At 73.7% G+C, this 56,374-nt stretch carries 47 protein-coding genes, 1 tRNA gene and 1 rRNA gene (1 of these 49 cut by a window edge); 23 read left to right on the forward strand and 26 right to left on the reverse strand.

Going from position 1 to position 56,374, the window contains the following annotated elements; translation table 11 throughout:
* Positions 1–88, forward strand: a 5S ribosomal RNA gene (gene rrf, locus ABTX81_RS24525); the annotation flags it as partial.
* A 56-nt stretch (positions 89–144) separates the two neighbouring features.
* Here the strand turns inward: rrf and ABTX81_RS24530 are convergent.
* Together ABTX81_RS24530 and ABTX81_RS24535 are read right to left on the reverse strand one after the other, a co-directional pair.
* The gene (locus ABTX81_RS24530; RefSeq protein WP_350549239.1) at positions 145–597 is read right to left on the reverse strand and encodes a GNAT family N-acetyltransferase; all 453 of its coding nucleotides are present in this window, start codon (positions 595–597) and stop codon (positions 145–147) included.
* A gap of 59 nt (positions 598–656) precedes the next feature.
* The gene (locus ABTX81_RS24535) at positions 657–1,448 is read right to left on the reverse strand and encodes a VOC family protein (RefSeq protein WP_350549241.1); all 792 of its coding nucleotides are present in this window, start codon (positions 1,446–1,448) and stop codon (positions 657–659) included.
* Between the two features lie 128 nt (positions 1,449–1,576).
* Here ABTX81_RS24535 and recD2 point away from each other — a divergent pair, with 128 nt between their 5' ends.
* From recD2 to ABTX81_RS24550, 3 genes are all read left to right on the forward strand, one after another.
* Positions 1,577–3,808 (forward strand): SF1B family DNA helicase RecD2, encoded by a 2,232-nt coding sequence (gene recD2 / locus ABTX81_RS24540; RefSeq protein WP_350549243.1) that lies wholly within the window; start codon positions 1,577–1,579, stop codon positions 3,806–3,808.
* 224 nt (positions 3,809–4,032) lie between these two features.
* A complete protein-coding gene (locus ABTX81_RS24545; protein WP_350549245.1) occupies positions 4,033–5,322 on the forward strand; it encodes a citrate synthase in 1,290 nt (429 codons plus the stop codon).
* 540 nt (positions 5,323–5,862) lie between these two features.
* On the forward strand, positions 5,863–6,582 hold the full coding sequence (locus ABTX81_RS24550) for an SDR family NAD(P)-dependent oxidoreductase (protein WP_350549247.1): 720 nt from the start codon (positions 5,863–5,865) through the stop codon (positions 6,580–6,582).
* A 73-nt stretch (positions 6,583–6,655) separates the two neighbouring features.
* Here the strand turns inward: ABTX81_RS24550 and ABTX81_RS24555 are convergent, their stop codons facing one another.
* Positions 6,656–8,974 carry a heavy metal translocating P-type ATPase gene (locus ABTX81_RS24555; RefSeq protein WP_350549249.1) on the reverse strand — a complete coding sequence of 773 codons (2,319 nt, stop codon included), beginning with the start codon at positions 8,972–8,974 and terminating at the stop codon, positions 6,656–6,658.
* A 73-nt stretch (positions 8,975–9,047) separates the two neighbouring features.
* Positions 9,048–9,266, reverse strand: coding sequence for a heavy-metal-associated domain-containing protein (locus ABTX81_RS24560; protein ID WP_350549251.1), 219 nt, complete (start codon positions 9,264–9,266; stop codon positions 9,048–9,050).
* A gap of 320 nt (positions 9,267–9,586) precedes the next feature.
* Between ABTX81_RS24560 and ABTX81_RS24565 the strand changes: the two genes are divergently transcribed.
* Positions 9,587–10,768: a PP2C family protein-serine/threonine phosphatase gene (locus ABTX81_RS24565; RefSeq protein WP_350549253.1), complete on the forward strand. Its 1,182-nt coding sequence runs from the start codon at positions 9,587–9,589 to the stop codon at positions 10,766–10,768.
* Between the two features lie 38 nt (positions 10,769–10,806).
* Here ABTX81_RS24565 and dhaL read toward each other — a convergent pair whose 3' ends face one another.
* A complete protein-coding gene (gene dhaL, locus ABTX81_RS24570) occupies positions 10,807–11,454 on the reverse strand; it encodes a dihydroxyacetone kinase subunit DhaL (RefSeq protein WP_350549255.1) in 648 nt (215 codons plus the stop codon).
* 22 nt (positions 11,455–11,476) lie between these two features.
* The gene (gene dhaK, locus ABTX81_RS24575; protein ID WP_350549257.1) at positions 11,477–12,472 is read right to left on the reverse strand and encodes a dihydroxyacetone kinase subunit DhaK; all 996 of its coding nucleotides are present in this window, start codon (positions 12,470–12,472) and stop codon (positions 11,477–11,479) included.
* 127 nt (positions 12,473–12,599) lie between these two features.
* Here dhaK and dhaM point away from each other — a divergent pair, with 127 nt between their 5' ends.
* Positions 12,600–12,992, forward strand: a complete 393-nt coding sequence (dhaM, locus tag ABTX81_RS24580; protein WP_350549259.1) for a dihydroxyacetone kinase phosphoryl donor subunit DhaM — start codon at positions 12,600–12,602, stop codon at positions 12,990–12,992.
* Positions 12,993–12,996: 4 nt separating this feature from the next.
* On the opposite strand, the gene ABTX81_RS24585 is transcribed toward dhaM, so the two are convergent.
* Positions 12,997–14,712: a bifunctional 3'-5' exonuclease/DNA polymerase gene (locus tag ABTX81_RS24585; RefSeq protein WP_350549261.1), complete on the reverse strand. Its 1,716-nt coding sequence runs from the start codon at positions 14,710–14,712 to the stop codon at positions 12,997–12,999.
* A gap of 228 nt (positions 14,713–14,940) precedes the next feature.
* On the opposite strand from ABTX81_RS24585, the gene ABTX81_RS24590 reads away from it, so the two are divergent.
* Positions 14,941–16,965, forward strand: a complete 2,025-nt coding sequence (locus ABTX81_RS24590; RefSeq protein ID WP_350549263.1) for a M3 family metallopeptidase — start codon at positions 14,941–14,943, stop codon at positions 16,963–16,965.
* A gap of 48 nt (positions 16,966–17,013) precedes the next feature.
* Here the strand turns inward: ABTX81_RS24590 and ABTX81_RS24595 are convergent, their stop codons facing one another.
* Positions 17,014–18,468: a cellulase family glycosylhydrolase gene (locus ABTX81_RS24595; protein ID WP_350549265.1), complete on the reverse strand. Its 1,455-nt coding sequence runs from the start codon at positions 18,466–18,468 to the stop codon at positions 17,014–17,016.
* Positions 18,469–18,581: 113 nt separating this feature from the next.
* Positions 18,582–19,208 (reverse strand): TetR family transcriptional regulator, encoded by a 627-nt coding sequence (locus ABTX81_RS24600; protein WP_350549267.1) that lies wholly within the window; start codon positions 19,206–19,208, stop codon positions 18,582–18,584.
* Positions 19,209–19,333: 125 nt separating this feature from the next.
* Here ABTX81_RS24600 and ABTX81_RS24605 point away from each other — a divergent pair, with 125 nt between their 5' ends.
* Positions 19,334–20,551 carry an acyl-CoA dehydrogenase family protein gene (locus ABTX81_RS24605; protein WP_350549269.1) on the forward strand — a complete coding sequence of 406 codons (1,218 nt, stop codon included), beginning with the start codon at positions 19,334–19,336 and terminating at the stop codon, positions 20,549–20,551.
* Between the two features lie 25 nt (positions 20,552–20,576).
* On the opposite strand, the gene ABTX81_RS24610 is transcribed toward ABTX81_RS24605, so the two are convergent.
* From ABTX81_RS24610 to ABTX81_RS24620, 3 genes are all read right to left on the reverse strand, one after another.
* A complete protein-coding gene (locus ABTX81_RS24610) occupies positions 20,577–21,164 on the reverse strand; it encodes a phosphatase PAP2 family protein (protein ID WP_350549271.1) in 588 nt (195 codons plus the stop codon).
* A gap of 148 nt (positions 21,165–21,312) precedes the next feature.
* A complete protein-coding gene (locus tag ABTX81_RS24615) occupies positions 21,313–22,125 on the reverse strand; it encodes an enoyl-CoA hydratase/isomerase family protein (RefSeq protein WP_350549420.1) in 813 nt (270 codons plus the stop codon).
* Between the two features lie 56 nt (positions 22,126–22,181).
* On the reverse strand, positions 22,182–22,862 hold the full coding sequence (locus ABTX81_RS24620; protein ID WP_350549273.1) for a TetR family transcriptional regulator: 681 nt from the start codon (positions 22,860–22,862) through the stop codon (positions 22,182–22,184).
* Positions 22,863–23,041: 179 nt separating this feature from the next.
* Here ABTX81_RS24620 and ABTX81_RS24625 point away from each other — a divergent pair, with 179 nt between their 5' ends.
* Positions 23,042–24,520 carry an MFS transporter gene (locus tag ABTX81_RS24625; RefSeq protein WP_350549275.1) on the forward strand — a complete coding sequence of 493 codons (1,479 nt, stop codon included), beginning with the start codon at positions 23,042–23,044 and terminating at the stop codon, positions 24,518–24,520.
* A 96-nt stretch (positions 24,521–24,616) separates the two neighbouring features.
* On the opposite strand, the gene ABTX81_RS24630 is transcribed toward ABTX81_RS24625, so the two are convergent.
* Positions 24,617–25,177 carry a GNAT family N-acetyltransferase gene (locus ABTX81_RS24630; protein WP_350549277.1) on the reverse strand — a complete coding sequence of 187 codons (561 nt, stop codon included), beginning with the start codon at positions 25,175–25,177 and terminating at the stop codon, positions 24,617–24,619.
* 81 nt (positions 25,178–25,258) lie between these two features.
* On the opposite strand from ABTX81_RS24630, the gene ABTX81_RS24635 reads away from it, so the two are divergent.
* The gene (locus ABTX81_RS24635; RefSeq protein WP_350549279.1) at positions 25,259–25,891 is read left to right on the forward strand and encodes a TetR/AcrR family transcriptional regulator; all 633 of its coding nucleotides are present in this window, start codon (positions 25,259–25,261) and stop codon (positions 25,889–25,891) included.
* A 171-nt stretch (positions 25,892–26,062) separates the two neighbouring features.
* Here the strand turns inward: ABTX81_RS24635 and ABTX81_RS24640 are convergent.
* Positions 26,063–26,138 (reverse strand) — tRNA-Arg (locus tag ABTX81_RS24640).
* A 650-nt stretch (positions 26,139–26,788) separates the two neighbouring features.
* Here ABTX81_RS24640 and ABTX81_RS24645 point away from each other — a divergent pair.
* The 5 genes from ABTX81_RS24645 to ABTX81_RS24665 all read left to right on the forward strand — a co-directional run bounded on the left by ABTX81_RS24645 (position 26,789) and on the right by ABTX81_RS24665 (position 32,424).
* Positions 26,789–27,382, forward strand: a complete 594-nt coding sequence (locus ABTX81_RS24645; RefSeq protein ID WP_350549281.1) for a single-stranded DNA-binding protein — start codon at positions 26,789–26,791, stop codon at positions 27,380–27,382.
* Positions 27,383–27,743: 361 nt separating this feature from the next.
* Entirely contained in the window at positions 27,744–29,231 is a 1,488-nt protein-coding gene (locus ABTX81_RS24650; protein ID WP_350549283.1) for a Cys-Gln thioester bond-forming surface protein, read from the forward strand.
* 217 nt (positions 29,232–29,448) lie between these two features.
* Complete coding sequence (gene ettA, locus ABTX81_RS24655) at positions 29,449–31,113, forward strand: energy-dependent translational throttle protein EttA (protein WP_350549285.1); 1,665 nt, start codon at positions 29,449–29,451, stop codon at positions 31,111–31,113.
* Positions 31,114–31,226: 113 nt separating this feature from the next.
* Positions 31,227–31,667, forward strand: coding sequence for an acyl-CoA thioesterase (locus tag ABTX81_RS24660; protein WP_350549287.1), 441 nt, complete (start codon positions 31,227–31,229; stop codon positions 31,665–31,667).
* 64 nt (positions 31,668–31,731) lie between these two features.
* The gene (locus ABTX81_RS24665; protein ID WP_350549289.1) at positions 31,732–32,424 is read left to right on the forward strand and encodes a DUF8185 domain-containing protein; all 693 of its coding nucleotides are present in this window, start codon (positions 31,732–31,734) and stop codon (positions 32,422–32,424) included.
* A gap of 42 nt (positions 32,425–32,466) precedes the next feature.
* On the opposite strand, the gene ABTX81_RS24670 is transcribed toward ABTX81_RS24665, so the two are convergent.
* The 10 genes from ABTX81_RS24670 to ABTX81_RS24715 form a co-directional block, all read right to left on the reverse strand.
* On the reverse strand, positions 32,467–32,871 hold the full coding sequence (locus ABTX81_RS24670; RefSeq protein ID WP_350549291.1) for a globin: 405 nt from the start codon (positions 32,869–32,871) through the stop codon (positions 32,467–32,469).
* A 128-nt stretch (positions 32,872–32,999) separates the two neighbouring features.
* Complete coding sequence (locus ABTX81_RS24675; RefSeq protein ID WP_350549293.1) at positions 33,000–34,148, reverse strand: ABC transporter permease; 1,149 nt, start codon at positions 34,146–34,148, stop codon at positions 33,000–33,002.
* Positions 34,145–35,062, reverse strand: a complete 918-nt coding sequence (locus ABTX81_RS24680; RefSeq protein ID WP_350549295.1) for an ABC transporter ATP-binding protein — start codon at positions 35,060–35,062, stop codon at positions 34,145–34,147. The genes ABTX81_RS24675 and ABTX81_RS24680 overlap by 4 nt, the downstream gene beginning before the upstream one ends.
* Before the next feature lie 110 nt (positions 35,063–35,172).
* On the reverse strand, positions 35,173–36,219 hold the full coding sequence (locus tag ABTX81_RS24685; RefSeq protein WP_350549297.1) for an FHA domain-containing protein: 1,047 nt from the start codon (positions 36,217–36,219) through the stop codon (positions 35,173–35,175).
* Between the two features lie 214 nt (positions 36,220–36,433).
* Entirely contained in the window at positions 36,434–37,789 is a 1,356-nt protein-coding gene (locus ABTX81_RS24690; RefSeq protein WP_350549299.1) for a vWA domain-containing protein, read from the reverse strand.
* Between the two features lie 146 nt (positions 37,790–37,935).
* Positions 37,936–39,282, reverse strand: a complete 1,347-nt coding sequence (locus tag ABTX81_RS24695; protein ID WP_350549301.1) for a PP2C family protein-serine/threonine phosphatase — start codon at positions 39,280–39,282, stop codon at positions 37,936–37,938.
* Between the two features lie 3 nt (positions 39,283–39,285).
* Complete coding sequence (locus ABTX81_RS24700) at positions 39,286–41,904, reverse strand: serine/threonine-protein kinase (RefSeq protein ID WP_350549303.1); 2,619 nt, start codon at positions 41,902–41,904, stop codon at positions 39,286–39,288.
* On the reverse strand, positions 41,904–43,322 hold the full coding sequence (locus ABTX81_RS24705; protein ID WP_350549305.1) for a hypothetical protein: 1,419 nt from the start codon (positions 43,320–43,322) through the stop codon (positions 41,904–41,906). The genes ABTX81_RS24700 and ABTX81_RS24705 overlap by 1 nt, the downstream gene beginning before the upstream one ends.
* 124 nt (positions 43,323–43,446) lie before the next feature.
* Entirely contained in the window at positions 43,447–44,433 is a 987-nt protein-coding gene (locus ABTX81_RS24710) for a glutamate ABC transporter substrate-binding protein (RefSeq protein ID WP_350549307.1), read from the reverse strand.
* 15 nt (positions 44,434–44,448) lie between these two features.
* Positions 44,449–45,837, reverse strand: a complete 1,389-nt coding sequence (locus ABTX81_RS24715) for a GlnX family signal transduction membrane protein (protein WP_350549309.1) — start codon at positions 45,835–45,837, stop codon at positions 44,449–44,451.
* A 320-nt stretch (positions 45,838–46,157) separates the two neighbouring features.
* Here ABTX81_RS24715 and ABTX81_RS24720 point away from each other — a divergent pair, with 320 nt between their 5' ends.
* The 3 genes from ABTX81_RS24720 to ABTX81_RS24730 all read left to right on the forward strand — a co-directional run bounded on the left by ABTX81_RS24720 (position 46,158) and on the right by ABTX81_RS24730 (position 48,885).
* Positions 46,158–46,733, forward strand: a complete 576-nt coding sequence (locus ABTX81_RS24720; RefSeq protein WP_350549311.1) for a nucleosidase — start codon at positions 46,158–46,160, stop codon at positions 46,731–46,733.
* A 38-nt stretch (positions 46,734–46,771) separates the two neighbouring features.
* On the forward strand, positions 46,772–47,293 hold the full coding sequence (locus tag ABTX81_RS24725) for a DinB family protein (RefSeq protein WP_350549312.1): 522 nt from the start codon (positions 46,772–46,774) through the stop codon (positions 47,291–47,293).
* A 146-nt stretch (positions 47,294–47,439) separates the two neighbouring features.
* Positions 47,440–48,885, forward strand: a complete 1,446-nt coding sequence (locus ABTX81_RS24730; protein WP_350549314.1) for a trypsin-like serine peptidase — start codon at positions 47,440–47,442, stop codon at positions 48,883–48,885.
* Between the two features lie 75 nt (positions 48,886–48,960).
* Here the strand turns inward: ABTX81_RS24730 and ABTX81_RS24735 are convergent, their stop codons facing one another.
* Complete coding sequence (locus ABTX81_RS24735) at positions 48,961–49,908, reverse strand: sigma-70 family RNA polymerase sigma factor (protein ID WP_350549316.1); 948 nt, start codon at positions 49,906–49,908, stop codon at positions 48,961–48,963.
* A 101-nt stretch (positions 49,909–50,009) separates the two neighbouring features.
* On the opposite strand from ABTX81_RS24735, the gene ABTX81_RS24740 reads away from it, so the two are divergent.
* Positions 50,010–50,855 (forward strand): SDR family oxidoreductase, encoded by an 846-nt coding sequence (locus ABTX81_RS24740; RefSeq protein ID WP_350549318.1) that lies wholly within the window; start codon positions 50,010–50,012, stop codon positions 50,853–50,855.
* Here ABTX81_RS24740 and ABTX81_RS24745 read toward each other — a convergent pair.
* The gene (locus tag ABTX81_RS24745; protein ID WP_350549320.1) at positions 50,842–51,465 is read right to left on the reverse strand and encodes a cysteine hydrolase family protein; all 624 of its coding nucleotides are present in this window, start codon (positions 51,463–51,465) and stop codon (positions 50,842–50,844) included. The genes ABTX81_RS24740 and ABTX81_RS24745 overlap by 14 nt on opposite strands.
* 86 nt (positions 51,466–51,551) lie before the next feature.
* Here ABTX81_RS24745 and ABTX81_RS24750 point away from each other — a divergent pair, with 86 nt between their 5' ends.
* The 4 genes from ABTX81_RS24750 to ABTX81_RS39725 all read left to right on the forward strand — a co-directional run.
* Entirely contained in the window at positions 51,552–52,517 is a 966-nt protein-coding gene (locus ABTX81_RS24750; RefSeq protein ID WP_350549322.1) for a GlxA family transcriptional regulator, read from the forward strand.
* Between the two features lie 69 nt (positions 52,518–52,586).
* The gene (locus tag ABTX81_RS24755) at positions 52,587–55,652 is read left to right on the forward strand and encodes an HD domain-containing protein (RefSeq protein WP_350549323.1); all 3,066 of its coding nucleotides are present in this window, start codon (positions 52,587–52,589) and stop codon (positions 55,650–55,652) included.
* Positions 55,652–56,278 (forward strand): SLATT domain-containing protein, encoded by a 627-nt coding sequence (locus ABTX81_RS24760; protein WP_350549324.1) that lies wholly within the window; start codon positions 55,652–55,654, stop codon positions 56,276–56,278. Before ABTX81_RS24755 ends, ABTX81_RS24760 begins: the two co-directional genes overlap by 1 nt.
* 79 nt (positions 56,279–56,357) lie before the next feature.
* Positions 56,358–56,374 carry the beginning of an FAD-dependent monooxygenase gene (locus ABTX81_RS39725; RefSeq protein WP_502892842.1) on the forward strand. The gene runs 172 nt beyond the window's last position, so 17 of the gene's 189 nt are visible here — the first part of the coding sequence; the start codon lies at positions 56,358–56,360; its stop codon lies beyond the right edge, outside the window.

The raw sequence follows: 56,374 nt of genomic DNA on the forward strand, positions 1-56,374 counted from the left end.
CGGTTACATTCCGAACCCGGAAGCTAAGCCTCACAGCGCCGATGGTACTGCAGGGGGGACCCTGTGGGAGAGTAGGACGCCGCCGAACAAATTTTAGAAAGAACCCCCGCCGGTTATCCGGCGGGGGTTCTTTGCGTTTCCGGGTCAGAGGGCGAGCTTGAAGCCGACATGGGAGGGGACGAAGCCGAGGCGCTCGTAGAAGCGGTGTGCGTCGGTGCGGGTCACGTCGGAGGTGAGCTGGACCAGTTCGGCGTCGAGTTCGCGGGAGCGGTCGATCGCCCACTGGATGAGGTCGGTGCCCAGACCGGTGCCGCGTTCGTCGGCGTGGATGCGGACGGCCTCGATGACGGTGCGGGTCGAGCCCTTCCGGGAGAGGCCGGGGACGACGGTCAGCTGCAGGGTGCCGATCGTCCGGCTGGCGCGTTCGGCGACGACCAGGTGCTGGTGCGGGTCGCCGTCGATGCGTGCGAAGGCGGTGCGGTAGGGCGTGAGGTCGTCGGGGCTCTCCCGGGTCGCGCCCAGCGGGTCGTCGGCGAGCATGGCGACGATGGCCGGCAGGTCCTCGTCGGTCGCCCTGCGGATGATCAGATCGTTCATGGTCACACCCTAGGCGGCCCCTGGAAGCCCCCTGGCGGCCCTACCGGGATGACCTGGCGTCATGTGCCCGGCGGAGGGCTGGTGATGACCGCGAAGACCGCTCCGTGCGGGTCGACGAGCCGGCCGAGCCGGCCGACGCCGTGGACGTCCGTCGCGGGGATCCGGACGGTGGCGCCGAGGCGTTCCGCGGTGGCGAGGCGGGCGTCGACGTCGGGGACCTCGAAGTAGGGGAGCCAGTGCGAGGCGGTGCCGGTGGCGGTGTGTTCCGGGCTGAGCTGCATGATCCCCCCGTGGGCGTCCTCCGTGCCGCCGCCGGCCGGCGTGAGGACGGTGTACCGGGCCTCGCCGATCGGGACGTCCTGTTCCTGCCAGGCGAAGACGGTGCGGTAGAAGGACTTGGCCGCCTCGGCGTCGACGCTGTGGCACTCCGTCCAGCAGAGGCTGCCGGGCTCGGTGACGGTGTCCAGGCCGCGGACGTCGTGCGGCTGCCAGACCGCGAAGTCGGCGCCGGTGGGGTCGGTGTAGCCGGCCATCCGGCCGCTGGTGAAGACGTTGAACGGCGGGAAGCGGACCAGGCCGCCGGCCTCCCGGACCAGCTCCGTGGTGCGGTCGGCGTCCAGGGTGCGGAAGTAGACGGTCCAGGCGGGGCGGGCGTGGGAGTCGGTGAACGGGCCGAGCGCGGCGACCGTCCGGCCGTCCTGCTGGAAGAAGCCGTAGCCGCCGGCCTCGGGACCGGCCGAGGCGTAGGTCCAGTCGAACACCGCCGTGTAGAAGGCGACCGAGGCCGCGGTGTCCGGACTGGTGAGGTCGAGCCAGTCGGGGGAGCCGGGACGGTAGGCGGTGCTGAGCATGGCGTGCTGCCCTTCGACGGCGTTCCTGCCCCTCCCTGGTCCCTCCAGCGTGGCACCCGGGCCCCCGGTGTCGCACCCGGACGGTACGGTGCGTAGCGGAAGTCGTCCCGCACGGTGAAGGGGGCCCGGTGGCCAGGCAGACGGAGGCGGCCGCGCCGCCGCGGCAACTCGCCCAGGTCGAGGGCGTGCTGGAGCGGATCACCTACGCGAACGAGGAGACCGGCTACACGGTGGCCCGGGTCGACACCGGGCGCGGCGGCAACGACCTGCTGACCGTGGTGGGCGCGCTGCTCGGCGCGCAGCCGGGGGAGTCGCTGCGGCTGCACGGGCGGTGGGGCTCGCACCCGCAGTACGGGCGGCAGTTCGTGGTGGAGAACTACACGACGGTGCTGCCGGCGACCGTGCAGGGCATCCAGCGGTACCTGGGGTCGGGCCTGATCAAGGGGATCGGGCCGCGGTTCGCGGAGCGGATCGTGGAGCGCTTCGGGGTGGACACCCTGGAGGTGATCGAGAACGAGCCGGGCCGGCTGATCGAGGTGCCGGGGCTCGGGCCGAAGCGGACGAAGAAGATCGCGGCCGCGTGGGAGGAGCAGAAGGCCATCAAGGAGGTGATGGTCTTCCTGCAGGGGGTCGGGGTCTCGACGTCGCTGGCCGTACGGATCTACAAACAGTACGGGGACGGCTCGATCGGGGTGGTGAAGAACGAGCCGTACCGGCTGGCGTCGGACGTCTGGGGCATCGGCTTCCTCACTGCGGACCGGATCGCGCAGGCCGTGGGGATCCCGCACGACAGCCCGGAGCGGGTCAAAGCGGGGCTGCAGTACGCGCTGTCGCAGAGCAGCGACCAGGGGCACTGCTACCTGCCGGAGGAGCGGCTGATCGCGGACGGGGTGAAGCTGCTCCAGGTGGACGTGGGTCTGGTGATCGACTGCCTGGCGGAGCTGGTGGCGGTCGAGGGGGTGGTGCGCGAGCAGCTGCCGGGGGAGGGCGGTGAGCCGATCACGGCGGTGTACCTGGTGCCGTTCCACCGGGCGGAGATCTCGCTGGCCAACCAGCTGCTGCGGCTGCTGCGGGCGGACACCGACCGGATGCCGTGGTGCGCGGACGTGGACTGGCCGGCGGCGCTGGGCTGGCTGGCGCGGCGGACCGGGACGGAGCTGGCGCCGGAGCAGGAGCAGTCGGTGCGGCTGGCGCTGACCGAGAAGGTCGCGGTGCTGACCGGCGGGCCGGGGTGCGGCAAGTCGTTCACGGTGAAGTCGATCGTGACGCTGGCGCTGGCGAAGCGGGCCAAGGTGGTGCTGGCGGCGCCGACCGGGCGGGCGGCGAAGCGGCTGTCGGAGCTGACCGGGGTGGAGGCCTCGACGGTGCACCGGCTGCTGGAGCTGCGGCCGGGCGGGGACGCCGCGTACGACCGGGACCGGCCGCTGGACGCGGACCTGGTGGTGGTCGACGAGGCGTCGATGCTGGACCTGATCCTGGCGAACAAGCTGGTCAAGGCGGTGGCGCCGGGGGCGCACCTGCTCTTCGTCGGGGACGTCGACCAGCTGCCCTCGGTGGGGGCGGGGGAGGTGCTGCGGGACCTGCTGGCCGAGGACGGGCCGATCCCCTCGGTGCGGCTGACCAGGATCTTCCGGCAGGCCCAGCAGTCGGGGGTGGTGACCAACGCGCACCGGATCAACGAGGGGCTGCCGCCGGTGACCGAGGGCCTGCCGGACTTCTTCCTGTTCGCGGAGGACGACGCGGAGCGCGCGGCGGGGCTGACGGTGGACGTGGTGGCGCGGCGGATCCCGCAGAAGTTCGGCTACGACGCCCGGCGGGACGTCCAGGTGCTGGCGCCGATGCACCGGGGTCCGGCCGGCGCCGGGAACCTCAACACGCTGCTGCAGGCGGCGGTGACGCCGGCCCGGGAGGGGCTGGCGGAGCGTCGGTTCGGCGGGCGGACGTTCCGGGTCGGGGACAAGGTCACGCAGGTCCGCAACAACTACGACAAGGGGCGGAACGGGGTGTTCAACGGCACAGTGGGAGTGGTGACGTCCCTCAGCGTGGACGACCAGCGCCTGACGGTGCTCACCGACGAGGACGAGGAGGTGCCCTACGACTTCGACGAGCTGGACGAGTTGGCGCACGCGTACGCGGTGACGATCCACCGGTCGCAGGGGAGCGAGTATCCCGTGGTGGTGATTCCGGTCACGATGTCCGCGTGGACGATGCTGCAGCGAAATCTGCTCTACACCGCGGTGACCAGGGCCCGGAAACTGGTCGTGCTGGTGGGGTCACGGAAAGCGATCGGGCAGGCGGTCCGCAGTGTCAGCGCAGGTCGGAGGCACGCCGCGCTGGACCACCGGCTTGCGTCTGGATGATTCTCCAAGGGATGGTTGCCTCTATTGTTCTCTTGACGTGAAGAGATTTACGACAGAGCCTGGTGGGGTGCCGATCTTGTCCGGTTCGTACCGGCGGCGGCGGGAGGTTTTGTAGGGGCGGGCCCTTTCGGGTCACCCCGGGTGCGCGGCTGTCCGCCGGATGGGGGATGGTAGAGACAGTCAGGGCACCTTGGAAGAGGATTCATTTCGTCGGTGAGGAAGACGTGAGCGACAACTCGGTAGTACTGCGGTACCAGGACGGCGAGTACGAGTACCCCGTCGTCGAGAGCACTGCGGGCAACGCCGGCTTCGACATCTCGAAGCTGCTCCCGCAGACCGGCCTGGTCACCCTGGACAACGGCTTCGGCAACACCGCCGCCTACAAGTCCGCGATCACCTTCGTGGACGGTGACAACGGCATCCTGCGGTACCGCGGTTACCCGATCGAGCAGCTCGCCGGCAAGGGTGACTTCATCGAGACCGCGTACCTGCTGATCAACGGCGAGCTGCCGGACGCCGGGCAGCTCGCGCAGTTCAACCGCGAGATCACCCAGCACACCCTGCTGCACGAGGACGTCAAGCGCTTCTTCCAGGGCTTCCCGCGGGACGCTCACCCGATGGCGATGCTGTCCTCGGTGGTCGGCGCGCTGTCGACGTTCTACCCGGAGAGCCACAACCCGTTCGACGCGGCCCAGCGCCACCTGTCGACGGTCCGCCTGCTGGCGAAGCTCCCGACCATCGCGGCGTACGCGTACAAGAAGGCGATGGGCCAGCCCTTCGTCTACCCGCGCAACGACCTGAGCTACGTCGAGAACTTCCTGCGGATGACCTTCGCGGTCCCGGCCGAGGACTACGAGCTCAACCCGGTCGTCGTCAACGCGCTCGACAAGCTGCTGATCCTGCACGCGGACCATGAGCAGAACTGCTCGACCTCCACCGTGCGCCTGGTCGGCTCCAGCCACGCCAACCTGTTCGCCTCGATCTCGGCCGGCATCTCGGCGCTGTGGGGCCCGCTGCACGGCGGCGCCAACCAGGCCGTGCTGGAGATGCTGGAGAGCATCCAGAAGGACGGCGGCGACGTCGACGCCTTCATCACGAAGGTGAAGAACAAGGAAGCCGGCGTCAAGCTGATGGGCTTCGGGCACCGGGTCTACAAGGCGTTCGACCCGCGCGCCGCCCAGGTGAAGCTGCTCGCGCACGAGGTCCTCGGCCAGCTCGGCAAGTCCGACGAGCTGCTGGACATCGCGCTCAAGCTGGAGGAGCACGCGCTCAAGGACGACTTCTTCGTCTCGCGCAAGCTCTACCCGAATGTGGACTTCTACACCGGTCTGATCTACCGCGCCATGGGCTTCCCGACCAGCATGTTCACCGTGCTGTTCGCCCTCGGCCGGCTGCCGGGCTGGATCGCCCACTGGCACGAGATGATCAACGACCCGACCAGCCGGATCGGCCGTCCGCGCCAGATCTACACCGGCACCGCGATCCGCGACTACGTCGAGATCGACGCCCGCTGACGCCGACGCGTCCGCACTGACGTCCTGCGCACGCCCTGACACCGTGCCACGAGGGCCCGGCCGCACTCCTGCGGCCGGGCCCTCGCGCTTCTCCACCTGAACGTCCGGCGCACGACTCCGGGGGCGGCTTTGGGCCCGGGACGGCCGCTCAAAGCGTCCCTGGCCCGGCCACACCCCGGCGTCGTGCGCGAAGGCCGCCAACCTCGGCGACCGACCCGGGGCCCGCCGGAGCCCCGTCGGCGGCAGCGGTGGTCGTGCGTCGACGTCGTGCCGTTCGCCACGTCTCAGCCCACCGGAAAAACTGCCGCACTACCAACCTAAGACGTATCAGCCTGTGAGAAGTTACGCCGGGGGGGTGTGAGCTGCCTCTCGCCACGCTCCGTGTGCGTGCCGTGCCGCCCCCATACCACACCTTCCAGCGGGCGCGACGTCACCCTCCCCGCAGTCACGGCAACCGAGCGTGATAGGAATCGTGGCATTCCGGTACGGACCGTCCCGCACCTTGCAGCGTGGCGGCGGAGCTGGGGAGGGAGTGCGCAGATGACCAGGAACGTGGTTGTCACCGGCGGTGGCACGGGGATCGGGTACGAGGTGGCACGGCGGTTCGCCGAGGCGGGCGAACAGGTCGTGATCGTCGCCCGTCGGCGGGCGGTGCTGGAGGAAGCCGCCGCGGCCCTCGGGCCGAACGTGACCCCGCTGGTCTGCGACCTCGCCGATCCGGACTCCGTGGAGGCCGCGCTGGCCGAGCTGCCGGAGCGGATCGACGTACTGGTGAACAACGCGGGCAGCCGGGAGACCGTGATCGGCGCCGGGCCGCACGCCGTGCTGGCCCGCTGGCGCGGGGACTTCGAGCGCAACGTGCTGACCGCGGTGCTGCTCACCGAGTCGATCCGCGACCGGCTCACCCCGGGCTCCGGCCGGGTGGTCACCATCAGCTCGATCGCCGCCCTGCGCGGGGCCGGCTCGTACGGGGCGGCGAAGGCCTCGCTGCACGCCTGGAACCACTTCCTCGCCGCCCAGCTCGGCACCTCGGGCATCACCGCCAACATCGTGGCGCCGGGGACGGTGGCGGGCACCGAGTTCTTCGGGCCGCGGCTGGACGAGGCGGAGGTCTCCCGGCGGGCGGCCCGGACGCTGCTCGGGCGGATCGGGGAGACCAGCGAGGTGGCGGCGGCGGTCCACTTCCTGGCCTCGCCGGAGGCCGGGTTCATCACCGGCGAGATCCTGCACTGCAACGGCGGCGAGCTGCTCGGCCGCTGAGCTGTCCCGAACCGGGCAGGGCCCGTACCGCGGCTGCGGTACGGGCCCTGCGGCGTTTCCGGGCGCCCGGGGGTCAGGAGGGGCGGAAACGGCGCAGCCGCAGGCTGTTGGTGAGCACGAAGACCGAGGAGAAGGCCATCGTGGCGCCGGCGATCATCGGGTTGAGCAGGCCGGCGGCGGCCAGCGGGATCGCCGCCACGTTGTAGCCGAAGGCCCAGAACAGGTTGCCCCTGATGGTGCCGAGGGTCTTGCGGGAGAGCCGGATGGCGTCGGCGGCCGAGCGCAGGTCGCCGCGGACCAGGGTGAGGTCGGCGGCCTCGATGGCGGCGTCGGTGCCGGTGCCCATGGCGAGGCCGAGGTCGGCCTGGGCGAGCGCGGCGGCGTCGTTGACGCCGTCGCCGACCATCGCGACGACCTTGCCCTCGGCCTGGAGGGTCTCCACGGCGGCGATCTTGTCCTCGGGCAGCACCTCGGCGTACACGTGCGCGGGGTCGATGCCGACCTCGGCGGCGACCGCCTCGGCGACGAGCCGGTTGTCGCCGGTGAGCAGGACCGGGGTGAGCCCGAGGGCGCGCAGTTCGGCGATCGCCTCGGCGCTGGTCGGTTTGACCGCGTCGGCGACCTCCAGCACGGCCCGTGCCTCGCCGTCCCAGCCGACCGCGACGGTGGTCCGTCCGGCGGCCTCGGCGGCGCGCTTGGCCGCGGCGAGCGCGGCGGGCAGCGGCCGGCCGTGCTCGGCGAGCAGGGACTCCCGGCCGGCGACCACGGCGCGGCCCTCGACGACGCCCAGGACGCCGAGGCCGGGGACGTTCTCGAAGCCCTCGACGGCGGGCAGCGGGCCGAGCCGCTCGGCGGCCGCGGCGGCGATGGCGGCGGCGATCGGGTGCTCGGAGGCGTGCTCGACGGCCCCGGCCAGCCGCAGCGCCTGCTCCTCGGTGACGCCCTCGGCGGTGTGCACGCCGTGCAGCGCCATGCTGCCGGTGGTGACGGTGCCGGTCTTGTCCAGGACGACGGTGTCGACCCGGCGGGTGTTCTCCAGCACCTCGGGGCCCTTGATGAGGATGCCGAGCTGGGCGCCGCGGCCGGTGCCGACCATCAGGGCGGTCGGGGTGGCCAGGCCGAGGGCGCACGGGCAGGCGATGATCAGCACGGCGACGGCGGCGGTGAACGCCTCGGTCGCACTGTCGGTGACCAGCAGCCAGGCGACCAGGGTGCCGAGCGCGATGAGGATCACCACGGGCACGAAGACGGCGGAGATCCGGTCGGCGAGCCGCTGGGCGGCGGCCTTGCCGCTCTGCGCCTCCTCGACGAGCGCGGCCATCCGGGCGAGCCGGGTGTCGGCGCCCACCCGGGTGGCCTCGACCACCAGGCGGCCGCCGGCGTTGACGGTGGCGCCGGTGACGGCGTCGCCGACGGCCACCTCCACCGGGACGGACTCGCCGGTGAGCATCGAGGCGTCGACGGCGGAGGCGCCCTCGACCACCACGCCGTCGGTGGCGATCTTCTCGCCGGGGCGGACCACGAACCGCGTCCCCACGGTGAGGTGCTCCACGGGCAGCCGGACCTCGCGGCCGCCCTGCAGCACGGCGACGTCCTTCGCGCCGAGGTCCAGCAGGGCGTGCAGGGCGGCGCCGGCACGGCGCTTGGACCGGGCCTCCAGGTAGCGGCCCAGCAGGATCAGCACGGTGACGGCGGCGGCCGTCTCCAGGTAGAGCATGGACGAGGCGTCGGTGTCGCCGACGGAGAACGAGAACTCGTGGCGCATGCCGGGCATGCCGGCGTCGCCCCAGAACAGGGCCCAGAAGGACCAGCCGAAGGCGGCCAGGGTGCCGAGCGAGACCAGGGTGTCCATGCTCGCCGCGCCGTGCTTGAGGTTGGTCCAGGCGGCGCGGTGGAAGGGCAGGCCGCCGTAGACCACGACGGGGCCGGTGAGGGCGAAGGCGAGCCACTGCCAGTTGGTGAACTGGAGGGAGGGAACCATCGACCAGAGGACCACCGGCAGGCTGAGCACGGCGCTGATGAGCAGCCGGTCGAGCAGCGGGTCGGCCGCCGGCGGGCGGGCGGCGGCGCCGGCGGGGGCCTCGGACTGGGCGGCGGGTACCGGGGGCGGGGGGAGTTCGGCGGTGTAGCCGGTGTTCTCCACGGTGGCGATGAGGTCGGCCACCGTGACGTCCGGGGCGAACTCGACCCGGGCCTTCTCGGTGGCGTAGTTGACGGTGGCCTCGACGCCGGCCATCCGGTTGAGCTTCTTCTCGATCCGGGCGGCGCAGGCCGCGCAGGTCATGCCGCCGATCTGGAGTTCGACGCGCTCGCGGACCGCGGTGGGGCCCTCCTGGCCGGTTATGGCGGTCGCCGTCTCCGGGGAGGTGGAGCCCGAGGTGGAGGTGCTCATGTGCTGATCAGCTCCTAGGGGAGGGCACGGCGGGGGCGGGGTTCGCCGGGCCCCCGCCGCGCGGCGGGGGCTCTCAGGCGGCGCGGCCGACCAGCTCGTAGCCGGCCTCGTCGACGGCGGTGCGCACCTGCTCGTCGTCCAGCGGGGCCGCGGCGGAGACGGTGACCGTGCCGGCCTTGGCGTCGGCCGAGACCTCGGTCACCCCGGCGAGGGCGGAGAGCTCCTTGCTGACCGAGCTCTCGCAGTGTCCGCAGCTCATGCCGGTGACGGTGTAGGTGATGGTGCTGGACATCGGGGCCTCCGGATGGTCGGTACGGCCGCGAGCGTACGCCCGGGCCCGGCTGATAATCCCACCATACCCCTAAGGGGTATTCCGTAGGGGTACGGATCGTGTGGTGTGGATCGCATTCCGGTTCCGCGCCCGGGTGTCGCCCGGGCATCGCCGGTGCGTGCTCCGAGGGCAGAGCGTAGGCGGCCGGACACGCTGCGCTCGAATCCACGCCGTGACATGGGCCGATTCGGCCGCCCGGCGGGCCCCGGGAGGGTGCGGGCGGGGTGCGGGGGGCCGGGGGTGCGCGGGTGGTCGTACTGAACGTCCGTTATGTTCGATATGTGTCACCGATCCGCCGTGCCCAGTCGCCGTCCGTCCCGACCGGCGCGGGGCAGCCGCCGGCCAGGCGGCGCGACGCGCTGCTCGCCGTCGACCTGCTCGACATCCCGTTCCTGCGCCGGGCCGCCCCCGCGCTGATCGCGATCGTGCTGGTCGGGATCGCCGACCTGTACTCCGGCCAGGACCGCTACCTCGCGCCGCTGATGACCGTCGTCCCCAGCGTCGCCGCGCTCACCCTGCGGCCGCTCGAACTGCTCGGCGTCTGCTCGATCGGCCTGCTCGCCGTCTTCGGGCTCAGCCACTACGACCAGGTCGACAACCTCAACGACGTCCGCTTCCTGTGGGGCGCGATGGTCAGCTACCTGGTGCTCACCGCCTTCTCCGCCTGGGTGGCCAGGATCCGGATGCGCCGGGCCGCCGCCTTCGCGGCGGTCAGCTCCGTCGCGGAGGCCGCGCAGCGCGCGCTGCTGCGGCTGCCCGGGCCGGTCGTCGGGCCGCTGCACCTCGCCGTGCGGTACGTCTCCGCCGCCGACGCGTCGAGGATCGGCGGGGACCTCTACTCCGTGCTGGAGACGCCGCACGGCACCCGGGTCGCGGTCGGCGACGTGCGCGGCAAGGGGCTCGGCGCGGTGCAGACGGCCGCCGTGGTGCTCGGCGCCTTCCGGGAGGCCGCGTACGACGAGGCGGGGCTGCGCGGGGTGGCCGCCCGGATCGAGGCCAGCGTCGAGCGGCACGTGCCGGACGGCGAGTTCACCACCGCGCTGTTCGCCGAGTTCCGCCGGCCCGGGGTGGTCCAGCTGCTCCAGTACGGGCACGTGCCGCCGATCCGGGTCGACCAGGACGGGCGGGCGCACATCCTGGACGCGCCCGACCCGTGGGTGCCGCTCGGCCTCGGGCGGCTGGCGGCCGGCGAGCCGAGCACCTGGGACCAGCCGTTCGGGACCGACGACGTGCTGGTGCTGTGCACCGACGGCGTGATCGAGGCCAAGCACCGGCACAGCGGCGTGTTCTACCCGCTCGCCGAGCGGGTCGGCCCGCTGGTGCGGGGTGCGGCCCGCTCCGCGGCGGAGCTGGAGGCGGCGGTCGGGCGGGTCTACGCCGACCTGCTGGCGCACACCGGCGGCGAACTGCGGGACGACGCGCTGCTGCTGCTGATCACCCGCACGGACGCCGCCGCCCGGTAGGAGAGGGCCCGACCCGGCCGGGGCTGCCCGCCCGGCGGTCAGCTTCCGGCTGCTTCGGCCAGGGCGCGGAACAGCAGGGCGGTGGAGGTGGCGCCCGGGTCCTGGTGGCCGATGCTGCGCGGGCCCAGGTAGGAGGCGCGGCCCTTGCGGGCCTGCAGCGGCACGGTGTCCAGGGCGCCCCGCTCGGCGGCCCCGGCCGCGGCCGAGGCGGCCTCCGGCAGGCCGGCGCCGGCGGCCACCGCCGCCCGGTAGGCGTCCAGCGCGGGCGTCCAGGCGTCGACGATGGTCTTGTCGCCCGGCTCGGCCTTGCCGAGCTCCCGCACCGCCCGCAGGCCGGCCGCCAGGGCCTCGCCGAGCCCGGCCGCGTCGGCGGGCGCCTCGCCCGGCTGCGGCAGCGCGGCGCCGATCGCCCGGAACGCCTTGCCGTAGAGCGGGCCGGAGGCGCCGCCGACCTTGGAGATCAGCGTGCCGCCGGTCCTGGTGAGCAGCGCGCCCGGCCCGGCGGGGGCCGGGGCGTCCGGCGCGTCCAGGACGGCCAGCACGGCGGTGAACCCGCGCCGCAGGTTGCTGCCGTGGTCGCCGTCGCCGATCGCGGAGTCCAGCTCGGTGAGTCGCCCGTGCTCCTGCTCGACCGCGGCGGCCAGCGCGCGGACCCAGGCCTCGGCGAGGGGGGTGTCGACGTCCATGTCGGTGCTCCTGTTCCGGCGGTCAGGCGCGCTTGAGCGCGGGGGTGTCCACCGGGGCGTCCCACAGCTCCAGGAGCTGGCTGTCGGCCTTGGTGAGGGTGAGCGAGAAGCCGGCCATGTCCAGGCTGGTCACATAGTTGCCGACCAGGCTGCGGGCCACCGTGATGCCGTGCTCGGCCAGCCGGGCGGCGACCTCGCCGAAGACGATGTACAGCTCCATCAGCGGGGTCCCGCCCAGGCCGTTGACCAGGGCGATCACCTCGTCGCCGGCGGTCAGGTGGTGGTCGGTGAGGACCGTCTCCACCACCTCGGCGACCAGCTCCCGGGCCGGGCGCAGCCGCTCCCGGCGCCGGCCCGGCTCGCCGTGGATGCCGACGCCCACCTCGATCTCGTCCTCGGCCAGCTCGAAGCCGGGCTTGCCCGCCGCCGGGACGGTCGCCGCGGTGAGCGCGATCGCGAACGAGCGGGAGGCCGCGTTGACCCGCTCGCCGAGGGCGGCCACCTCGTCCAGCGGCGCGCCGCGTTCGGCCAGCGCGCCCGCGATCTTCTCCACCAGCACCGTCGCTCCGGTGCCGCGCCGCCCGGCCGTCCAGGTCGAGTCCTCCACCGCGACGTCGTCGTTGACCAGCACCGTGCGGACCTCGACGCCCTCCTCGGCGGCCAGCTCCGCGGCGAGCTCGAAGTTCATCACGTCGCCGGTGTAGTTCTTGACCACGAAGACCACGCCGGCGCCGGAGTCCACGGCCTTGGCGGCGGCCAGCATCTGGTCCGGGACGGGGGAGGTGAAGACCTCGCCGGGGCAGGCGGCGTCCAGCATGCCGGGCCCGACGAAGCCGCCGTGCAGCGGCTCGTGCCCCGATCCGCCGCCGGACACCAGCGCCACCTTGGGCGCCGCCGGCCGCGCGGCCCTGGTGATCACCCGGTTGGCGATGTCCACCGCCAGCTCCGGATGCGCGGCGGCCACCCCGGCCAGCGCGTCCTCCAGGACGGTCTCCGCGGCGTTGATGAGCTTCTTCACGGCGTACGCGCTCCCCTCGGCAGACGGTGCTGACCCGACGCTACGCCAGACGGGGGGTTCGGGCACGGAATCCGACACGCCGAACGGGGGGTCACCCGGGTGGAGCACACCGCCTAGGGTCGGGGGCATGAGCGGATACGTGGGCATCGTCCTGGTCTCGCACAGTGCGGCGCTGGCCGGGGGGTTGAAGGACCTGCTGGCGGAGCTCGCCTCGGACGAGGTGCGGGTGGTGGTGGCCGGCGGGACCGAGGAGGGCGGGCTCGGGACCAGTTACGAGCTGATCGCCCGGGCCGTGGCCGAGGCGGACGGCGGGGCGGGGGTCGCGGTGCTGCCGGACCTCGGGAGCTCGGTGCTGACGGCGGTGACCGTGCTGGAGGACGAGCCGCGCCCGGGCGTGGTGCTGGTCGACGCGCCGTTCGTTGAGGGCGCCGTGGCCGCCGCGGTGACCGCCTCGACCGGGGCGGCGCTGGCCGAGGTGGTGGCGGCGGCCGAGGAGGCGCGCGGCTTCCGCAAGCTCTGAGGGCTCACTTGGCGTCGGCGTAGCACTCCACCACGGCGGTGCTGAGCGGGAACCGCACCGGGGTGTCGCCGAAGACCAGCCGGGCGGCCTCGTCCGCCGCCGCGGCGACCGCCGCCGCCACCTCGTCGGCGTGGTTGGCCGGGGTGTGCACCATCACCTCGTCGTGCTGGAAGAAGACCAGGTGCGGGCGGTCGCCGGGGGTGGCCACCGGGAGTTCGCCGAGCCGGCGGCGCAGCGCGGCCAGCAGGGCCAGCGCCCAGTCGGCGGCGCTGGCCTGGATGACGAAGTTGCGGGTGAACCGGCCGCGGGCGCGGGCCGAGCGGCCGCCGGCGTCGCCCGCCGTCTCGGGTGCCTCGGTGAGGTCCAGGAAGTCGGCCGAGGCGGGCGGGCACGGGCGGCCCAGCCGGGAGGCGACCACGCCGCCGTCCTCGCCGGTGCGGGCGGCCGCCTCGACGTAGCCCATCGCGGCCGGGTAGCGGCTGCGCAGGGTGGCCAGCAGCGGGCCGATGTCGCCGCTGGTCTGGCCGTACATGGCGCCGAGCAGGCCGAGCTTGGCCTTGTCGCGGTCGCCGTGGAAGGCGGTGGCGGCCAGTGCCTCGTAGAGGTCGCCGCCGGCGGCGGTGCGGGCCAGCCCGGTGTCCCGGGAGAGCGCGGCCAGCACCCGGGGCTCCAGCTGGGCGGCGTCGGCGACGACCAGCAGCCAGCCCGGGTCGGCGACCACGGCGCGGCGCAGGATCCGCGGGATCTGCAGCGCGCCGCCGCCCCGGCTGGCCCAGCGGCCGGAGACCACGCCGCCGACCACGTACTCGGGGCGGAACCGGCCGCCGCGCGCCCAGGCGTCCTGCCAGGCCCAGCCGTGCGCGACGTGGATCCGGGACAGCTCCTTGTAGCGGACCAGCAGCCGGGCCGCCGGGTGGTCGATCGTCTTCAGCTCCCAGGAGCGGGTGGAGCCGAGCGGGATGCCGGCGTCGGCGAAGGCGCGCAGCACCTGGCTGTGCGAGTCGGGGTTGAACGGGCGCCCGCCGAGCGCCCGCTGGAGCTCGACGGCGAGTTCGGCGAGCAGCCGGGGCTGGGTGCCGGGCACGGTGGGGCGCGGGCCGAGCAGCTCGGTGAGCAGCCGGTCGTGGACGTCGACGCGCCAGGGCAGGCCGTCGTGGGCCATCTCGGCGGCAGCCAGCGCGCCGGCCGACTCGGCGGCCACCAGCAGCCGGAAGCGGGCGCGGGCGGCCGGGTCGGCGATCGCGGCGAGCCGGCGCTGCTGTTCGGTGTGCACGGCGACCACGGCGGCCAGCGGGTCGGTGCCGGGCGGCAGCTGGAGCCGGTCGGGGGCGAACAGGGTGTCCTGGCCGTCGCCGGCCTCGGCGGAGCCGGACTCGGGCAGGTCGGCGGGGACGGGCAGGCCGTGCAGCCGGGCCCAGCCGGCGCCGAGCGAGCGCGGGGCGCCGAAGCGGCCCTCGTGGGCCAGCAGCAGTGCCTCGGTCAGTCGCAGGTCGTGGCAGCGGGCGAGCCGGTCCGGCAGCCGGGGGAGCAGCGGGGCGTACCCGGAGTCGGCGGCGGCCCACACCCAGCGGGGGTGCTCGGCGGCCTCCCGGGCGGCGACGGCGGCGGCGAGGTCGGGAGCGGCTTCGGGCGGGCCGAGCGGGGCGCCGGCGTCGTCGAGCGGCTGGAGCCGGCCGCCGGGGCCGTGCGGATCGGGGGCGAGGGCGATCCGGGGTGCCATGGGGGGCTCCTCCTCTCGTGCGGACTGCGGTGCGGGCGCTTGTGCTGACGGGGCCGTCCGGGGGCGTACGGCCGGCCGGAGTCGACGGTAGCGGGAGGGTACGACAACCGGAGCCCCGCCGTCCGGCGGCGGGTCCGGGCGGCGGTCCGGCGCGTGCCGCGGCGGGTGCGCCGGGCGTCGGGGGAAAGGGTGTGGGCAGCGCCGATGACAGCGCGTAAGGTCGGCGAAATGACCGAGAACCCGTTCTTCAGGCCCAGCACCCTGGCCTACGAACTGCCGCCGTTCGCCGAGATCCGGCCGGACCACTACCTGCCCGCCTTCGAGCGCGGGATGGCCGAGCAGCTCGCCGAGATCGCCGCGATCACCGCCGACCCGCAGCCGCCGACGGTCGAGAACACCCTGCTGGCGCTGGAGCGCTCGGGGAGGCTGCTGCACCGGGTCAAGGTGGTCTTCGAGAACCACTCCGCCGCCGACACCACCCCCGAGGTCGACCGGATCGATGCCGAGATCAGCCCCCGGCTGGCCGCGCACCGGGACGCGATCCACCTGGACGCCGCGCTGTTCGCCCGGATCGGGGACCTGCACGCCCGCCGCGCCGAGCTGGACCTGGACCCGCAGACGCTGCGGTTGCTGGAGCGCCGGCACACCGCGTTCGTCCGGGCCGGCGCGCTGCTGGGCGCCGAGCAGCAGGACCGGCTGCGCGCGATCAACACCGAACTGGCCGCCGCCTCCTCGGAGTTCCGGCAGAACGTGTCCGCCGACTCGCAGGCCCGGGCGCTGGTGCTGGACTCCGTCGAGCAGCTGGCCGGCCTCTCGGCCGACGAGATCGCGGCCGCCGCCGAGAACGGCCGGGCGCTCGGGCATCCGGACAGGTTCGTGCTGAGCCTGAAGAACTTCTCCAACCAGACCGAACTCGCCTCGCTCACCGACCGCTCGGTGCGCGAGCGGCTGCTCGCCGCCTCGCTCGACCGCGCCGCCGACACCAACGGCCCGCTGGCGATCCGGATGGCCGCGCTGCGCGCCGAGCGGGCCCGACTGCTCGGCCACGACACCCACGCCGCCTACGTGGTGGCCGACGAGACGGCCGGCACCGTCGAGGCGGTGGACGCGCTGCTCGCCCGGCTGGTGCCGCCGGCCGTGGCCAACGCCCGCCGGGAGGCCGCCGAGCTGGCCAAGCTCGCCGCCGCCGACGGCGTCGAGGAGATCGCCGCGCACGACTGGGCGTACTACTCGGAGCAGGTCCGGCAGGCCTCGTACCAGGTGGACGCGGCGGCGCTGCGCCCCTACTTCGAGCTGGAGCGGGTGTTGCGGGACGGCGTGTTCTTCGCCGCCAACCTGGCCTACGGGGTGACCTTCACCGAGCGCCCGGACCTGGTCGGCTACCACCCGGACACCCGGGTCTTCGAGGTGTTCGACGCGGACGGCTCCGCGCTGGGCCTGTTCCTCGGCGACTTCCACGCCCGGGCGTCCAAGCGCGGCGGCGCCTGGATGGACGAACTGGTCACCCAGTCCGAGCTGTTGGGGCAGCGGCCGGTGGTCTACAACAACCTGAACATCGCCCGGCCGGCGCCCGGCGAGCCGGTGTTGCTCTCCTGGGACGAGGTCCGCACGCTGTTCCACGAGTTCGGGCACGCGCTGCACGGGCTGTTCTCGGACGTCCGCCACCCGTACGTCGCGGGCACGGCCGTGCCGCGGGACTTCGTGGAGTTCCCCTCGCAGGTCAACGAGATGTGGATGGTGTGGCCGGAGGTGCTGGCCAACTACGCCCGGCACCACGGGACCGGCGAGCCGCTGCCGGCCGAGCTGGTCGAGCGGATGGAGGCCGCGGAGTCCTTCGGGCAGGGCTTCCGGACCGTCGAGTACCTGGCGGCAGCGCTGCTGGACTGGGCCTGGCACACCCTGCCGGAGGGTCAGCAGGTCGCGGACGCGCGGGAGTTCGAGGCGGCGGCGCTGGCCAAGGCCGGACTGGCGGTGGCGGCCGTGCCGCCGCGCTACCGGACCACCTACTTCGGGCACATCTTCGCGGGCGGCTACAGCGCGGGCTACTACGCGTACATCTGGTCGGAGGTGCTGGACGCCGACACGGTGGAGTGGTTCAAGGGCAACGGCCGCGACGTGCGGGAGAGCGGCGAGGTGTTCCGGCGCGAGTTGCTGGCGCGCGGCGACAGCCGGGACGCGCTGGAGTCCTTCCGCGCCGTGGTCGGGCGCGACCCGGAGACCGGCCCGCTGCTGGCCCGCCGCGGGCTCGTTTGACCGGGAAGGGGCGCCCGGCGGCATGGCGCATGCCGCCGGGCGCGGGCCTCAGCGCCGTTCGAGGGTGACGGTGACCGGGGTGCCCGGGCGGGCGTGCGGGAGCCGGACGCGGACCCGGCCGGCCCGCTCGCCGCTCGGCTGGTCGAGGTCGACCACGGCGCCGGCCGGGCGGACGGTGATCCGCGCGCCGCTGGGGAACCCGGCCGCCGGCAGGGCGAGTTCGGTGGTCCGGCCGGTGCCGTCGGCCTGCCAGCGGACGGTGTGCCGGGTGCCGTCCGCGGTGGTGCGGGCGGCGGTCCCGGCGACCGCGACCGGGAACGGTCCGAAGGCCGGCTCGTCGCCCGGGGCGACCCGGCCGGCCGGGTCGAGGACGCAGTAGCCGCCGTTGCCCCGGCACCAGTACCACATCGCCCAGCCGGCCGCGAAGCCGTCCATCGCGTCGACCTGGCGGCGCACCAGCAGGGTGTTGCCGGGCCTGCGGGAGTCCGGCGGGCCCCACTCGCCGACCAGCACCGGAAGCCGGTGGGCGGCGGGGTAGCCGGTGACGGCGGCGGTGTAGCGCTCCACGAAGCCGCCGGACGGGTCCCAGTCGGCGCCGGACTCGACGGCGGTGTCGTAGAAGTGCGGGGCGTAGCCGAGCCGGGGCGCGCCCGGGCGGGGGTCGGTGAAGCCGGGCAGCCGGGTCGGGACGCCCTGGCCGACCAGCACCGTGGGTTCGACGAACAGCCAGGCGCGGGCGTCCACTTCGCGGACGGCCGCGATCAGCCGGCGGTACATGGCGGCGAGCCGGTCCTGCTCCAGCGCGGCGGCGGAGCGGGCGAGCACCTCGGGGTCGGCCGGGTCGCCGTCCACCGGGCCGAACGGTTCGTTGAACAGGTCGTAGCCCAACAGCGAGCGGTGGCCGCGCAGTTCGCCGGCCAGCCGGGTGTAGAAGGCGGCCTGCCAGGCGCGCAGGTCGGGGTCGTCGTAGAGGTGCCGGAAGGCGGCCTGGACGGCGGGCTGGAAGTAGCCGGCGAACCAGTCGTCGGGGTCCGCCTCGAACGGCAGGCCGTCGTCGCGGGTGGCCCAGGCCGGGATGCCGTTGTCACCGCCGACGAACCACGGGCCGTAGACGTCCTGGTGGAAGTCGACCAGGGCGAGCACGCCGTAGCGGTCGGCCCAGCCGAGGAGTCGGTGCAGCCGGCGCAGCTCGGCCGGGTCGAGGCGGCCCCGGGTGGGCTCCAGCCTGGTCCAGGAGACCGGCAGCCGGATCAGGGTGAAGCCCTGGGCGGCGATGGACCTGATGTCCTGCTCGGTGGCCTCGGCGTACTTGTCGAGGTTGAAGCCGCGTAGCTGGAGCCGGCGGCCGACGGCGTCGGTGAGGTCGGTGCGGCCGTCCGGGGCGGTGGCCGTGCCGGTCGGGAACGCCGGTGCGGCGGACGGGGAATGGGCCCGGGCCGGGGCGGCGGGGAGGGCCAGGGCGGCGGCGAGCAGGAGGGCGGCGGCGGTGCGGCGTGGACGCATCGGGACCTCCGGGGCGGTGAGGGTGGGGCCCGATGATGCCGGGGCGGGCGGGCCCGCCACAAGACGGCGGTGCGGGGCGGCCGTCGGGGTCCGGCCCGCCGGCCGCCGGTCGGTCAGTCGGCGGGCTCGGGCGCCGGGCCGGCCGGCAGGACGGCGGTCGGCAGGTCGGCGGCGGCCGCCAGCCGGCCCCAGAGCAGGTCGGCGAGCGCCTGGACCATCCGGGTGCGCGAGCAGGGCCGGGAGTCCAGCCACCAGTCGCCGGCCGCCAGCACCATGCCGGTGATCGCCCGGCCCCAGGCCTCGGCGAGCAGTTCGCGGTCGGCGCCGAGGTCGAGCTGGTCGGCGACGGCCCGGGTGATCTCCTCGGCGATCTGCCGGAGCGCCGGGGCCAGCGCGTGGCCGGCGCCGCTCGGGTCGCCCGGCTCGGGGTGGGTGAGCAGCCGGTAGACCTGGGGACGGGCCTCGATCCCGGCGAGGTAGGTGTCCAGCACGTGCTCGACCCGGTCACGGCGCTCCAGCGGTTCGGCGAGCGCGGCCCGCACGGCGGCCAGCAGCCCGCCGGTGTGCCGTTCCGTCAGGGCGCGGACCAGGCCGTTCCGGTCGCCGAAGTGCCGGTAGAGGATCGGCTTGGTGATGCCCGCCTCGGCGGCGATCGCGTTCATGCTGGCGCCGGGGCCCTCGCGCTGGATGACCCGGTCGGCGGCGTTGAGCAGCTGTTCCCGGCGGGGTTCTGGATCCATGCGCGGTTCCCTCGTTTCGTGCGGGTGCGGGCGTTGACACCGGTTACCAAGCAGTAGCAGACTCCGACGATGTTACCGGTGGTAACACCCCGGTCGGTCGCACCCTTCTTCGGAGGCCCCCACCCATGAGCACCTTCTCCCTGGACCCGGGTCCGGACCAGCTCGCCGTCCGCGACTGGCTGCACGGCTTCGCCGCCGGTGTGATGCGGCCCGCCGCCGCCGAGTGGGACGAGCGCGAGGAGACTCCCTGGCCGATCATCCAGGAGGCCGCCGAACTCGGCATCTACTCCCTGGACTTCTATGCCCAGCAGTACTTCGACCCCTCCGGCGTGGGCATCCCGATCGCCATGGAGGAGCTGTTCTGGGGCGACGCCGGCATCGGCCTGTCCATCGTCGGCACCACCCTCGCCGCCGTCGCGGTGCTCGCCAACGGCACCGACGAGCAGATCGGCACCTGGGCGCCGCAGATGTTCGGCACGCCGGACGACGTCAAGGTGGCCGCGTTCTGCTCCTCCGAGCCGGACGCCGGCTCCGACGTCTCCGCGCTGCGCACCCGGGCCGTGTACGACGAGGCCTCCGACGAGTGGGTGCTGACCGGCACCAAGACCTGGGCCACCAACGGCGGGATCGCCGCCGTCCACGTGGTCGTCGCCACGGTCGACCCGGCGCTCGGCGCGCGCGGGCAGGCGTCCTTCGTGGTGCCGCCGGGCACGCCCGGCCTCAGCCAGGGCCAGAAGTTCAAGAAGCACGGCATCCGCGCCTCGCACACCGCCGAGGTGGTGCTGGACGGCGTCCGGGTGCCCGGCCACTGCCTGCTCGGCGGCAAGGAGAAGCTGGACGAGCGGCTGGCGCGGGCCCGCGAGGGCGTCCGCAAGGGCGGGCGGAACGCCGCGATGGCCACCTTCGAGGCCTCCCGGCCGGCCGTCGGCGCGCAGGCGATCGGCATCGCCCGGGCCGCGTACGAGGTGGCGCTCGACTACGCGGGGACCCGGGTGCAGTTCGGCCGCCCGATCATCGACAACCAGGGCGTGGCCTTCCAGTTGGCCGACATGAAGACCCGGATCGACGCGGCCCGGCTGCTGGTCTGGCGGGCCTCCTGGATGGCCGCCACCCAGCAGCCGTTCACCTCCGCCGAGGGCTCGATGTCCAAGCTCTACGCGGGCGAGACCGCCAAGTGGGTCACCGCGCAGGCGATGCAGATCCTCGGCGGCAACGGCTTCACCCGGGAGTACCCGGTGGAGCGGATGCACCGGGACAGCGCGATCTACTCGATCTTCGAGGGCACCAGCGAGATCCAGCGCCTGGTCATCGCCCGCGCCATCTCCGGACTGCCGATCCGCTGACCGCCCGCCGCTCTCGGGGCGTCCCTCAGCGGGCGGCCCAGAAGGTGAGCCCGGCCGAGAGGGCACCCACCGCCGTGCCGACGACCGTCTGTGCGGCGGTGTGGTCCCGCAGCACCACCCGGGACCAGCCGATCAGCGCGACCAGCGGGTACAGCAGCAGCCACCACGGCCCGAGCGCCACGGCCAGGCAGACCACCGCGCCGCTCGCCACCGCGGTGTGCACGGAGACCTTCCACCAGGCGGTGATCACCAGGATCGGCACCAGCGAGGCGAACATCGCCAGCACCACCGCGGTGAGGTCGCGCGGCGCGTGCGCGAGGAGCATCCCGGTGAAGCCGGCCGCGACCGAGACCATGATCAGCGGGAAGAGCGTCAGACGCCGGCTGCGGTTGCCGACGTGCCGGTCGCCCACGGTGCCCCGGCGCATCCCGTACTGGATGAGCAGGGTCGGGATCACGGCGGTGAAGAGGGCGGCGAACACCGCCCAGGCGAGGCCCTGCCATCCGTAGCGGGCTCCGCCGAGCAGGAGCAGCATCGCGATGATGACGTTCTTCGGCTCCAGGCCGTCGGTGATCCGGCGGGCCCACGGGGCCGAGGACGTGGGCGTGGTCATCGCGTGCTGCTCCAGGGGGACGGCGGTGGATCGGTCGTATTCGATCGCATGATCGTATCGACCTGCTCCCGACCTGCTCCCGACCTGCTCCCGGCCTGCTCCCGGCCGGCCGTCCCTGGTGGGGACCCGGTGAGGACCCGGTGAGTGCTCAGAACCGGGGCGGGCGGCGCTCCAGGAAGGCGGCGAGGCCCTCGCGGACGTCGGGCGCCTCGCGGGAGCGGCGCTCCCAGGGGGCGAGGGCCGCGGCGGCCTGCTCCGGCGGGACGGCCAGGGCGGCCTTGACGGCGCCGATGGTCTGCGGCGAGCGGGCGGTCAGCAGCCGGGCGAACTCCAGGGCCGCCGCGTCCAGTTCGGCGGCCGGCAGGACGCGCTCGGCCAGGCCGAGGGCGGCCGCCTCCGGCCCGGGCAGCAGCTCGCCGGAGAACAGCAGGTACTTGGCGCGGGCCGGGCCGACCAGCCGGGCCAGCCGCAGGGTCGGCACCGCCGGGTAGACCACGCCCAGCTTGGCCGGGGTGATGCCGAGCCGGGCGTCCTCGGCGACGAACCGCAGGTCGCAGGCGAGCGCCAGCTGGCAGCCGCCGCCGACGCACGCGCCGTGCACCACGGCGAGGGTCGGGTGAGGGAAGGCCGCCAGCGCCTCCTCGGCGGCGACGTTGACCGCGTGGTAGGCGTCGGCCCGGTCCGGATCGCCGTAGACATCGGCGAGTTCGTCGATGTCCGCGCCGGCGCTGAAGGTGCCGCCCGCGCCGGTGACCAGCAGGGCGCGCACGCCCGGCTCGTCGGCGAGCCGCTTCAGCACGCCGGGCAGCGCCTGCCAGATCGCCAGGGTGACGGCGTTGCGCCGGTGCGGGCGGTCGAACTCCAGCACCGCGACGCCGTCCTCGCCGAGGTGGGCGTTGAGGCCGTCGGTCTCGGTGGGCAGCGGGGAGCGCTCGCGCGTCAGCAGCGGCCGGGTGGCCATGGGCACCTCCGGGAGGGTACGGGTGCGGACACTCTCCCAGAGCGCGGCGCCGGCGGTCAGGACCGGGTGGCGCCGTAGTCGCCGAGGCCCCGTTCGACCAGCGCGAAGGCCCGGTCGGCCTCCGCCAGGGCCTCGGGCAGGACGTCCGCGGCGCGCTCGCCGGACAGCATCCGGCGCTGGTTCTCCTCCGTCAGCATCAGCTGGATGCCGAGCAACTGGGCGGCGGCGGCCCGGGCGGTCAGCGGATCGCCCGCCGGGTCCTGGTCGAGCAGGGCGGCGGCGAGCTCCGCGCGGGCCTTGATGTCGAACCCGGCGTACGCCCGCAGCGCCAGGACCGGGGTGCGGTGGACCAGCCGGACCACGTCGATCACCTGCTGCTGGTCGCTCAGCCCGGTCGCCGGGTCGAAGGAGGCGAGCGCGGCGGCGTAGTGGGCGTGCAGAGCGGTTGCCGCCGGGAGCCCGGAGGCCTTCTCGCGTACCACCCGGGCCGGCTCGCCGATGTGCTGCTCCATCGGGCCGAGGACGAGATCCTCCTTGGTCGGGAAGTAGTTGAAGACGGTCATCTTGGACACCTCGGCGGCGGCGGCGATCTCGGCGACCGAGACCTCGTCGAAGCCGCGCTCGGCGAACAGGGCGATGGCGGTCCGCCAGATCCGGATCGCGGTCTGCCGCTTCTTCCGCTCCCGCAGGCCCAGCCCGGCCTCGTCGCCGTTCCCGCCCACCGCGCTCTTCGTCATGGGAAGACTGTACCAGGCACAAAGATGTACCTGGCAGAAGAATTGACCGAGTCAAAAAATACTGCCATCGTGGTGCCGCGCCGCCGGGCCGACCGGTTCGGCGCAGGGCCGCTCGGGCCCGAACTCCGCGATCCATGGGGGGACTTCCGATGTCCGTCGCCGTGCCGGCGGCAGCTCCGATGACGGAGTCCCAGCGCAAGCTGGGCATGCTGCTCTGCCTGATCACGATCATCCTGTCCGTGCTCGACATGAACATCGTGTCGGCGGCCACCGTGCCGATCGCCCGCGACCTCGACCCGGTCCACGGCGTCGACCGGCTGCCCTGGCTGATCAGCGCGTTCGCGCTGGCCGCCACCGCGCTGCTGCCGCTCTACGGCAAGCTCTGCGACCTGTACGGCGCCAAGCGGGTGCTGATCGGCGCGCTCGGCGCCTTCCTGCTCGGCTCGGCGCTCTGCGGGGCGGCGCAGTCGATGGAGCAGCTGATCGCCTTCCGGGCCGTCCAGGGCATCGGCGGCGGCGGGCTGATGAGCGTCACCCTGGTGGTGATGGCCCGGCTGAGGGACCCGGACGAGGGGAAGGGCGGCGGGGGCGGCGGCCTGGGCGGCGTCGTCGGCGGCGGTGGCATGGCGCTCGGTCCGCTGATCGGCGCGCTGCTCGCGGACCACCTGAGCTGGCGGTGGATCTTCTACGTCAACCTGCCGATCGGCCTGCTCGTGCTGGTCGGCGCGGCCCTGGTGCTGCGGCTGCCCGCCGAGGGCGGCCGGCGGGGGCTCGACTTCACCGGCGCGGCCCTGGCCGCCGCCTTCGCCACCGGGCTGCTGCTGGTCACCGAGTGGGGCGGCAAGACGTACGGCTGGACCTCCCCGCAGCTGCTCGGCCCGGCCGCGGCGACCCTGCTGGCGCTCGGCCTCTTCCTGTGGCGGCAGGCCACCGCCGCCGAGCCGGTGCTGCCGCTCTCGCTGTTCCGCATCCCGGAGGTCCGGATCGGCTTCGCGGTGCAGGGCCTGGTCGGCATGGGCCTGACCGGCGCGATCATGTACGTGATGCTCTATCTGCAGGTCGCCCGGGGGATCGCGGCGACCTCGGCCAGCCTCTACCTGATCCCGATGGCGGCCGGGATGACCGTGATCGGCCTGGTGGTCAACCGGCTGACCGCCCGTGGCTGGTCGGTGCGCACCGTCCTGGCCACCGGCTCGGGCTGCGCCGCGGCCGCGCTGCTGCTGCTCGGACTGAGCGGGCCGGAGACCTCGCTGTGGCTGGTCAGGGCCGAGCTGGTGCTGCTGGGCGTCGGGCTCGGGCAGCTGATCGGCCACCTCATCACGGTCGTCCAGGACGCGGCCCCGGCGCACCAGCTGGGGGTGGCCACCACCGGGGTCCGGTTCTTCCAGACGCTGGGCGGGGCGCTGGGGGCGGCGCTGTTCGGCACCGTGCTGGCCCGGGTCTTCGAGCGGCACGAGCCGGGGATGCCGCTGGGTGCGGTCGGAGGGCTGACCGGCGCGGCCCGGGAGCACGCGGTGGCCGGGTTCGTGGACGCGGCGGACGCGGTCTTCCTCTCGGCGGCCGGGGTGATGGTGCTGGCGCTGCTGCTCGCGCTGCGGCTGCGGGGGCGGGCGGCGACGGGGGAGCCGGTGCGCGAGGAGCAGGCGCTGGCCGCCTGAGGCCGGGGCCCGGGAAGGGGGGAACGACGGGGGAGCACGGGGGACGGGGGAGCGGCGGGGCCGGTGGAGTCGTCCACCGGCCCCGCCGGCGCGGCGTCAGGAGGCGGGGGCGCCCTGCGGCTTCCACTCGTGGGTCAGCAGCGACCAGACCTCGCCGTCGTGGTGGACGCCGCCGTGCAGGTAGCTCTCCCGCATGACGCCCTCCAGCGTGAAGCCCAGGCGCTGGGCGATCGCGCGGCTGCGGACGTTCTCCGGCCGGTTGTGCCACTCGATCCGGTGCATGCCCCGGACGGTGAAGGCGTAGTCGATCAGGTGCCGGACGGCGGTGGTGACCAGGCCGTGGCCCTGGCCGGCGGGCTCGGTCCAGACCCCGATCTCGCAGTTGCCGCTCCTGGCGTCGAACTGCACGAACATCACGCCGCCGACCAGGGTGCCGTCCAGCCAGATGCCGTAGAGGCGGGCGGTGTCGGCGGCCTGCCGGTCCGCGTAGCGCTGCAGGACGGTGCGGGCCGAGTCGAGGTCGGTGGCGAGGGCGGCCCAGCCGATCCAGGCGTCGATGTGGGCGCGGCCGCGCTCGATGTGCTCCAGGTACTCGGGTGCCTGCCAGGGCTCCAGCGGGCGGAGCTCGGCGTTCTCGGCGAGGGGGACGGCGAACATGGGCGGGCCTTTCGCGGCGAGGTGGCGGTGCGGGCGGTCTGCGTCCGTCCGTAACAAACGTTTGGTACGTAAGATAACCCCATGACACCGGCCCGTGGAGATCATGAAGCCCGCCGAACCGAGGTTTCCGAGGCGGTCTGGCGGGTGTTGTCCACCCGCGGTTTCGAGGGGCTCACGCTGCGTGCGGTGGCCGCCGAGATGGGGGCCACCACCGGGCTGCTGACGCACTACTTCCCCAGCAAGAAGGCGCTGGTCGCACACGCCCTGGACGTGCTGGACCGGCGCTCACAGGCCCGGCCGCGGCGGCTCGCGCCGGCCGAGGGGGAGCCGCCGCCCGAGGGGCTGGCGCGACTGCGGGCGGCGTTGCTGGACGTGCTGCCGCTGGACGGGCCGGGCCGGGCGGGCAACCGGATCTGGGTGGGGTCCTGGGACGTCGCGCTGGCCGATCCGGAGCTGGCGGACGCGCACGCGGCGCGGTACGCGCGGGCTCGCGCGGTGCTGGCGGAGTGCGTCGAGGCCGCGCGGCGGCTCGGTGAGCTGCCGGCCGGTCCGCCGGCCGTCGAGGTCGCGGCGGCGGCGCAGGCCTTCGTGCTGGGGCTGGTGGTGCAGGCGCTGTTCGCCCCGGCGGAGTTCCCGGCGCGGCGGCAGACGGAGCTGCTGGACGACTACCTGGCGCGACTGGTCGCGGGCGGGGACACCGATTCGTCGGCGTAGGGCGGCCGGCGCGGTCGGTGCCGGGTGTTTCCGGCACCGGAATTCCCCCGCGCGATCTTTTCGGGGAGTGCATGACACGGATGGTCACGGGTTATGCGCGCTCGGTACCGGACGCGCAGCCGGTGGTGAAATGCGTACCGTGCGCGGCGCCGGCGACGGCGCGGTGTTGCGTGGTGCCCCCAGCAGGATTCGAACCTGCGACCTACCGCTTAGAAGGCGGGTGCTCTATCCGCTGAGCTATGGGGGCGGGACGGGCGGCGCCCTGATGGGCGTGACCGTTGCCGGGATCGGGCGGTGGGCGCGCGGCGCCCGCTGTCCGCTCCCGTACCTGCCTGAGGGGTTGGGTGTGGGGGTTGGCGGGTCCCTGCCCTGTCGGGGACAGGATAAGGGTGTCCCGTTCCTCGGCCGGGTGTTACGACACCGCCGTTGGTGTGTCGGCCTCGGTGGAGCGGTCCGATAATCGCAGGTGAAGGCCGTGAGTGCAGCGGTCTGGAGGTGTTCCGCGCCGGACGTTGTGCACTCGTTACGGGGCTGTCTGCCCACCCGTTATGGATTCGGCACGGAGAAAGCGCCGCGCCCCGGTCCGGCATCGACGCGGGTGGGGGGCCGTATTCGGGTTCGTTCGGTCGGATGACGTGCACCGACGGTCCGCGGGGCCACCCCTGGGGGTGTCCCGGGGCGGCGGGGTGGCCAGGGGATTCTTGTCATGGCCCCGTAGAGCATGGGTGTGATGGTCGCACAAAGGCCGAAATTCACCCATGCGGGGGACAAACTGTTTCCACAGGCCCGAGTTGTCCACAGGATTTCGGATGTCCCTGGTGCGTATTTCCCGGGAAGCGCACTCTCGGCGCGCACCGGTCGATTCCGTACGGTGCAACCGAGAGAGCGGAGCGTGCTGTGAACGAGACCCAGGTGACGGTGATCGGGAATGTCGCCACCGAGGTGACGTACGCCCAGACGTCCGGCGGGGTGCCGGTGGCGAACTTCCGGCTGGCGTCGACCGAGCGGCGTTTCGACCGGGCGCGGGACGGCTGGGTCGACGGCGAGACGCAGTGGCTGACGGTGACGGCCTGGCGGGCGCTGGCGGGGCACCTGCTCGACTCGTTGTCGAAGGGGGACCCGGTGGTGGTGAGCGGGAGGCTGCGGGTGCGGGAGTGGACGGAGGGGGAAGTGAAGCGGAGCCGGGTCGAGATCGACGCCCGATCGGTCGGACACGATCTGAGCCGTGGCACGACGAGGTTCAGCTGGGCACCGGGTGCGCGGGGCGGATCTCCGGGCGGTTCCGTGAGCGGTTCCCCGGGGGGACCCCCGGGCGGGGCGCCGGGGTGGGCGGCCGGCGGCACGTCCGGGCCGGAGGAGGCGTCCGGGGCGCCCGGGGCGGCCTTCGGTGAGGCGGTGCCCGGATGGATCGTGGACGCCCTGCGCGGTCGGCGGCCGGCCGGGGCGGGCGCCGGCGTGGTGGCGGACGGGGAAAGCGGGGGTGACGCCTAGCGGCCGACGGGATGTCCGGCGGAAGGTAAGACTGTCGACAAATATGCGAATCGAGAAGGGTGTTGCGACCCGCACGCGCAATCCCGTGCCGGTTAGCGGAATGATCCCGGAATTCTGGCTGTCCGTCAGCTTGTGGAGACACTGAGGGGGTTGATAACGATACGGATACGGTATCGTCCTGATTTCGCATGGGGGTTTCCGGGCCTCTGACGCTTCATAGGATGCGTCTGGTTCAGATCGTGAAGCAGCGCCACAGGGGGCGCGGCAAGCAAGGCGGGCTGCCCATCGGCATGGCCCGGCCCGGAGGGATCCCAAGATGTTGCAGAGGCAGGGGCGGACGCTTCCCCGCATCACTACTGTCATGCTCGCGACCAGCGTTGCGCTGGGCGGGGGCCTGTTCGCGGCCGGTGCGGCGGCCGCGGCCGACACCCCCGGCGGGGCCGTCACGGCAGTGATCCAGCCGTCCCTGATGAGCGAGGAGATCGCCATCGAGGGCGGCCGGTCCATCCAGGGCGGCCTCTTCACCCTCCGCACGCCCGACGGCGAGATCAAGACGTACTGCATCGACATCGACCACCCCGTCGACATCACCAGCGGCGTCGAGTACCAGGAGTCCGACTGGAAGTCGAGCTCGCTCGGCCGCCCGGAGAAGGCCGAGGACGCCTCCAAGATCCGCTGGATCCTGGAGAACTCCTTCCCGCAGGTCACCGACCTCAAGAAGCTGGCCGCCGACGCCGGCGTCAAGGGCGAGCTGACCAAGGAGGACGCCGCGGCCGGCACCCAGGCCGCGATCTGGAAGTTCTCCGACGGCAAGAACGCCACCCCGGTCGACGCCGAGGCCAAGCAGCTGCGCGACTACCTCGTCAGCGAGAAGAACAAGGGCATCGCCGCCGAGCCGAAGCCCTCGCTGAGCCTCGCCCCGGACTCGGTGTCCGGCAAGCCGGGCGGCAAGCTCGGCCCGTTCACCGTCAACTCCAGCGCCAACGAGGTGAAGCTCGCCATCACCGGCGACTCCGCCGACAAGGTCAAGCTGGTCGACAAGGACGGCAAGGACGTCACCGCGCTGACCGGCCCGGTCGCCAAGGACACCCAGCTGTTCCTGGACGTGCCCGCGGGCACCCCGGACGGCAGCGCCACCGTCGACGCCTCCGCCGAGACCGTCGTGCCCAGCGGCCGCGTCTTCCTCAGCAAGGGCTACACCCCGGCCAAGCACAGCCAGACCATGATCCTGGCCGGCTCGACCAAGCTCGGCGTCAAGGACTCCGTCAAGGCGACCTGGAAGGCCGGCAAGGGCCCGCTGGTCGACAGCTCCGCGGTCGTCGAGTGCGTCTCCAACGGCGTCAAGGTCTACGTCGCCAACGGCGGCGACGAGGCCGCCACCGTCTCGGTGAAGCCGGGCAAGGACCTCACCGTCCAGCCGAACAAGATCGAGAGCGTGGTCGTCCCGGTCAGCGAGGACACCGCCTACGACATCACGGTGACCGGCCCGAACGGCTTCAGCAAGAACTTCAAGGGCATCCTGGACTGCAAGACCGCCAGCGTGGTCACGCCGAGCCCCTCGGCCACCCCGACCACCGCCAAGCCCACCACCCCGGCGCCGACCACCCCGGCCCCGACCACCACCACGACGAAGCCGGCCACCCCGAGCGCCACCCCGTCGGCCACCGCCACCACCGCCACCCCGCACCCGGCGCCGCCGAGCACGGCCCCCGGCACCACCGGCGGCCTGGCCCAGACCGGTGGCAGTGACGCCACCCCGGTCATCGCCGCCGTCGCCGGCGGTCTGGTCGTGGCCGGCGGAGCCGCGGTCTTCCTGCTCCGCCGCCGCCGCGGTGGCGACGCCGCCTGAGGCACCGCCCGGACCACGACCCGGTAGGGCGTGATCCGCAGGGCACCCGGCCCGGCCCCCCGCACCACGCGTGCGGGGGGCCGGGCCGCGCCGCGTCCGCGACACCCCCGCGGGGCCCCCGGGAACGGGTACCCGGCGGTTCGGGGCTCCGGGCCGGGTGCGGCACAATGGAAGGCTGCAAGCCGAATTACTCCCGACGACGCCGGAGCGATCTCACGTGGCGGAATACATCTACACGATGCGCAAGGTGCGCAAGGCGCACGGAGACAAGGTCATCCTTGACGACGTGACGCTCAGCTTCCTCCCCGGAGCGAAAATCGGCGTCGTGGGCCCCAACGGTGCCGGTAAGTCCACCGTGCTGAAGATGATGGCCGGCCTGGAGCAGCCCTCCAACGGCGACGCCTTCCTCTCGCCCGGCTTCACCGTCGGCATGCTCCTCCAGGAGCCGCCGCTGGACGAGTCCAAGACGGTCCTGGAGAACGTCCAGGACGGCGTCAAGGAGATCAAGGGCAAGCTCGACCGCTTCAACGAGATCGCCGAGCTGATGGCGACCGACTACTCGGACGCGCTGCTCGACGAGATGGGCAAGCTCCAGGAGGAGCTGGACCACGCCGAGGCCTGGGACCTGGACGCCCAGCTGGAGCAGGCCATGGACGCCCTGGGCTGCCCGCCCGGCGACTGGGCGGTCACCAAGCTGTCCGGTGGCGAGAAGCGCCGCGTCGCGCTCTGCAAGCTGCTGCTGGAGGCCCCCGACCTGCTGCTGCTCGACGAGCCCACCAACCACCTGGACGCCGAGTCGGTGAACTGGCTGGAGCAGCACCTGGAGAAGTACAAGGGCACCGTCGTCGCGGTCACCCACGACCGGTACTTCCTGGACAACGTCGCCCAGTGGATCCTGGAGCTCGACCGCGGCCGCGCCTACCCGTACGAGGGCAACTACTCCACCTACCTGGAGACCAAGCAGTCCCGTCTCAAGGTCGAGGGCCAGAAGGACGCCAAGCGCGCCAAGCGGCTCAAGGAAGAGCTGGAGTGGGTCCGCTCCAACGCCAAGGGCCGCCAGGCCAAGTCCAAGGCGCGTCTGGCCCGCTACGAGGAGATGGCCGCCGAGGCCGACAAGATGCGGAAGCTGGACTTCGAGGAGATCCAGATCCCGCCGGGCCCGCGTCTGGGCAGCGTCGTCATCGAGGTCGAGAACCTCAACAAGGCCTTCGGCGAGAAGATCCTGATCGACGACCTCAGCTTCACCCTGCCGCGCAACGGCATCGTCGGCATCATCGGCCCGAACGGCGCCGGCAAGACCACCCTGTTCAAGATGCTCCAGGACCTGGAGACCCCGGACAGCGGCTCGGTCAAGGTCGGCGAGACCGTCAAGATCAGCTACGTCGACCAGACCCGCTCCAACATCGACCCGAAGAAGACCCTCTGGGAGGTCGTCTCCGACGGTCTGGACTGGATCAACGTCGGCCAGGTCGAGATGCCGTCCCGCGCCTACGTCTCCGCGTTCGGCTTCAAGGGCCCGGACCAGCAGAAGCCGGCCGGTGTGCTCTCCGGCGGTGAGCGCAACCGCCTGAACCTGGCCCTCACCCTGAAGCAGGGCGGCAACCTGCTGCTCCTCGACGAGCCCACCAACGACCTCGACGTCGAGACCCTCTCCTCGCTGGAGAACGCGCTGCTGGAGTTCCCCGGCTGCGCCGTGGTCATCTCCCACGACCGCTGGTTCCTGGACCGGGTCGCCACCCACATCCTCGCCTACGAGGGCGACAGCAAGTGGTTCTGGTTCGAGGGCAACTTCGAGTCGTACGAGAAGAACAAGATCGAGCGCCTGGGCGCGGACGCGGCCCGTCCGCACCGGGCCACCTACAAGAAGCTCACCCGCGGCTGACATCCAGTCGTGACGACGGCCCGGCAGGCCGCCCGCCCCGTGGGGGCCGGCCTGCCGGGCCGCGGCCCGACCGGCACCCACCGCCGGCCGGCACCTGACGTCGAGGAGATTCCGTGGCACGCCACATCTACGCCTGCCCGCTGCGCTGGTCCGACATGGACGCCTTCGGGCACGTCAACAACGTGGTCTTCCTGCGCTACCTGGAGGAGGCCCGGATCGACTTCATGTTCACCCAGGCCGCCGAGGCCGGCGCCGGCGAGTTCGCGGGCGGTTCGGTGGTGGCCCGCCACGAGATCGACTACAAGCGCCCGCTGGTGCACCGGCCCGAGCCGGTCACCATCGAGACCTGGGTGACCAGGATCGGCGGCGCCTCGCTGACCGTCTCGTACGAGATCAAGGACACCGCCGCGGACGGCACCGAGACGGTCTACGTCCGGGCGTCCACCGTGGTCGTGCCCTACGACCTCGCCGAGGGGCGTCCGCGCCGGATCAGCGCGGTGGAGCGGGAGTTCCTGTCGCGCTTCCTGGACGAGGAGCCGGCCGTCGCGGTCTGACCGCGTCCGCCCCGCTCCCGCCCTACGTACCCCTAGGCCCGCTGCCCGGATGTGAGTCGAAGCGTTGAACAGCACCGCCGCCCTCGCCCTCGCCGGCACCGGGGAGGCCGCCGACCTGGCCGCCTTCCTGGTCCGCCTGCTGCGCTTCGACAAGGCGGCGGCGGTCCGGCTGCAGGGCGTGCCGCGGCCGGACGGCGCCGGCGTGCTGGCCGTCTTCGGACGGCTCCCGCTGGGCGGTTCGGGCGCGCTGGCGGTGCGCACCGCGCGGCTGGCCCGCCTCGACGGGCCGCTCGACCTGACCGTCTCCGCCGGACAGCTGCTGGACGGCGTGGACCCGGCGGCGGACGCCGTCGCGCTGCCCGCCCCGGTCACCGGCCCGGCCTGGGCCGGACTGCTGCCGCCGCGCACCGGCTGGCAGCCGGTCGGCACCCCGCCCGCCGCCCAGGTGCGCCTCGAAGTGGCGGCCGCCGTGCGGGAGTTCCGCGAGCGCAGCGAGGCCGTCCCGGCGCACCACCGGACCCGCGCGGTGCTCGACGCGCTGGCCGACGAGATCTGGTCCCGCCCGGTGTCCGTGCTGCCCGAGCTGCCGCTGCGCGCCGCCCACGCGGCCCAGGTGATCGGCTTCCTGGCCCCGCAGAGCCCGCTGACCGTGCACCGGGCCGGCGGCTGGCTGCGGCTGTCCGCCCCGGCGGGCTCGGTGGCGGTCCGGACGGCGGCCGCGCCCGGTGCCGGGCTCGGGCTCAGCCCGGTCGGGTAGCCCGGTTCGGCCGGGTGGTGGGGCCGGGCCGCAACGCCCCGGTCAGCCCTCGGTGTTGATCATCGAGGCGGCGGCGTAGGTGAGGTAGTCCCAGAGCTGCCGCTCGGCGTCCGCCGGCAGGCCCAGCTCGTCCAGCGCCACCCGCATGTGCTTCAGCCAGGCGTCGTGCGCGGCCCGGTCCACCTTGAACGGCACGTGCCGCATCCGCAGCCGCGGGTGGCCGCGCTGCTCGCTGTAGGTGCGCGGGCCGCCCCAGTACTGCATCAGGAAGAGCGCGAACCGCTCCTCGGCCGGCCCGAGGTCCTCCTCCGGGTACATCGGCCGGAGCAACTCGTCCTCGGCGACGCCCTGGTAGAACCGGTGGACCAGCCGCCGGAAGGTCGGTTCGCCGCCGACCTGCTCGAAGAAGGTCTCCTCGCTGAGCGTGCCACGCCGGATCTCGTTCACCCGACCATGGTCGCAGACGGCGGCGGGGCCGTACACCGGGACCTGGGAACCAGGTCCTCGGGCGTACGACCCCGCGCTCGGTCGCTGAATGTGCTCGGTCACCGCGCGTGCTCAGCCGCGGCGCGTGCTCAGTCCTCCCAGCGGAACAGCTTCCAGGAGACGCCGGTCAGCACGGCGGCGAAGAGCAGCAGACCGCCCATGGTCGGCAGCGCGTCCATCACGCCGCCGTCCCGGGAGAGCACCGACTGCGCCGAGGTGACCAGGTGCTTCAGCGGCAGGGCCTCGGAGATCGCCGTGAGCCAGCCCGGCATGTCGTCGGTCGGGAAGAACGACCCGGACAGGAACGACATCGGCAGCACGATGATCTGCGAGAGGCCGTTGGCCGCCTCCTCGGTCTTGGCGATCGAGCCGGCCAGCAGGCCGATCGACATGAAGGCGATGGTGGCGCAGACCACCAGCGGGATCACCAGCCACCAGTTGCCGGTGAGCTTCAGCCCGAAGAACGGCGTGGTGGCCACGACCAGGAAGATCGCGGTCTGGGCGAGCGCGGTCAGCACCGAGACGGCGACCCGGGAGGAGATGATCGACCCGGCGCTCACCGGGGCGAGCCGCAGCCGCCGCAGCACCTTCTTCTGCCGCCAGCCGACCAGGGTCAGCGAGGCGCTGAACACCGCGCCGGTGGCCACCGCCCAGCCCAGCAGGCCGGGGGTGAGGAACTGGATCGGCTTGAGCGCCTCGTCCTCGACCTGGCTGCTCTCCAGCACGAAGGCCGGCGGCTTGCCGGTGGCGGCCTGGTTGGCCTGCTGGACCACGGAGTTGACGATGCCCTGGACGGAGCCGGCGCGGACCTGGTCGGCGGCGCTGTAGCGCACCACGATCTTCCCGTCCGGGCCCTCCTTGATCATCGCGTCCAGGTCGCCCTTGCGGACCTTCTCCAGCGCGGCGGCCTCGTCGTCGCTCCTGGTGATGGTCAGCACCTGCTCCAGGCCGGCCCGGGCCTCGCCCTGGACCGAGTCCAGCACCCGTACGGCGCCGACCTGCTCCACCTTGGCGTGCGGGCTGGAGGCGCCCTTGAGCAGGGTGCCGAAGAGCAGCAGGAACATCAGGGGGAAGAGCAGGACGAAGAACAGCGCGGTGCGGTCGCGGACGAAGGCGACCAGCATCACCCGGGAGAGGCTGGCGAAGGCGGAGACCCGCTCGCGCTCGACGGGCGCCGGGGGCGTGCCGCCCGGCGCGGGGGCGGCCGCGGGGGCGGCCGTGCTGGGCTCGGCGCTCATGCGCGGTACTCCCGTCCGGTGAGCTGGAGGAAGACGTCCTCCAGGGTGGCGCCGCGGACCTCCAGGCCGCGCAGCGCGCCCTGCTCGGCGAGCACGGAGAGCACCGGCGCCGGCAGGCGGGTGGACAGCGACAGCGAGACGCCGTCGTCCTCCAGCGAGGCGATCTCCGCCCCGGCGGCGGTGAACAGCTCGCGCGCGGTGTCCAGGGCCAGCAGGCCGGACTCCACGCTGATCCGGACGGTGTCGTCGATCTCGCGGACCAGCGCGGCGGGTGCCCCGGTCCGCAGGATCCGGCCGCGGTCCATCACCGAGACGCGGTCGCAGAGCACCTCGGCCTCGTCCAGGTAGTGGGTGGTCAGCACGACGGTGCGGCCCTCGGCGTTGATGTCGCGCAGCAGGTCCCAGAGGTTGCGGCGGGCCTGCGGGTCGAGGCCGGTGGTCGGCTCGTCCAGGAAGACCAGCTCCGGGCCGTGCACCAGGGCGCAGGCGATGGAGAGGCGCTGGGCCTGGCCGCCGGACATCTTGTCGGTCATCACCCCGGCCGACTCGGTCAGGCCGACCCGCTCCAGCATCGCGTCGGCGCGCCTGGGGCCGACGCCGTAGAAGGAGCCGAAGGTGCGGATGGTCTCCCGCGCGGTGAGCTTGTTGAAGAAGGCGGAGGCCTGGAACTGCACGCCGATGCGCGGCAGCAGCTCGGGATTGCGCGGCCAGGGCGCCAGGCCCAGCAGCTCGATCCGGCCCTCGTCGGGCTTGCGGATCCCCTCCAGGATCTCCAGTGTGGTCGTCTTCCCGGCACCGTTCGGCCCGAGGATTCCATAGAATTCGCCGGTCTCGACGGTGAGTGACACCCCGTCGACGGCCTGCACGTCCCCGTACCGCTGACGGATTCCGTCGGCGGATATTGCAGCAGTCATAAGGACTGAGGTTAGGGGTGGCAGGCCGTCTCGGGGAGTTGTCAGAGCATCATTTGATGATCATTTTTACAACGGTGTCGAACGGCGGGCGGCCCGGCGGGGCCGGAGGGTCAGGCGCGGTGCACGGTGATCGTGGTCCAGGCGCCGATGTGGATCCGGTCGCCGTCGTTCAGCGGGATCGCGGTGTGCGCGGCGATCGGCTCCGCGCCCCCGTTCACCGTGGTGCCGTTGGTGGAGTCCTGGTCGACCAGCACCCAGCCGCCGTCCGGCTGCTCCGCCAGCAGGGCGTGCTGGTGCGAGGCGCCCGGGTCCTCCGGGGCGACCGAGAGGTCGATCTCCGGCACCGTGCCGCGGTGCTGGCTGCGCCGGCCGATCCGCAGTTGGCCGCGCCCGGTCAGCGGGATCCGCCGCTCGGGGCAGTACGGCGGGAAGAACAGGCCGGCCGCCTCCGGCCCGCTGCGGGCCATCATCGCGGTGAAGTACTCGCGGTCGGCCGCGATCACCGCGAACCAGGTGGTCCGGGCCGGCTCGGCGGGCGCGCCCTGCGGCGGCGCCGGCGGGGCCAGGTGGAACGAGGTGCCGAACTCGTCGCCGCGCCGGGCCGGGCCGGGCTGGGCGTAGACCGGGCCGGAGTCCTCGCGCGGCGGCGGGGCGCCGAACGGACCGGGGGCCGGCTGCTCGACCGGGGCCGGCGCTGCGGCCTGCTGGGGGTGGACCTGCTGCGGGTGGATCTGCTGGTGGGCCGACTGCGGGTGGGCCTGCTGCGGGTAGCCGTAGTTGGAGGGCGCGGTGGGCTGCGGCGGCAGCGGGGCGGCCTCGCCCGGGTACGGGCCCGGATGCCGGGCCGGCGGGGCCTCCGGGACGCCGCCGTACGCCGCCGGGATGTTCAGCGGGGCGGGCGCGGGCGGTGGGGCGGGCGCGGCCGGGAACGGCTGCGGGGCGCGCTGCGGCGCGGAGAGGTCGTAGTCGTAGCCGCACTCCTCGCAGAACCGCCCGGTCTGCGGGCTGCGGCAGATCGGGCAGACCGCCAGGCCCTCGGTGAGGTCGGGGAAGCCCTGCGGGGCCGACGGCGGGGGCGGGGGAACGGTCCCCGGGGGCGGCGGCATCGCGCCCGGGGGGAGCGTGGCGCCGTACGGCGCGCCGGGGGTTCCGGGCATGCCGTGCGCCCCCGGGTTCCCGGGAACGCCGGGGTGCGCGCCGGGCGGTGGCGGCAGCGGCTGCGGTGGTGTCATCGGAAAACCGCAGAAGTCGCACCAGTCCTCGGCCTGCGACTCATGGCCCCTCGGGCAGATCGGCATCAGGTCCCCCCTCAATTCCAGCCCGGCCGGGGCTGATCCCGGCCGGTTCGCGGCCCGGTCGGCGCTTCGGCGGTCACTTCTTCACACGGACGGTCTTGGTCGACCGGGTCTCGACGATCATCGAGTCGGCCTCGCTCACGTTCTTACGGAACCGAACGGTACCCTCCTTCGGGTCCACCACGTCCACCACCTTCTGCAGCAGCCGGTAGGTGCCCTCGTTCCCGGTCGCGTGCGCGATCCGCACGGCGACGCCGAGCCTGGCGGTGGCCCGGTGGACATCCCCCGCGCGGTGCGCCTCCATGCCCTCCCGGACGGCCGCGGCGAGTTCCGCCTGGCCGGTGTAGTGGGCGACCTGCGGGCTGATCCGGGTGGAGGAGGCGAGGTCGTCCGTCCAGACCGCCTTGACCAGGCCCTGCGACAGCACCTCGGGCGTCCCCCCGGCGACCGACGGCGGCAGGACCAGGCTCACCCGGGCGGCCAGCATCTCGTTGCCGACCGCCGCGGACGGCACCTCCACGCAGACGTGGTAGTCGCGGCTCTCGTCCCCCCACGAGCCGGTCGGGTAGTCGCCGGCCCGCGGCCCGGCCTCGGAGCGGCGGCCGGTGAGGTCCTCCAGCGCGGGGGCGACCTGCTTGACGAACCTGACCACCGCGTTGGCGGGCGTCCAGATCCGCAGCGCGACGTCGGCGACCTGCTTGCCCATCGCGCCGGCCATCATCGAGCGGAAGTCCTCGGCCAGGCCGGACGGCTCGGGGACGATGTCGACGGTGCCGAGCAGCGCGGAGGAGATCCGGCGCAGCTCCTCCACCTTCCAGTCGGTGCCCACGCCCCGGCAGTCGGCGGTGAAGCGGCCGCTGACCGAGGCGATCGCGCGTTCCAGGTCGGCGGCGCTCTCGTGCTCGTTGTGGCCGTCGGTCAGCAGGATGGTGTGCCGGATTGGGATGTCGCGGCGGGTGAGGAAGAGCTGGTCGGCCTTGGTCAGCCAGGTGCCCATGGCGGTGCCGCCGGCCGCGGTGAGCCGGCGCAGCGACTCCTTGGCCCGGGCGCGGGTGTCCGCCGAGGCGACCGCGAGGGTGCCGTCGCCGGGGAAGACCTCGCGGGCCTCGTGGGTGCCGGCGACCACGGCGAAGGCGACGCCGTCGCGGATGGTGTCGACGGCGGCGGCGGTGGCCTCGCGGGCGCCGCGCATCTTGCTGGACGGGTAGTCCATCGAGCCGGAGCAGTCCACCAGGATGACCACGGCGGCGGATTGGCCGTTGCCGCCCGGGGTCGCGTCGGCGACGCCGAGCGGCCGCCCGCCGGAGGTGCCGCCGCCGGTCGCGGTCACGGTGACGATGGCGTTCACCTCGCGGGCGCCGTCCGCGAGGTACTCGTTCTGGAAGATCTCCACGTCGAACCTGGGCAGGTTCGGCTTCGCCAGTGTTGCCATGGGCCGGTGGCTCCCGTCGGGTGGTCGGTTGGTGCGGGGGCTGCTGTGCTCGGAGGTCGGGCGGCCGCCCCGGGTGGGCGGCGCGGGGCGGACCGTGGTGGGGCCCGCGCCCGGGCGGGGCGCGGGCCCTCGGCGGGGCGGTCGGGTCAGCGGGCCGGGGGCACGGTCGGGCGGGGCGGGACGGCGGGCGGCGGCGGGACCGCGGGCAGCGGCGGCAGCGGGGCGGAGGGCGAGCCGATCACCGGGATGTCCGGCAGGGTCGGCTCGTACTCCTCCTCGTCGTCGTCCGCCGCGCCGGTCGCGGCCGGGCCGCCGGCGGTGACCAGCGGCAGGTCGAGCGCGGTGGCCGTGCGGGCGTCCTCCTGGCCGTCCGCCGCCGCCGGCGGGTCGATCGGCAGCACGGCGACGGTGATGTTGTCGTGGCCGCCGGCCGCGACGGCGAACTTCACCAGGGCCTGCGCGGCGGCCAGCGGTTCGGTGCGGGCGTCCGGCCGGACCCGGAGCGCCAGGTCGGTGGCGGCCTCGGCGTAGTTCCACAGCCCGTCGCTGCAGACCAGCAGCACCCCGGGGTAGTGCGGGGTGAAGTCGACGACGTGCGGCACGACCTCCTCGGCGTCCGCGCCGAGCCAGCCGGTGATGGCGTGGGCGCGCGGGTCCGCGTACGCCTCGGCCTCGCTCATCAGCCCGGCCTCGACCATCCGGGCGGCCCAGGAGTCGTCCTGGGTGAGCCGGAACGGCACGGCGGCGGCCCGGTCGTCGGGGATCCAGTAGGCCCGGGTGTCGCCGACCCAGCCGATGGTGATCCGGCCGCCGGCCGCGATGGCGCTGACGTAGGTGCAGGCGGGCGCGTTGACGTCGGGCCGGCTCGGCCGGGTGCCGTCGGTGGCGAGCGCGGCCACCGCGTCGGCCGCGTCGGCGACCGCCCGGCGCATCGCGGCGGCCGGGTCGGTGCCCGCCTCCAGCGAGCTGAGCAGCGACTCGGAGGCGGCGTCGACCGCGGTCTCGGAGGCCTCGTCGGGCCGGTCGGAGGAGGAGACGCCGTCGCAGACCACGGCCACCACCACCGGTTCGCCGCCGGGCAGCGAGGAGGCGGCGACGGTGAAGGAGTCCTCGTTGCGGTGGTGGCGCAACCCGCGGTCACTGACCCCGGCGACGCCGGCCAGCGCCTTCTCCATGTGGTCGCGCGGGCGCGGCTGGGCGCCGCCGCAGGCCTCGCAGTAGCCGTCGGTGGTCACCTGGTGGAGCCCGCAGTGCACGCACCCGGCCGCGCTCGGCGTGCCCTGGCCGCCCGGGCCGCCCTGGGCGGGCACGGCGGGCGTGTTGGGCAGGGTCGGCGGGTGGTCGTCATCGGCGGCCGCCCGGGCGGCGGACCAGCCGGCCGGCATCGCGCCGGGGGCGGGCCGGCCGTCCCGGCTCGCCCCGCAGGAGCCGCAGAAGACGTCCTCCGGGTCCATCGGCTCGGCACAGCTCTGGCACACGGTCTGCTGCGGCATCTGTTACACCCACGTCCTGGGACGGGCCCGATTGGCCCGTTCCACCATCTCGATCCTTGTTTCGGCCCGGTCGGCCAACCGGGCGAGTACCCGGTAGGACTGCTCCAGGGCGAACCGCAGTTCCCGTTCCACCGCGGGCCGTCCCAGCACGCTGACCTCGCCGCCGGTCCGGCCGGGGCCGGTGCCGCCGGGGGAGCCGGCGCTCACCCAGTCGAGCGCCGCGCCGAGCACCTCGACGGCGAGTTCCTCGCGGCGGCGGTCGTCCAGGCGCAGCGCGGTCAGCTGCTCGGAGCTCGCGCCGAGGTCGGCGCCGAGCGGGTCGGTGGCGGGCCGCTCGCGCAGCCTGGCCCGGACGGCGGCGATCCGGGCGGCGGTGTACTGGCTGGAGGTGGCCGGGACGGACTCCAGGACGGCGACGGCGCCGGCCCGGTCGTCTCCGGCGAGCCGGACCCGGGCCAGCCCGAAGGCGGCGCTCAGGTAGCTCTGGTCGGTGCTCCAGACCAGGCGGTAGAACTCGGCCGCGTCGCCGCCGTCGCCGAGGAGTTCGGCGCAGACGGCGAGCGCCAGCTTGGGGGCGGCCTCGCCGGGGAAGGCGTCGTAGACGGCGTCGAAGGCCTCGGCGGCGGCGCGCAGCGCGCGCTCGCGCGGGTCCGCCGGCCCGCCGGGCGAACCCTCGGAGGCGTCCGGCGCGTCCGGGGCGGTGTCCGGCGCGGTGTCCGGGTCACCGGCGGCGACCAGCGAGGCCAGGCCCCGGTACCAGACCACCCGCCAGTCGTCCGGGTGGTCCTGCTCCAGCGCGGTCAGCGCCTCGGCGGCCTGCCGTCCGCGGCCGAGTTCGAGCAGCGCGCGCAGTGCCCGCAGCCGGCGCTCGACCGAGTCGGTGGGGGCGCCGTCCAGCGCGGCCAGCGCCTCCCGCGGGTCGGTGGCCAGCAGGGTGGCGAGGAAGCCGGCGTTCGGGTCGGCCGGGTCGACCCGGGGGACGGGCAGCGCGAGCGCGGCGGCGCCGGGGTCGACGGCGGTCAGCCGCAGTTCCCCCGGCCGCGTCGTGGGCGCCACCAACTCGGTGTCGACGACGCGCAGTTCGGGCCCGAACAGGGTGGAAGGCGCGGGCCGGGCGCGGCCGTCCTGGAGCGCCAGCACCTCGCGCAGCACACCGGTGAGCTGGTCGGCCATCTCCTCGGCGGAGGCGAACCGGCGGGCCGGGTCGGGGTCGGTGGCGCGCACCAGCAGCCGGTAGTAGGACTCGTAGGCGGCGAACGCCGGGACGGTCTCCGGGCCGGGCAGGGTGTCCCGGTAGGTGGTGGAGTAGCCCTGGAAGTCGAAGCTGAGGACGGCGAGGGTGCGGGCCACCGTGTAGAGGTCGGAGGCGGGGGAGGGGCCGTCGGCGGCGATCTCCGGCGCCTGGTAGCCGATGGTGCCGTAGATCGGGCCGTCGTCGTCGAAGCGGCGGACGGCGCCCATGTCGATGATCTTGAGCGTGTCGCCGCTCTGGATCACGTTGTCGATCTTGAAGTCGCAGTAGACCAGGCCGCGCTGGTGCAGGTAGCCCAGCGCGGGCAGCGCCTCCAGCGCGTAGGCGATCGCCTGCTCGACCGGCAGCGGGTCGCGCCGGCCGTCCGGGGTGCGGCGCCCGTTGGCGATGTCCTTGAGCGACTTGCCGCCGACGTACTCCATCACGATGTAGCCGTCGGTGGCGCCGGTCCGCAGATCGGGGTGCTCGGCGAAGTTGATGATGCGCACGATGCTCGGGTGGTCCACCTCGGCCAGGAACCGGCGCTCGGCGACGGCCACCGCCAGCGCGTCCTCGTCCCCGGTGTCCAGCAGGCCCTTGAGCACCACCCACTTGTCGTTGACCCGCCGGTCCACCGCCAGGTAGATCCAGCCGAGCCCGCCGTGCGCCAGGCAGCCCACCACCTCGTACTGCCCGCCGACCAGGTCGCCCCGGCGCAGCTTGGGGGTGAACGAGTACGGGGTGCCGCACTTGGTGCAGAAGCCCTCCGGGCGGCCCGGCGTGCCGTTCCGCTCCCGGCCCACCGGGGCGTCGCACTTGGAGCAGTACCGCTTGCGTTCCGGCACCTCCGGGTTCTCCAGCACCGCCTGCGCCGGGTCGGCGGCCGGGACGGTCGGCACCGTCACCAGGCCGGCGCCCAGGCGGTGCCGGTTGGCGGTGGTGCTGCCGCGGCTGCTGCGCACCGAGACCGAGCGGCCGCTGCCGGTACGGCTCGAACGGTGCGAGCGGGAGCGGCCGGACAGCGCGCGGGACGACGCGCTGCGGGCCGAGGCGCTGTGCACCGAGGTGCGGGCCGAGCCGGTGTCCGGGTCGAAGGCGATCTCCACCGTGGAGGTGTGCGCCGGGGAGCCGGACGTCCCGGGGCGCGGGGCCGGGACCCCGGGCGGGGTGAGGCCGCACTCGTCGCAGTAGCCGTCGGCGTCGATCGTCCCGGCGCAGTCGCGCGGGCAGGGGTCGCCCGCCGCGGCCGGGGCGGGCGCCGACGGTCCGGTGGCGGTCTTCACCGAGGAGGTGCCCTTGCCCTCCGGGGCCAGCCCGCACTCGTCGCAGTAGCCGTCCGCGTCGATCGTCCCGGCGCCGCCGCACTCCGGCCGCGCGCATGTCTCGCCCATCACCCTCGGCCCCCCTGTACCCGTCCGTCGACAGCCTGCCCGTCGACCGGCTCCCCGCCGGTCCACGCCCCGCCCTGCTCCGTCCCGGCCCCGGTCCCGGTTCCGGCTCCGTTCGCCTCCGGCCCGTCCGCTTCCGGGCGCAGCGCCTGCTGGAACCGGGCCACCGCGGCGGCCGCCGCCCGCAGGTCGCACGGCGCGCTCCACAGCAGCCAGCGCGCCTTCTCGTACCGCTCCACCACCTCCGGGTCCTCGGCCAGCCGCAGCCGGGCCGCCATCGCCTTGTACGCGTCCAGGCGTCCGCGCAGCTCGGCCCGGACGGCCAGCGGCTGGGTCACCTCGGTCAGCGACTGCCGGGCCCGGGCCAGCTCCTTGGCGGCCGCGTCCTCCAGCGCGTCCAGCAGCGGCGCCAGCCGGTACCACTGCCCGCTCTGCCGCAACTCCAGGGCCACCACGATCCGTTCGCGCAGCGCCGAGGCCGGGCCGGGGACGGCCGGCACCTCGGTGGCGGCGATCTTCGCCAGCACCTCGCCGCGCGCCCGGCGGGCCTCGGCGAGCGTGGCGTCGGCCCGCTGCAGCAGGTCCCCGACGCCCTGCAGGCGCTCCTCGGCGTCGTCGCGCAGCCGCAGCAGGTTCTCCAGCTCCAGCCGGACGCCGTCCAGCGACCGCCCGGCCAGGTCGAAGCGCTCGGTGTCCACCACCCCGGACGGCGTGGCGAGCGCGCCGCCGTCCGGCACCGTGCCGCGCTGGGCGGGGACGCGCGCGGGCCGCCAGAGCGCCAGCGGGTCGCTGCGCACCTCGGCCCGCAGCCCGCCCAGGTCGGCGTCCAGCGCGTCCAGGTCGTCGCCGAGCGGATGGGTGCCGGCACGCACACCGAGCGAGGCGGCCAGGGTCTGCACCCGGCGCAGTTCGGCGATCAGCAGGTCGATCCGGGCGGGCAGCGCCGTCCAGACCGCGTCGGCCGCCGCGACCACCTCCAGGACGGTGGCGTACCAGGCGTTCATCCGGTCCATCAGCCCGTCCAGGCTGACCCGCTCGACCAGCCGGGCGGGGGCGCCGAGCAGCCGCGGGCCGTCCGGCGCACCGCCGGGCACGGTGACCGCGTCGCCGGTCAGCAGCTCGCTCAGCTCGGTGAGTTCGGGCCCGCCCGGCCGGGCCTTGCGGGCCCGTACCGCGCGGGCCGAGGCGAGCGCCTCGGAGTAGCGGTCGAACAGCGCCCAGAGCAGCGGCAGGCCCTGGCCGACGACGGCCCAGCGCTCCTGGGTCCGCCCGGTCAGTTCGGCGCCGTCGAGCAGGCGCAGGCCCGCGTGGTCCTGGAGGGAGAGCAGCGCCGACTCGACCGCGTCGCGTTCCGCGCCGAGGCGCGCCAGCGCGCGGTCCACCTCCTCCCGGCTCAGGACCGGGCCGGCCGAAGCCGCCATCGCTCTCTCCCCTCCGCCGTCCGTTCCGCCTGTGCCACCTGCTCCGTCGCGCGTCCCCGGGGACCGCCGCCGGCCCCGCGGGCCGCCGGACAGACCCTAACGCGTGCCCCCGCCCGTGCGGCCGTCACCGCTGTGCCGGCCAGTGCCGGTCGGCGTCGTCCCGCAGGTACGGCTTGAGCCAGGTGTCGTACGCGCGGCGCCAGGCGCCGCCGTTGTAGTAGTCGTCGAGCACCTGGTTGACCCGGGCCGTCAGATCGGTGCTGTCCTTGAGCATCGCGACGCCCATCACGCCCGGCCGCACCTCGCCGTCCAGCACCTTGACGGTCTGGTCCTGCGCCGCCTGCCCGGCCGCCAGGCCGTCGTCGGTCATCGTCGCGTCGACCTTGCCCAGCTGCATCAGCACCAGGCAGTCCAGGTTGTTCTCCACGGGGACGACCTGCTTGAGCGGACGGGTCTTCAGCTCCACCAGGGCGGTGGAGCCGGTCGCCGCGCACGCGGTGGTGCCGTTCAGCGCCTCGTCGAGGGTCTTCGCCGGCGAGGTCCTGGGCACCAGGACGCGCTGGCTGGTGGTGAAGTACGGCCGGGAGAAGGCGATCTCCTGCAGCCGTTCGCAGGTGATCGACATGGTGCGGACGATGATGTCGACCCGGCCCTCCTTGATGTACTTGATCCGGTCGGCGGTCGGCACCGCCTTGAACACCACCTTCTCCGGGTCGCCCATGATCGCGGTGCCGATCGCCCGCGCGAGGTCGATGTCGAAGCCCTCCAGCCGGCCGGTGTTGGGGTTGCGCGAGCCCCACCGGTAGCTGTTCAGGTCGATGCCGACGACCAGGCTGCGGCGGGCCTTGATGGCCTGCACCGCCGCGCCGTCCACGGTGCTCGGCGGGACGCTCTTGTAGAGGTCGCAGGGCTCCGCCTGACCGCTCTGCTCCGCCTGGTCCTGCTCGGCGGCCAGCGGCACCTGAGCCGGTGCGCCGGCCCCGTGGCCGCCGGGCGGCCCGCCCGCGCCGAGCACCAGCGCGCCGGAGGCCAGCAGCGCCAGCGCCGCCGCCGTCCGGGCCGCCCGCAGCGCCGCGGCGCGGCCCCGTCCCCGGTCCGTGATCGTGCCCATCTCGTCCGTCCCCCTCTACCGGTACTCGGCCAGTCGGCGGCCGAGGCCGCCCAGTGCCGCGACGGCGGCCAGCAGGCCCAGTGCCGCGACCGCCGCGGCGGCGGTGCGCAGGTCCTCGTCGACGCCCAGCGCCTCGTCCCGGAACCGGCCCTCCTCCAGCACGGCGGCGTGCGCCAGCTGCCGGTCGGCGGCGGCGAACGCGGCGTCGGCCGTCTTCGGCGCGTCGGCCTCACCGGCCGTCACGGTGGCGTCCAGCGCGGCCTGGTAGTCGCCCTGGTTCTCCAGCGCGGTGGCCGCGGTGTGCCGTTCGTTCCACTGCCCGTAGTCGCGCAGCGCCTGGTCGACGGTGGCCCGGGCGTCCGCCGGCGCCAGGGCCTGGGCCTGGGCCAGGGTGCCGGACGGCTCGCCGCCCTCGGGCCGGGCGTAGAGGTGGCCGGTGGTGTCCGACCAGAGCTTCGCGTAGGTGGTGCTGGAGCCGCGCGACACGTAGTGCAGGTTCTCCGCCAGCCGGGCGGTCAGCACGTCCACCCGGGCCGCGTTGAGCGCCCGCAGCGGCGCGCCCCCCTCGCGCTCGCCGCGCCCGAGCGCCGAGCCGGCGCCGGTCGCGCTCACCGCCAGCCAGAGCACCGCCGCCAGGACGGACGCGGTGGCGGCCAGCAGTCCGATGTTGAAGACCCGGTTGGTCCGCCGGAAGAGCGTCAGCTGCACCCAGGCCAGCGCCAGCAGCGCCACCAGCCCCAGCGCGTACCCGGCCCACGGGGTGGCCCGGGCCTCGGCCAGGTCGTCGGCCAGCACCTCGTTCTGGGCGGCCGACAGCCGGGCGGCGGCCGGCAGCAGCTCGGTGCGCATCCGCTCGGAGGCGTACCGCTGGTAGGCGCCGCCGAGCGGGAAGCCCTGCCGGTTGTTGGCCCGGGCGCTCTCCACCAGCCCCGCGTACTCCGGCACCTTCTGGTTCAGGGAGGAGAGCAGTTCCTGGAGGTCCGAGGAGGCGGTGGTGCGGGCGGCCGCCTCGGCGATCAGCTGGGAGGCCGTCCTGAGGTCCTGCTCGTAGCGCTCCCGGACCGCCCGCGGCTCGGCGCCCGCGAGCAGGAAGCCGCTCGCCGCGGTGGCGTCCGCGTCGGCCAGCGAGCGGTTGATCTCGGCGGCGGCCTGGCTGAGCGGCTGGCTGGAGTCGACCACCCGCTCGGCCGCCCCGGCGCGGGAGTTCAGCTGGACGGCGGTCAGCGCGCCGAACGCCAGGGCCAGCACCGCGAGCAGCGCCCCGGCCAGCCGCAGCCGCCCCGGCGCGGTCCGGGTGGCCCGCCCCAGCCGGGCGAGCGGCCCGCGCCGCGGGACCGCCTCCGCCGTGCCGCCGGACCGCGGCGCGGGCGGTCCCGGCTTCTCGATGCGCACCGGTGTCGCCACCAGCCACCCCCTCCCCAGTGGCCCGCCCTCCGTCTCCGGGGCCCGGCCGTTGCCAGCAGTATGGCCGTCACTCCCGGCGGCCACACCCGAGTTGCGCGGATCTTGAGCTGTGCGTCCCCTGCGGTGCTCCGCTGCCCGGCCCTCCCCGGCCCGGGCCGCCCCGAGGCGCGGGGCGGGCGGCGAACGGGTCGACGCGGCACGCACCCTACGCGGTTCCCGGACGATTCGGAGGCTCGGGGTCCGTTTGTGCGGGTGTGCACTCACCGGCGCGGGCGGTTCGTGTGCCGGTGCGGCGGCCGGGCCCTCCGTACGATGGCGGCATGCGTCTTCTGGGAACGATCTCCGCCGACCGACCGCTGCTCGTCGTCGCCGTCCGGGAGGAGGCCGCCCACCTCGGCGACCACCTGCCGGTGCTGCTCACCGGCATCGGCAAGGTCAACGCCGCCGCCGCGCTGGCCACCGTCCTCGCCGAGGGCCCGCACCCCTCCGAGGTGGTCAACCTCGGGACCGCCGGCGCCCTGCGCCCCGGCTGGGAGGGCACCCACACCGTCACCCAGGTGATTCAGCACGACCTCGACACCCCGACCCTCTACGCCCTGACCGGCCGCACCTACGGCGCCCCGCTGGTGGTCGGCAAGGGCGAGGGCCCGGTGCTGGCCACCGGCGACCTCTTCGTCTCCGACCCGGACGCCCGCGACCGGCTGGCCGAGCACGCCGACCTGGTCGACATGGAGGGCTACGCCCTCGCCACCGTCGCCCACCGGGCCGGCCTGCCGGTCCGCCTGGTCAAGCACGTCAGCGACGAGGCGGGCGACGGCGCCGCCCACACCTGGCGCGAGACCGTCGACGACTGCGCCCGCCACCTCGCCGACTGGCTCCACACCCAGGGCTGGTGACGATCAGTCGGGAGCGGCGCCGTGGTTAGGGTGGCGGCATGACCGATGACGCCATCACCGTGAGCGGGCGGGCCGACCTGCGACCGCCGGGGATCAACGCCGATGAGCACAGCACGTTGCTCGCCTTCCTCGACTACCTGCGCGACTGCGTGATCGCCAAGACCGAGGGGCTCTCCGACGAGGACGCCCGGCGTCCCGGCGTCCCGTCCGGGACCAGTCTGCTGTGGCTGGTGCGCCACCTCACCGCCGTCGAACTCAACTGGTTCCTCTGGGCCTACCGGGGCGACGACGTCGAGCCGTGGGACGACGACGCGCCGTCGCCGGGGGACGAGACGGTGGCGGAATCGGTCGCCGCGTACCGGGCTGCGATCGCCCGCGCCAACGAGGTGATCGCCGGGGCGGCGGGCGCGACCGACCGTCCCGGCGTGCGCTCGCTGCGCCCCGACGCCGAAGCGCCGTCGATGCGTTGGCTGCTGGTGCACATGATCGAGGAGACCGGCCGGCACGCCGGGCACGCCGACATCATCCGCGAGCGGCTGGACGGCTCGGTCGGCCGCTGACGGGGGCGGGTGGGCACCTGCTGACGGACAGTGGAATACTCCCCCGCGCAGTACCCGGCGCCGCTCCGGCGGCGCCGGGTGTTTTCATACAGGGGGAACAGAAGTTCATGTCATCGACTGACAGAAATGTTGGCCGTCGTCGTACCGTGCGCACCGCCCGGACGGCCCTCGGGGCCTCGGCGCTCGCGCTGACGATGCTCACCACCGCGGCCTGCGGGCCGGACAACAGCTCGGCCGACTCGGCCGTGACCGCGGCGGCGGGTCCGGCCGGGGGGCCGAACCTGGGACTGCCCGCCAACCTCGACGATCTGAAGAAGTGGAAGTTCGAGGACTGGGAGAAGTGGGCGAAGGACTACGCCCTCCCGGCGGCCGCCAAGGGGTTCTGGACGCTGGACAAGCTGCTCAAGGCCAAGCCCAAGGAGCCGATCGCGCCGCCGGCGCCGCCCACGGCCGCACCCGCCCAGCCGCCGGCGCAGCCCAGCCGGCCGGGTGCGCCGGCCACCCAGCCCGGCGCGCCGTCGTCCGCCCCGGCGAGCAAGCCGCCGGCGGGGCAGCCCACCCAGCCGGGGCACCCGACGCCGCCGCCCGCCGCGCCGACGACACCGGCCGCGCCGAAGCCGTCCAACACCCAGCAGCCGGCCTCGCAGGCCCCGGCCCCGCCGGCGCAGCCGAGCCAGGCTCCGGCCCAGCCGCCCGCCCAGCCGTCGCAGGCTCCGGCCCAGCCCGGTGCGCCGTCCGCGCCGCCCGCTCAGCCGGCCCAGCCCGCGGACAACGGCAACGACCCGCTGCCCAGGACCGTCAATGCCCAGCCCCTCCCGCACCCGTACGCCAAGCCCGGCGTGCACGGGAAGCTGTTCGCCGACGAGCCCGGCAGCGGTGCCGACGCCGCCGCCGGCCTGGGCCACTACCAGTGCTCCGCCACCGTGGTCGCCGACCCGGCCCACCCCGGCAAGAGCAACCTGGTGTGGACCGCCGGCCACTGCGTCCACCAGGGCAAGGCCGGTAAGTACTACAGCAACATCTCCTTCATCCCGGCGTTCAACAGCGCCGGAGCGCTCAGCGGCGGCAAGCAGGCCGAAGAGTCCCAGTACGCGCCGTTCGGCATCTGGAACGCCACCCAGGCGGTGACCTCCCCGCAGTGGAAGGCCGAGGGCGGCGAAGGCGGCTCCCCGGCCACCCACTACGACTTCGCGATCATCCGGGTGCAGCCCGCCGACGGCGCCAAGTCGCTGGAGGAGACGGTCGGCGGCGCGGTGCCGGTCTGGTTCAACGCCCCGCGCGACCAGCTGAGCATCACCGAGTACGGCTACCCGGCGGCCCCGCCGTTCGACGGCATGGAGCTCAACCGCTGCGAGAGCGGCAAGCCGAGCCGGCTGTCGTACGACCCGACCCGCCCGCCGATGCTCGCCCTCGGCTGCACCATGACCGGCGGTTCCAGCGGCGGCGGCTGGCTGGCGGTGAAGGACGGCAAGCCGGCGCTGGTCAGCAACGTCTCGGTCGGCAAGCACACCGGTGACCCGAAGTTCCAGGCCGGCCCGTACCTGGACGACGTCGCGGCCGGCGCGTACGACTTCATCTCCAAGAAGGGCTGACGCCTCCCGGCACCCCGTTGGACGGCCGCCCCCGCGCACCCCTCCGGTGCGCGGGGGCGGCCGTTTCCCGGTGGCTCAGTCCGCGAACGCCGCCAGGTCCAGCGCGGCCAGCCGCTCCGGGTCGCTGAGCACGTCGATCGCCACGATCGCGCCGTCCACCACGGTGAACGCCATGACCGACACCGCCCGGCCGTTGGCGCCGATCACCACCACGCCCGCCGCGCCGTTGATCAGCGCCGGGCGCGCGTACGGCGACAGGCTGTGGAACATGACCGCCTGCCCCGCGACCGTCCGGGCGCCCTGGAGCACCACCGGACGCCGGTCCCGGCCGACGTTGCCGTCCGCCCGCAGCACCACCTCCGGGTCCAGGACGGCGAGCAGCGCGTCGAGGTCCCCGGTGTGGGTGGCGGCGAAGAACGCGTCGACGGCCACCCGCTGCCGGGCGAGGTCCCGGTCCGGCGCCGGCGCCCGGCCCTGCACCTTGCGGCGGGCCCGGCTGGCCAGCTGGCGGGTCGCGGCCGCCGTCTTCTCGATCAGCGGGGCGATCTCCTCGAACGGCACGGCGAACATGTCGTGCAGCACGAAGGAGACCCGCTCGGCGGGGGAGAGCGACTCCAGGACCACCATCAGCGCCAGCCCGACCGAGTCGGCGAGCAGCACCTCCTGCTCCGGGTCCGGCGCGTCCGCCCGCCCGATCAGCGGGTCCGGTATCCGCGGCGGCACGTCGGCCCCGGACCCTTCGGCGCGCGACTCGAAGGACTCCTCGCGGCGCTGCGCCCGCGCGCGCAGCTGGGTGAGGCAGAGCCGCCCGATCACCGTGGTCAGCCAGCCGCCGAGGTTCTCCACCTCCGAGGTGTCGGTGCGGTCGTAGCGCAGCCAGGTGTCCTGGACGGCGTCCTCCGCCTCGGCGAGCGAGCCGAGCATCCGGTAGGCGACCGCCCGCAGGTGCGGCCGGTGCGCCTCGAACAGCTCCGCGGCCGGGGAGGGCCCGGCGGATCCGGCGGCCAGAATCTTTTCGTCCACCCGTGTCACATTCCTTCGTCGCCGTCAGTCAAAGCTCCGGAACCACGAACCTAACGGCTCCACCGGAGGCCCGGCTTCCGGCCGGCGAAGGAGAGACGACCATGACGAACCCGACCAGCCAGACGAACCCGACCGGCCCGATCGGCGGCCCCGTCCTGGTGACCGGCGGCACCGGCACCCTCGGCCGGCACGTCGTGCCGCTGCTGCGGCGCGCGGTGGGCCAGGAGGTCCGGGTGCTCACCCGCAACCCCCGCCCGGCCGCCGACGGCGTGACCTACCTGGCCGGGGACCTGCGGACGGGGGACGGTGTGGACGCGGCGGTGGCCGGCGCCGAGGTGGTGCTGCACCTGGCCGGCGACGCCAAGCACGACGAGGCCACCACCCGCACCCTGGTCGACGCCGCCCGCCGGGCCGGGGTGCGGCACCTCGTCTACATCTCGGTGATCGCCGCCGACCGGGTGCCGCTCGGCTACTTCCGGGCCAAGCACGCCGCCGAGCGGATCGTCGCCGAGTCGGGCGTCCCCCACACCACGCTGCGCGCCGCCCAGTTCCACGACCTGACGCTCAAGACCGCGGCCGCGATGGCCAAGCTGCCCGTCGTCCCGGCGGTCAACGGCATCCGCTGGGAGCCGGTGGACGCCCGGGACGTCGCCGAGCGCCTGGTCGAGCTGGCCCTGGCCGCGCCCGCCGGGCTCGTCACCGACCTCGCCGGCCCCACCGTGCGCACGCTCGGCGACCTGACCCGCGACTACCTGGCGGCCGCCGGCAAGCGCCGTCCGATGCTGCCGCTGCGCGCCCCCGGCAAGGTCGGCCGCTGCTACCGGGAGGGCGTCAACCTGGCCGCGCCCGGGGCCGACCGGGGCGCCCGCACCTGGGAGGCGTTCCTCGCCGAGACCTTCCCGGCGGGCACGGCCGCGGCCGCCACCGGCCGGGTCAGGACCAGCTGACGGTGGCCGGCTCGCCGGTCTTGGCCGCGCTCACCACGGCCTCGGTGGTCACCACCTTGGCGAATCGCATCGCGTGCAGCACCGTCCGGGTGGCGCGGGCGAGTTCGGCGGCGGGGACGGTCACGCCGTCCGGGCCGGTCTGGTCGAAGGCGTGCATGGCGTCGACCGGGAAGACCGCGTCGTAGCCGAGGTTGCCCGCCATCCGGGCGGTGGTCTCGTTGCACACGTTGGTGATGATCCCGGTGATCACCACCTGCCGGGCGCCCCGCTCCTGGAGCCAGGCGTGCAGGTCCGGGGTGCCGTAGAAGGCGCTGTTCACCGTCTTGGTGATGTGCAGGTCGGGCGTGACCGCCGCCACGAAGTCCTTCAGCTCGTAGCCGGGCGTGCCCTTCGCGAGCGGGCCGGCCGCGGACTCGTGCTGGACGGTCACCACCGGCCGTCCGGTGGCCTGCCACACGTCGATCAGTTCGCCGATCCGCTGCTCGGCCCCGGGGTTGTCGCGCTCGCCCCAGAAGGTGTGGTCCTCGAAGCCCTTCTGGACGTCGATGACGACCAGGACGGCGTCGGAGTCGATGGTGAGCGGGGCGTCGAGGGCGCTGGTGTTCGTCATGCGTCCATCCTGCGGCGGGCCAGGACGGCGCCGTGAGCGGCAGTGGAGCCACCTATCGATACGATCCTGCCACTACGATCCTGCCCATGCGGGTGGTGGGGTGTGTGATCTTCGACGGTGTCCGGCCGTTCGACTACGCGGTGATCGGCGAGGTCTGGGCCAATCGGGGCAGCCGGCCCGGCGTGCCCGCGTTCGACCTGCGGATCTGCGGGCCGGAGGGCGCCCGGGTCCGGTTCGACGGCGGGCTGGAGCGCGTCCCGGACTTCGGGCTGGACGCGCTCGCCGGGTGCGACCTGGTCGTCGTGCCCGGCATGCAGCGGACCGACGACCCCGTCGACCCCGCCGTGGTCGCCGCCCTGCGGGCCGCCCACGAGCACGGCGTCACCCTCGCCTCGCTCTGCGCGGGCGCCTTCCTGCTCGCCGAGGCCGGCCTGCTCGACGGCCGCCCCGCCACCACCCACTGGGCCTTCGCCGACGAACTCGCCCGCTGCTTCCCGGCGGTGGACGTCCGCCCCGAGGTGCTGTTCACCGGCGAGGGCGGCCTGTGGACCTCGGCCGGGGTGGCGGCCGGCATCGACCTCTGCCTGCACCTGGTCCGCGCCGCCCACGGCGAACGGGCGGCCGCGGCGATCGCCCGCGCCATGGTCACGGCTCCGTTCCGGTCGGGCGGCCAGGCCCAGTTCATCCCCTCCCCGGTGCCGCAGCCGGCGGAGTCCGACGACCCCCTGGCGCGCGTCCGCACCGAGGTCCTGGCCGCCCTCGACACCCCCTGGACGGTGCGCCGGATGGCCGCGCTGGCCGTGATGTCCGAACGCACCTTCGCCCGCCACTTCGCCGCCACCACCGGCACCACCCCGCTGCGCTGGCTCCTCGACCAGCGCATCCTCACCGCCCAACGCCTCCTGGAGGACACCGACCTCCCGGTGGACGAGGTCGCCACCCGCTGCGGCTTCGCGTCGGCCGTCTCCCTGCGCCCGCCGTTCACGGCCCGGCTGGGCGTGCCGCCGCGGGAGTACCGGCGGACGTTCCGGGGGAAGGGGCACGCCTGTTGATCAGTCAAACTCCCGGACCAGGTGGTCACTTGGCGCTAGCATTCAGCGACCGAAGCCCTGGGAGTTGGTTTGAGCGAGTTTCCTTCGGAAGCCGAACGGCGCGCGAGCGAGGCCTGTGACCTGTCGGTCGGCGGCGGCCTCAGCCTGGCACAGACCAGGAAGGAGTTGAAGGAACTCCTCGGGCGGATCGGCAGCTTCGGCTTCTTCGACGAGTACACCAAGCACGACATCTCGCACATCGACACGATGCTCGGCACGCTCGACTGGCTGGTCACGCCGAAGACCCGGGAGGCGATGACGCCGGCGGACTGGCTGCTGATCGTGCTCGCCGTCTACTTCCACGACCTGGGCATGCTGGTCACCAAGAGCGAGTTCGCGCGGCGCGAGGAGTCGGACTTCCCCCGGTTCTGCGCCGAGATCCGCAACGCCTCGGACTCCGACAGCCGGGACTACCTCGCCCGGCTCGACGTCCTGGGCGAGGAGGAGCGCGAGCGTTTCCTCTACCAGGAGTTCGTCCGCCACCACCACGCGGCCCGGGTGCGGAAGTGGATCACCGGGGAGACGTCGCCGAACCTCGGTGCGACGGACCGGGTCGTCACGGAGATCCAGAACCTCCTCCGGTCGCTCGACGAGACGTTCCGGGAGGACCTCGCCAAGGTGTGCGAGAGCCACCACCTCGACGACCTCTACGACGTGAAGAAGTACCCCGTCAAGCAGTACTACGGCGCGTCCGAGCGCGAGCGGGCCAACGTCCAGTTCGCGGCGATCCTGCTCCGCTCGACCGACCTCCTGCACATCACCAGGGACCGCACCCCGTCCATCGCCTTCCGGGTCCTGAACCCGGTCGACCCGATCAGCCAGAACGAGTGGGCCAAGCAGCGGGCGGTCCGGGCGGTCGTCGCCGCGGACGGGAAGGACCGGGAGGGCGTTCCCTCGGAGGACGCGCACAAGGACACCATCGCCGTCTACGCCACCCCCGCCGACGACGCGGGGTACTTCGGCCTCACCTCCTACCTGCGGTACGCCGAGAAGCAGTTGCAGTTGAGCTTCGAGTGGGCCCAGCGGTCCAACGTCAAGCACGGGACGAAGTACTTCTTCCCCTGGCGGGCCATCGACAAGAGCGCGGTCGGCCTGAAGGACATGGTCGGCCAGTTCAAGTTCACCATCGACCAGCAGAAGGTGCTGGACCTCCTCACCGGCCACACGCTCTACAACGACACCAATGTGGTCCTCCGCGAACTCCTGCAGAACTCGATCGACGCCGTGCGGCTGCAGTTCGGTGCGCGGGCTCCCGAGTGCGGCAGGGTCGACATCCGGTGGGACAGCAAGGCGCGCACACTGGAGATCTGCGACAACGGGACCGGGATGACGCAGAGCGTCATCGAGAACAACCTCCTCCGGACCGGCTCCAGCCGTTACCAGGACCCCGAATTCAAGAAGCGGCACCCGGACTTCGCCCCCATCAGCCGGTTCGGCATCGGTGTGCTGTCGACCTTCATGGTGGCCGACCAGGTGGAGATCATCACCTGCCACCCGGACGAGGAGGAGGCCCGCCAGCTGTCACTGCGCTCGGTGCACGGCGACTACCTGGTGCACAAGCTCGACAAGGGTCAGGACCTGCCCGAGGCGATCCGGCACCACGGGACGTTGGTCCGGCTCACGCTGAGGCCGAGTGCCGAACTGGCGGGCGTGACGGGGACCGCTCGGCACTTCGTGGTGCTTCCCGCGTGCAAAGTCACCGTCCAGGAGGACGACGGCGAGGTCCAGAGCATCGGGTACGCCTCCATCAAGGAAGCGTTGACGGATCTGCTCACGCGGTCGAGGTGGATCGGTGCGCGGGGTCTCGAACGCGGCAGGACCAAGATTGTCGAGAGCTCCATCGGCGAGATGTCGATCGCCTTCGCCGTGGGCTGGAACAAGTACTTCAGCGAGTGGGACTTCCTCTCCCCGGTGCGGGTCGACGGGTCGGACGCCGGCGAGGCCGTGGGGGTCTGTGTGGGCGGGGTGAGAGTGCAGTCGTCGGCACCCGGCTATTGGAGCGGCGGGCCGATTCTTGCGATCGCCAACACCTCCGGGGCGAACTCCCCGCGCACCAACGTCGCCCGGACGGCCCTGGAGCCGACCCCGGAGCAGGAGGAGTTCGTCCGCGCGTGCTACAGGGCGTACTGCGACCATGTGGTCGACGAGATTCAGCAGCTGCACACGCAGCGCGGCTTCTCCATCACCTGGGCAGCGGAGGAAGCGGCGATCATCGCTCACCCGCTCCTGATTTCGCACACCAGCCCGACATCGCGTACGGCGCTCCGGGACGCGGTGCGCCGTATCCCGTTCTTCCTCATCGAGGAGGACGGCGAGCGGAAGTGTGTCACCGCCGATGAGCTGCGCCGGTTCGAGGAACTCGAGACCACCGAGAGCGCGGTGACCGAGCACGTGGAACACCTGCTTCGCGAACTCCCGGGCGGAACGCGTGAGTCGGTCGTCGCCCTGCTCGGCGCGAGGAGCGGCGACGCGCAGACGGGAAGAGTTCCGGTCCTGTGCAGCCACCTGGGTCGGCACAGCGAGGTCGACGGGTTGTTCCTGCACGACTGGGAGATCGGCCGGGTGACGGGAGACATTGCGAACCGCGCCTGCACGGTCGGCTGGGTGCGCAAGGGGGAGCGGCCGCGGTGGACTTCGGCCGGCGTGCCGGACTCGGGCCTGGGAGCCCTCGACCGGGAGATCGACCGGACCGGCGCGCTCTCTCCGCTGGTCCGGATCCCGATCGGTGACGTGGACGTGGAGGGATTCTCCGGCGACATGCGGGGGTTCATCGTGGGAGACACGCGGCACCTCCTGCCGGGCCACCCCTGGTCGGCGATGGTGGACGAGCTGACCTCCTCCCGGAGCACAGACGCGAAGGAGCGTCTGGAACTGCTCTGCCGGCTGATCTCACAGCGCGTCTTCTTCGAGGAATCGGAGAAGCACAGGATTCACCGGAGGTACTTCTCCGTAGCGGAGTTGGAGGAGATCATCAAGCGCGTGGGTCTGTACGAGATGGTCGACTGGAGTACGTTCGGGGCGATCTGCCGGTCTCCGGAGAGTGCGGTGACGTTCTTCGACACCCGTAAGTGGAGTCGCTGGCAGGGGGGTTACTGATGACGGTGCCGATCGAGCCGGACGCTGCCCGCGTCACGGCGGCGGGGGATCTGCGGGCGGTGCGGCTGCCCGATCTGTCGGGGGCGGCGGATCTGGGGGTGGGGCTGCGGGAGTTGTACCTGTGGGTCGAGGCGTACGCGGTCGAGTCGATCAACTGGTACACCAAGGAGAAGGTGGCCAAGGCGCGTTGGTCGAAGTTCCTGCGGTTGGCGGCGGTGGTCAGCATCGCCGGGGGGACGGTGACGCCGGTGGTCGCGGTGGGGATGGGGTGGGCGGGGGAGTCGATCTGGGGGTACGGGCTGATCGGGCTCGGTGCGTGCTTCGTGGCGATGGACCGGGTGTGCGGGTACTCGTCCGCGTGGATGCGGTACGTCTCGACGGCGATGTCGTTGAACCGGCAGCTGGTGCGGTTCCAGGCGTTCTGGCCGAGGATCGAGGCGCGGTTCGCGGCCAATCCCACGGATGAGGAATTCGCCCTCGCCGCCCAGGAGTTGTCACGGTTCGTGGACGACTTCGCGCTGCTGGTGGAGAACGAGACGATGATGTGGGTGGCCGAATTCCAGAGCCACCTCGTGCAGTTGGAGTCCGGGTCGGTGCCGGCGCTGCCCTCCCAGGCGCCGCGCTAGCGGGTGGCGGAGGCGCGCGAGCGGGTCGCCGAGCGGATGGGGGGCGCTGCGCCGCTCGACCGACTTCTCCGCCGACGTGATGGCGCAGGTCCACCT

The organism is Kitasatospora sp. NPDC097605 (genome assembly GCF_040302725.1).
Taxonomy (GTDB): domain Bacteria; phylum Actinomycetota; class Actinomycetes; order Streptomycetales; family Streptomycetaceae; genus Kitasatospora.

What these genes read in the sequence shown, in the direction of transcription:
- ABTX81_RS24530 (WP_350549239.1), bottom strand. Translation starts at nt 597, where the DNA reads ATGAACGATCTGATCATCCGCAGGGCGACCGACGAGGACCTGCCGGCC.
- ABTX81_RS24535 (WP_350549241.1), bottom strand. Translation starts at nt 1,448, where the DNA reads ATGCTCAGCACCGCCTACCGTCCCGGCTCCCCCGACTGGCTCGACCTC.
- ABTX81_RS24550 (WP_350549247.1), top strand. Translation starts at nt 5,863, where the DNA reads ATGACCAGGAACGTGGTTGTCACCGGCGGTGGCACGGGGATCGGGTAC.
- ABTX81_RS24555 (WP_350549249.1), bottom strand. Translation starts at nt 8,974, where the DNA reads ATGAGCACCTCCACCTCGGGCTCCACCTCCCCGGAGACGGCGACCGCC.
- ABTX81_RS24560 (WP_350549251.1), bottom strand. Translation starts at nt 9,266, where the DNA reads ATGTCCAGCACCATCACCTACACCGTCACCGGCATGAGCTGCGGACAC.
- dhaL (WP_350549255.1), bottom strand. Translation starts at nt 11,454, where the DNA reads ATGGACGTCGACACCCCCCTCGCCGAGGCCTGGGTCCGCGCGCTGGCC.
- dhaM (WP_350549259.1), top strand. Translation starts at nt 12,600, where the DNA reads ATGAGCGGATACGTGGGCATCGTCCTGGTCTCGCACAGTGCGGCGCTG.
- ABTX81_RS24585 (WP_350549261.1), bottom strand. Translation starts at nt 14,712, where the DNA reads ATGGCACCCCGGATCGCCCTCGCCCCCGATCCGCACGGCCCCGGCGGC.
- ABTX81_RS24590 (WP_350549263.1), top strand. Translation starts at nt 14,941, where the DNA reads ATGACCGAGAACCCGTTCTTCAGGCCCAGCACCCTGGCCTACGAACTG.
- ABTX81_RS24595 (WP_350549265.1), bottom strand. Translation starts at nt 18,468, where the DNA reads ATGCGTCCACGCCGCACCGCCGCCGCCCTCCTGCTCGCCGCCGCCCTG.
- ABTX81_RS24600 (WP_350549267.1), bottom strand. Translation starts at nt 19,208, where the DNA reads ATGGATCCAGAACCCCGCCGGGAACAGCTGCTCAACGCCGCCGACCGG.
- ABTX81_RS24605 (WP_350549269.1), top strand. Translation starts at nt 19,334, where the DNA reads ATGAGCACCTTCTCCCTGGACCCGGGTCCGGACCAGCTCGCCGTCCGC.
- ABTX81_RS24610 (WP_350549271.1), bottom strand. Translation starts at nt 21,164, where the DNA reads ATGACCACGCCCACGTCCTCGGCCCCGTGGGCCCGCCGGATCACCGAC.
- ABTX81_RS24615 (WP_350549420.1), bottom strand. Translation starts at nt 22,125, where the DNA reads ATGGCCACCCGGCCGCTGCTGACGCGCGAGCGCTCCCCGCTGCCCACC.
- ABTX81_RS24620 (WP_350549273.1), bottom strand. Translation starts at nt 22,862, where the DNA reads ATGACGAAGAGCGCGGTGGGCGGGAACGGCGACGAGGCCGGGCTGGGC.
- ABTX81_RS24625 (WP_350549275.1), top strand. Translation starts at nt 23,042, where the DNA reads ATGACGGAGTCCCAGCGCAAGCTGGGCATGCTGCTCTGCCTGATCACG.
- ABTX81_RS24630 (WP_350549277.1), bottom strand. Translation starts at nt 25,177, where the DNA reads ATGTTCGCCGTCCCCCTCGCCGAGAACGCCGAGCTCCGCCCGCTGGAG.
- ABTX81_RS24635 (WP_350549279.1), top strand. Translation starts at nt 25,259, where the DNA reads ATGACACCGGCCCGTGGAGATCATGAAGCCCGCCGAACCGAGGTTTCC.
- ABTX81_RS24650 (WP_350549283.1), top strand. Translation starts at nt 27,744, where the DNA reads ATGCTCGCGACCAGCGTTGCGCTGGGCGGGGGCCTGTTCGCGGCCGGT.
- ABTX81_RS24675 (WP_350549293.1), bottom strand. Translation starts at nt 34,148, where the DNA reads ATGAGCGCCGAGCCCAGCACGGCCGCCCCCGCGGCCGCCCCCGCGCCG.
- ABTX81_RS24680 (WP_350549295.1), bottom strand. Translation starts at nt 35,062, where the DNA reads ATGACTGCTGCAATATCCGCCGACGGAATCCGTCAGCGGTACGGGGAC.
- ABTX81_RS24685 (WP_350549297.1), bottom strand. Translation starts at nt 36,219, where the DNA reads ATGCCCGGAACCCCCGGCGCGCCGTACGGCGCCACGCTCCCCCCGGGC.
- ABTX81_RS24690 (WP_350549299.1), bottom strand. Translation starts at nt 37,789, where the DNA reads ATGGCAACACTGGCGAAGCCGAACCTGCCCAGGTTCGACGTGGAGATC.
- ABTX81_RS24695 (WP_350549301.1), bottom strand. Translation starts at nt 39,282, where the DNA reads ATGCCGCAGCAGACCGTGTGCCAGAGCTGTGCCGAGCCGATGGACCCG.
- ABTX81_RS24700 (WP_350549303.1), bottom strand. Translation starts at nt 41,904, where the DNA reads ATGGGCGAGACATGCGCGCGGCCGGAGTGCGGCGGCGCCGGGACGATC.
- ABTX81_RS24705 (WP_350549305.1), bottom strand. Translation starts at nt 43,322, where the DNA reads ATGGCGGCTTCGGCCGGCCCGGTCCTGAGCCGGGAGGAGGTGGACCGC.
- ABTX81_RS24710 (WP_350549307.1), bottom strand. Translation starts at nt 44,433, where the DNA reads ATGGGCACGATCACGGACCGGGGACGGGGCCGCGCCGCGGCGCTGCGG.
- ABTX81_RS24720 (WP_350549311.1), top strand. Translation starts at nt 46,158, where the DNA reads ATGCGTCTTCTGGGAACGATCTCCGCCGACCGACCGCTGCTCGTCGTC.
- ABTX81_RS24725 (WP_350549312.1), top strand. Translation starts at nt 46,772, where the DNA reads ATGACCGATGACGCCATCACCGTGAGCGGGCGGGCCGACCTGCGACCG.
- ABTX81_RS24740 (WP_350549318.1), top strand. Translation starts at nt 50,010, where the DNA reads ATGACGAACCCGACCAGCCAGACGAACCCGACCGGCCCGATCGGCGGC.
- ABTX81_RS24745 (WP_350549320.1), bottom strand. Translation starts at nt 51,465, where the DNA reads ATGACGAACACCAGCGCCCTCGACGCCCCGCTCACCATCGACTCCGAC.
- ABTX81_RS24750 (WP_350549322.1), top strand. Translation starts at nt 51,552, where the DNA reads ATGCGGGTGGTGGGGTGTGTGATCTTCGACGGTGTCCGGCCGTTCGAC.
- ABTX81_RS24760 (WP_350549324.1), top strand. Translation starts at nt 55,652, where the DNA reads ATGACGGTGCCGATCGAGCCGGACGCTGCCCGCGTCACGGCGGCGGGG.